General features: G+C 69.8%; 46 protein-coding genes and 2 tRNA genes (1 of these 48 running past the window's edge). 17 read left to right on the top strand and 31 right to left on the bottom strand.

What is annotated here, in order from left to right:
* Positions 1-74 precede the first annotated feature (74 nt).
* A complete protein-coding gene (mnmA, locus tag AC1DGE_RS06125; protein ID WP_476892234.1) occupies positions 75-1,199 on the bottom strand; it encodes a tRNA 2-thiouridine(34) synthase MnmA in 1,125 nt (374 codons plus the stop codon).
* Between the two features lie 182 nt (positions 1,200-1,381).
* On the opposite strand from mnmA, the gene AC1DGE_RS06120 reads away from it, so the two are divergent.
* The gene (locus AC1DGE_RS06120; RefSeq protein WP_476892233.1) at positions 1,382-2,626 is read left to right on the top strand and encodes an NAD(P)/FAD-dependent oxidoreductase; all 1,245 of its coding nucleotides are present in this window, start codon (positions 1,382-1,384) and stop codon (positions 2,624-2,626) included.
* Here AC1DGE_RS06120 and AC1DGE_RS06115 read toward each other — a convergent pair.
* The gene (locus AC1DGE_RS06115) at positions 2,623-3,849 is read right to left on the bottom strand and encodes a cysteine desulfurase family protein (protein ID WP_476892232.1); all 1,227 of its coding nucleotides are present in this window, start codon (positions 3,847-3,849) and stop codon (positions 2,623-2,625) included. The genes AC1DGE_RS06120 and AC1DGE_RS06115 overlap by 4 nt on opposite strands.
* Before the next feature lie 149 nt (positions 3,850-3,998).
* Here AC1DGE_RS06115 and AC1DGE_RS06110 point away from each other — a divergent pair, with 149 nt between their 5' ends.
* Positions 3,999-4,874 carry a DMT family transporter gene (locus tag AC1DGE_RS06110; RefSeq protein WP_476917085.1) on the top strand — a complete coding sequence of 292 codons (876 nt, stop codon included), beginning with the start codon at positions 3,999-4,001 and terminating at the stop codon, positions 4,872-4,874.
* On the opposite strand, the gene AC1DGE_RS06105 is transcribed toward AC1DGE_RS06110, so the two are convergent.
* Entirely contained in the window at positions 4,861-5,559 is a 699-nt protein-coding gene (locus AC1DGE_RS06105) for a helix-turn-helix transcriptional regulator (protein ID WP_476917084.1), read from the bottom strand. The genes AC1DGE_RS06110 and AC1DGE_RS06105 overlap by 14 nt on opposite strands.
* Before the next feature lie 90 nt (positions 5,560-5,649).
* Between AC1DGE_RS06105 and AC1DGE_RS06100 the strand changes: the two genes are divergently transcribed.
* Entirely contained in the window at positions 5,650-6,063 is a 414-nt protein-coding gene (locus tag AC1DGE_RS06100) for a hypothetical protein (RefSeq protein ID WP_476892229.1), read from the top strand.
* 39 nt (positions 6,064-6,102) lie between these two features.
* Here the strand turns inward: AC1DGE_RS06100 and AC1DGE_RS06095 are convergent, their stop codons facing one another.
* A complete protein-coding gene (locus tag AC1DGE_RS06095) occupies positions 6,103-6,774 on the bottom strand; it encodes a hypothetical protein (protein WP_476917083.1) in 672 nt (223 codons plus the stop codon).
* Between the two features lie 14 nt (positions 6,775-6,788).
* Positions 6,789-7,691, bottom strand: a complete 903-nt coding sequence (locus AC1DGE_RS06090; RefSeq protein ID WP_476917082.1) for a diacylglycerol/lipid kinase family protein — start codon at positions 7,689-7,691, stop codon at positions 6,789-6,791.
* 126 nt (positions 7,692-7,817) lie between these two features.
* On the opposite strand from AC1DGE_RS06090, the gene AC1DGE_RS06085 reads away from it, so the two are divergent.
* The 4 genes from AC1DGE_RS06085 to AC1DGE_RS06070 all read left to right on the top strand — a co-directional run bounded on the left by AC1DGE_RS06085 (position 7,818) and on the right by AC1DGE_RS06070 (position 11,029).
* Positions 7,818-8,789 (top strand): J domain-containing protein, encoded by a 972-nt coding sequence (locus tag AC1DGE_RS06085; RefSeq protein WP_476892227.1) that lies wholly within the window; start codon positions 7,818-7,820, stop codon positions 8,787-8,789.
* Positions 8,790-8,817: 28 nt separating this feature from the next.
* Positions 8,818-9,285 (top strand): tRNA (cytidine(34)-2'-O)-methyltransferase, encoded by a 468-nt coding sequence (locus AC1DGE_RS06080; protein ID WP_441417236.1) that lies wholly within the window; start codon positions 8,818-8,820, stop codon positions 9,283-9,285.
* A gap of 255 nt (positions 9,286-9,540) precedes the next feature.
* Positions 9,541-10,146, top strand: a complete 606-nt coding sequence (gene sigK, locus AC1DGE_RS06075; protein ID WP_476917081.1) for an ECF RNA polymerase sigma factor SigK — start codon at positions 9,541-9,543, stop codon at positions 10,144-10,146.
* A 10-nt stretch (positions 10,147-10,156) separates the two neighbouring features.
* Positions 10,157-11,029, top strand: a complete 873-nt coding sequence (locus tag AC1DGE_RS06070; RefSeq protein ID WP_476917080.1) for an anti-sigma factor — start codon at positions 10,157-10,159, stop codon at positions 11,027-11,029.
* Between the two features lie 84 nt (positions 11,030-11,113).
* Here the strand turns inward: AC1DGE_RS06070 and AC1DGE_RS06065 are convergent, their stop codons facing one another.
* The 6 genes from AC1DGE_RS06065 to AC1DGE_RS06040 form a co-directional block, all read right to left on the bottom strand.
* Positions 11,114-12,508, bottom strand: coding sequence for a GntT/GntP/DsdX family permease (locus AC1DGE_RS06065; protein ID WP_476917217.1), 1,395 nt, complete (start codon positions 12,506-12,508; stop codon positions 11,114-11,116).
* A gap of 62 nt (positions 12,509-12,570) precedes the next feature.
* Entirely contained in the window at positions 12,571-13,104 is a 534-nt protein-coding gene (locus AC1DGE_RS06060; RefSeq protein ID WP_441417233.1) for a gluconokinase, read from the bottom strand.
* 74 nt (positions 13,105-13,178) lie between these two features.
* Positions 13,179-13,958, bottom strand: coding sequence for a PIG-L deacetylase family protein (locus tag AC1DGE_RS06055; protein ID WP_441417232.1), 780 nt, complete (start codon positions 13,956-13,958; stop codon positions 13,179-13,181).
* A gap of 3 nt (positions 13,959-13,961) precedes the next feature.
* Complete coding sequence (locus AC1DGE_RS06050; RefSeq protein WP_476917079.1) at positions 13,962-14,915, bottom strand: electron transfer flavoprotein subunit alpha/FixB family protein; 954 nt, start codon at positions 14,913-14,915, stop codon at positions 13,962-13,964.
* 14 nt (positions 14,916-14,929) lie between these two features.
* Positions 14,930-15,730, bottom strand: coding sequence for an electron transfer flavoprotein subunit beta/FixA family protein (locus AC1DGE_RS06045; RefSeq protein ID WP_441417847.1), 801 nt, complete (start codon positions 15,728-15,730; stop codon positions 14,930-14,932).
* A 309-nt stretch (positions 15,731-16,039) separates the two neighbouring features.
* Positions 16,040-17,614: a S1C family serine protease gene (locus AC1DGE_RS06040; RefSeq protein ID WP_441417230.1), complete on the bottom strand. Its 1,575-nt coding sequence runs from the start codon at positions 17,612-17,614 to the stop codon at positions 16,040-16,042.
* 306 nt (positions 17,615-17,920) lie between these two features.
* Between AC1DGE_RS06040 and AC1DGE_RS06035 the strand changes: the two genes are divergently transcribed.
* The 3 genes from AC1DGE_RS06035 to AC1DGE_RS06025 all read left to right on the top strand — a co-directional run bounded on the left by AC1DGE_RS06035 (position 17,921) and on the right by AC1DGE_RS06025 (position 22,374).
* On the top strand, positions 17,921-19,966 hold the full coding sequence (locus AC1DGE_RS06035) for a TPM domain-containing protein (protein WP_476917078.1): 2,046 nt from the start codon (positions 17,921-17,923) through the stop codon (positions 19,964-19,966).
* 115 nt (positions 19,967-20,081) lie between these two features.
* Positions 20,082-20,870, top strand: coding sequence for a PspA/IM30 family protein (locus tag AC1DGE_RS06030; RefSeq protein WP_476892221.1), 789 nt, complete (start codon positions 20,082-20,084; stop codon positions 20,868-20,870).
* A gap of 79 nt (positions 20,871-20,949) precedes the next feature.
* Positions 20,950-22,374, top strand: coding sequence for a cryptochrome/photolyase family protein (locus AC1DGE_RS06025; RefSeq protein ID WP_476917077.1), 1,425 nt, complete (start codon positions 20,950-20,952; stop codon positions 22,372-22,374).
* Positions 22,375-22,426: 52 nt separating this feature from the next.
* Here the strand turns inward: AC1DGE_RS06025 and AC1DGE_RS06020 are convergent.
* From AC1DGE_RS06020 to AC1DGE_RS06005, 4 genes are all read right to left on the bottom strand, one after another.
* Positions 22,427-22,503, bottom strand: a tRNA-Met gene (locus AC1DGE_RS06020).
* Between the two features lie 159 nt (positions 22,504-22,662).
* Positions 22,663-22,736: transfer RNA gene (locus tag AC1DGE_RS06015), tRNA-Met, on the bottom strand.
* A gap of 220 nt (positions 22,737-22,956) precedes the next feature.
* Positions 22,957-25,986: a UPF0182 family membrane protein gene (locus AC1DGE_RS06010; RefSeq protein ID WP_476917076.1), complete on the bottom strand. Its 3,030-nt coding sequence runs from the start codon at positions 25,984-25,986 to the stop codon at positions 22,957-22,959.
* 159 nt (positions 25,987-26,145) lie between these two features.
* Positions 26,146-27,375: a YlbL family protein gene (locus tag AC1DGE_RS06005; protein ID WP_476892218.1), complete on the bottom strand. Its 1,230-nt coding sequence runs from the start codon at positions 27,373-27,375 to the stop codon at positions 26,146-26,148.
* Between the two features lie 235 nt (positions 27,376-27,610).
* Between AC1DGE_RS06005 and AC1DGE_RS06000 the strand changes: the two genes are divergently transcribed.
* Positions 27,611-29,062, top strand: a complete 1,452-nt coding sequence (locus AC1DGE_RS06000; RefSeq protein WP_441417223.1) for a zinc-dependent metalloprotease — start codon at positions 27,611-27,613, stop codon at positions 29,060-29,062.
* 80 nt (positions 29,063-29,142) lie between these two features.
* Here the strand turns inward: AC1DGE_RS06000 and AC1DGE_RS05995 are convergent, their stop codons facing one another.
* The 3 genes from AC1DGE_RS05995 to nudC form a co-directional block, all read right to left on the bottom strand.
* Complete coding sequence (locus tag AC1DGE_RS05995; RefSeq protein ID WP_476892217.1) at positions 29,143-29,775, bottom strand: M48 metallopeptidase family protein; 633 nt, start codon at positions 29,773-29,775, stop codon at positions 29,143-29,145.
* On the bottom strand, positions 29,775-31,895 hold the full coding sequence (locus AC1DGE_RS05990) for an ATP-dependent DNA helicase UvrD2 (RefSeq protein ID WP_476892299.1): 2,121 nt from the start codon (positions 31,893-31,895) through the stop codon (positions 29,775-29,777). Before AC1DGE_RS05990 ends, AC1DGE_RS05995 begins: the two co-directional genes overlap by 1 nt.
* A 171-nt stretch (positions 31,896-32,066) precedes the next feature.
* On the bottom strand, positions 32,067-33,014 hold the full coding sequence (nudC, locus tag AC1DGE_RS05985; protein WP_476892298.1) for an NAD(+) diphosphatase: 948 nt from the start codon (positions 33,012-33,014) through the stop codon (positions 32,067-32,069).
* Between the two features lie 383 nt (positions 33,015-33,397).
* On the opposite strand from nudC, the gene AC1DGE_RS05980 reads away from it, so the two are divergent.
* A complete protein-coding gene (locus AC1DGE_RS05980) occupies positions 33,398-34,726 on the top strand; it encodes a macrolide 2'-phosphotransferase (RefSeq protein ID WP_476892216.1) in 1,329 nt (442 codons plus the stop codon).
* 6 nt (positions 34,727-34,732) lie between these two features.
* On the opposite strand, the gene AC1DGE_RS05975 is transcribed toward AC1DGE_RS05980, so the two are convergent.
* The 3 genes from AC1DGE_RS05975 to AC1DGE_RS05965 all read right to left on the bottom strand — a co-directional run bounded on the left by AC1DGE_RS05975 (position 34,733) and on the right by AC1DGE_RS05965 (position 42,026).
* Positions 34,733-38,194, bottom strand: a complete 3,462-nt coding sequence (locus AC1DGE_RS05975; RefSeq protein ID WP_476892297.1) for an ATP-dependent helicase — start codon at positions 38,192-38,194, stop codon at positions 34,733-34,735.
* A gap of 104 nt (positions 38,195-38,298) precedes the next feature.
* On the bottom strand, positions 38,299-41,547 hold the full coding sequence (locus tag AC1DGE_RS05970; RefSeq protein ID WP_476908837.1) for an ATP-dependent helicase: 3,249 nt from the start codon (positions 41,545-41,547) through the stop codon (positions 38,299-38,301).
* Between the two features lie 62 nt (positions 41,548-41,609).
* Entirely contained in the window at positions 41,610-42,026 is a 417-nt protein-coding gene (locus AC1DGE_RS05965; RefSeq protein WP_476908538.1) for an MGMT family protein, read from the bottom strand.
* A gap of 84 nt (positions 42,027-42,110) precedes the next feature.
* Between AC1DGE_RS05965 and AC1DGE_RS05960 the strand changes: the two genes are divergently transcribed.
* The 4 genes from AC1DGE_RS05960 (at position 42,111) to AC1DGE_RS05945 (ending at position 45,754) form a co-directional block, all read left to right on the top strand.
* Positions 42,111-42,821: a 3'-5' exonuclease gene (locus tag AC1DGE_RS05960; protein ID WP_441417219.1), complete on the top strand. Its 711-nt coding sequence runs from the start codon at positions 42,111-42,113 to the stop codon at positions 42,819-42,821.
* 285 nt (positions 42,822-43,106) lie between these two features.
* Positions 43,107-44,132, top strand: a complete 1,026-nt coding sequence (locus AC1DGE_RS05955) for a methionine ABC transporter ATP-binding protein (protein ID WP_476908536.1) — start codon at positions 43,107-43,109, stop codon at positions 44,130-44,132.
* Positions 44,132-44,803, top strand: coding sequence for a methionine ABC transporter permease (locus AC1DGE_RS05950; protein WP_441417217.1), 672 nt, complete (start codon positions 44,132-44,134; stop codon positions 44,801-44,803). The genes AC1DGE_RS05955 and AC1DGE_RS05950 overlap by 1 nt, the downstream gene beginning before the upstream one ends.
* A 108-nt stretch (positions 44,804-44,911) precedes the next feature.
* On the top strand, positions 44,912-45,754 hold the full coding sequence (locus AC1DGE_RS05945) for a MetQ/NlpA family ABC transporter substrate-binding protein (protein WP_441417216.1): 843 nt from the start codon (positions 44,912-44,914) through the stop codon (positions 45,752-45,754).
* 130 nt (positions 45,755-45,884) lie between these two features.
* Here AC1DGE_RS05945 and hemL read toward each other — a convergent pair whose 3' ends face one another.
* The 10 genes from hemL to hemE form a co-directional block, all read right to left on the bottom strand.
* The gene (gene hemL, locus AC1DGE_RS05940) at positions 45,885-47,216 is read right to left on the bottom strand and encodes a glutamate-1-semialdehyde 2,1-aminomutase (protein ID WP_476908535.1); all 1,332 of its coding nucleotides are present in this window, start codon (positions 47,214-47,216) and stop codon (positions 45,885-45,887) included.
* Positions 47,217-47,252: 36 nt separating this feature from the next.
* Positions 47,253-48,374, bottom strand: a complete 1,122-nt coding sequence (locus tag AC1DGE_RS05935) for an LLM class flavin-dependent oxidoreductase (RefSeq protein WP_476917075.1) — start codon at positions 48,372-48,374, stop codon at positions 47,253-47,255.
* Positions 48,371-49,354 (bottom strand): porphobilinogen synthase, encoded by a 984-nt coding sequence (gene hemB / locus AC1DGE_RS05930; protein ID WP_476917074.1) that lies wholly within the window; start codon positions 49,352-49,354, stop codon positions 48,371-48,373. Before hemB ends, AC1DGE_RS05935 begins: the two co-directional genes overlap by 4 nt.
* A complete protein-coding gene (locus tag AC1DGE_RS05925) occupies positions 49,351-50,271 on the bottom strand; it encodes a uroporphyrinogen-III synthase (protein WP_476917073.1) in 921 nt (306 codons plus the stop codon). The genes hemB and AC1DGE_RS05925 overlap by 4 nt, the downstream gene beginning before the upstream one ends.
* Before the next feature lie 20 nt (positions 50,272-50,291).
* Positions 50,292-51,290 (bottom strand): hydroxymethylbilane synthase, encoded by a 999-nt coding sequence (gene hemC / locus AC1DGE_RS05920; RefSeq protein ID WP_476908531.1) that lies wholly within the window; start codon positions 51,288-51,290, stop codon positions 50,292-50,294.
* Entirely contained in the window at positions 51,287-52,567 is a 1,281-nt protein-coding gene (locus AC1DGE_RS05915) for a ferrochelatase (protein WP_476917072.1), read from the bottom strand. Before AC1DGE_RS05915 ends, hemC begins: the two co-directional genes overlap by 4 nt.
* Complete coding sequence (gene hemQ, locus AC1DGE_RS05910) at positions 52,564-53,277, bottom strand: hydrogen peroxide-dependent heme synthase (RefSeq protein ID WP_441417209.1); 714 nt, start codon at positions 53,275-53,277, stop codon at positions 52,564-52,566. The genes AC1DGE_RS05915 and hemQ overlap by 4 nt, the downstream gene beginning before the upstream one ends.
* A 99-nt stretch (positions 53,278-53,376) precedes the next feature.
* Positions 53,377-54,036, bottom strand: a complete 660-nt coding sequence (locus tag AC1DGE_RS05905; protein WP_476917071.1) for a hypothetical protein — start codon at positions 54,034-54,036, stop codon at positions 53,377-53,379.
* A gap of 182 nt (positions 54,037-54,218) precedes the next feature.
* Positions 54,219-55,736 carry a protoporphyrinogen oxidase gene (gene hemG, locus AC1DGE_RS05900; protein ID WP_476917070.1) on the bottom strand — a complete coding sequence of 506 codons (1,518 nt, stop codon included), beginning with the start codon at positions 55,734-55,736 and terminating at the stop codon, positions 54,219-54,221.
* 5 nt (positions 55,737-55,741) lie between these two features.
* Entirely contained in the window at positions 55,742-56,905 is a 1,164-nt protein-coding gene (hemE, locus tag AC1DGE_RS05895) for a uroporphyrinogen decarboxylase (protein WP_476908527.1), read from the bottom strand.
* Between the two features lie 158 nt (positions 56,906-57,063).
* On the opposite strand from hemE, the gene AC1DGE_RS05890 reads away from it, so the two are divergent.
* Positions 57,064-57,472 carry the start of a glutamyl-tRNA reductase gene (locus AC1DGE_RS05890; protein ID WP_476908526.1) on the top strand. It continues 941 nt past the right edge of the window, so the window shows 409 of its 1,350 coding nt (coding positions 1-409); the start codon lies at positions 57,064-57,066; the stop codon falls past the right edge of the window.

Below are 57,472 nucleotides of genomic sequence, written 5' to 3'. Positions count from 1 at the left end.
CAGGCCAATGGCATGCGGCGCTCCTGGAATCGGCGGACCGGCCCCCCGCCGAAGACGCGGCCCGTCGGGGGCGGTTAGAGGGCGGCCCGCTGGAGCGACCGCGCGGCGTCGATGGTGGCCTGGCCAAGGACCCGGCTGCCCTGGTAGAGCACCACGGTCTGGCCGGGGGCGACGCCGCGGAGCGGTTCCGCCAGCGTGACCACCAGGTCGCCGGACCCTCCGGAGTGTTCCATCCGGGCGGTTGCCGGCACCGGGTCCCCGTGGGCGCGGACCTGGGCGTAGCAGTCGAACTCCTCGCCGGTGGCGATCTCCGCGATCGGCAGCCCGGCCCAGGACACCTTGATGCCGCGGATCTCGTCGATCGCGAGCAGGGCCTCGGGGCCGACGACCACCTTGTTCTCCTTGGGGCGGATCTCCAGCACAAAGCGCGGCTTGCCGTCGGCGGCCGGGGTGCCCAGCTTCAGCCCGCGGCGCTGGCCGACGGTGAAGGCGTTGGCGCCCGGGTGTTCGCCGACCTTGGCGCCGGATTCGTCCACGATGTCGCCGGTGGACATCTCGATCTTCTCCGCCAGCCAGCCGGCGGTGTCGCCGTCGGGGATGAAGCAGATGTCGTGGCTGTCGGGCTTGTTGGCCACGGACAGCCCTCGGCGTTCGGCCTCGGCGCGGACCTCGGCCTTGGAGGGGGTGTCCGCGAGCGGGAACATCGAGTGCCGGAGCTGTTCGTGCGTGAGGACGCCGAGCACGTAGCTCTGGTCCTTTGCCCAGTCCGCGGCGCGGTGCAGTTCGGGGTTACCGTCGGCGTCCGTGATCACCTTGGCGTAGTGGCCGGTGCAGACGGCGTCGAAACCCAGCGCGATCGCCTTCTCCAGCAGCGCGGCGAACTTGATCCGCTCGTTGCAGCGCATGCACGGGTTGGGCGTGCGGCCGGCGGCGTATTCGTCGATGAAGTCCTGGACGACGTCTTCCTTGAATCGCTCGGAGAAGTCCCACACGTAGTACGGGATGCCCAGCACGTCGCACGCCCGCCAGGCGTCGCGCGAGTCCTCGATGGTGCAGCAGCCGCGGCTGCCGGTGCGCAGCGTTCCGGGCATGCGTGAGAGGGCGAGGTGGACCCCGACGACGTCGTGGCCGGCCTCGACGGCGCGGGCTGCGGCAACGGCTGAATCGACGCCGCCGCTCATGGCTGCAAGAACTCGCATGCTGGCTTTCTCTAGGAATCGGGAGGTCCGCGGGCAGATGAATAACACAGCGCCCGCATACCGATTCTATCGCCACGCCGATTCCTGCCCCAAAAAGGCTTGACGGCAGCCTGCCGCGCTTCTAACGTCAGCATTAGCGGTTTTAGAACAAGGGCGGCGAAAGCCCAGACGGGACGCGCGAGATGGCTGTCGAGAACATCGCGATTGTGGGTGGCGGGCTGGCGGGCGCCACCGCCGCGAAGACCCTGCGGGTGGAGGGCTTCGAGGGCCCGGTCACGCTGCTCGCCGAGGAGGCGCAGACCCCCTACCTGCGGCCGCCGCTGTCCAAGGAATATCTCCTGGGCAAGGACGGCGAGGACGCCCTCCCGGTGGTTCCGGCCGGCTGGTACGAGGAGAACGACGTCGACCTCCAACTGGGCGCTCCCGTCACCGGGCTGGACACCGCGGCCCGCACGGTGACCCTCGGCGACGGCAGCCGGCTGCCCTATTCCGCGCTCCTGCTGGCCACGGGGGCACGTCCGCGCTCGATTCCGCTGCCCGGCAGCAGCCTCGACGGCGTCATGACGTTCCGGACGCTCGACGACAGCCGCCGGCTCCGGGATGCCCTCTCCGCGGGCGGCCGGAACGTGGTGATGGTCGGCTCGGGTTGGATCGGAATGGAGCTTGCGGCCGCCGCAAACTCGTATGGCAACTCCGTCACCCTGCTGGGCCTCGAGCAGGTGCCGCTGGCCGCGGCGATTGGCCCCGAACTGGGCGCCTTCTTCCGCTCGCTGCATGAGTCCCGGGGCGTGCGGTTCCGGCTGCCGGCGTCGGCCGCAGCCATCACAGGCGTCGACGGCCGGGTCACCGGCGTCCGCACCGACGCCGGCGAAATCCTGGCCGCCGACCTGGTTGTCATCGCCGTCGGCGTCGTCCCCGAGACATCGCTCGCCGCAGCCGCGGGCATCGCCCTGGACAACGGGATCCTCACGGACGCGTCGCTGCGCACTTCGGCTCCGGGAGTCTTTGCCGCCGGCGACGTCGCCAACGCCCTGCATCCGTTCACCGGCGGGCACCACCGCAGCGAGCACTGGTCCAACGCGCTCAACGGCGGGAAGGTCGCCGGCCGGGCGATGCTCGGACGGGAGGCCGTACTGGACACCATTCCTTACTTCTATACGGACCAGTACGACGTCAGCATGGAGTATTCCGGCTTCCCCAGCCTGGTCGAGGGCCCGCCCGTGCTCAGGGGTTCACTGGAGCGGCAGGAATTCCTCGCCTTCTGGCAGCGCGAAGGCTGCGTGGTCGCAGGCATGAACGTCAACTGGCCGCGGTCCGACAAGCCGCAAAAGGCCATCAAGGCACTCATCACTGCACGCGGCTCCGTCAGCCCGGACTCGCTGGCGGATCCGGACGTCCCGCTGGAGCAGCTACTGTCCTTGGACTAGCCGTTGGCGGATTGGCGGGCGACGGTTCCCGCGGTCTGGATGCTGGACTCGTGTCCGGCCATGCCGGCCTGGCGGGCGCGGGTGTACGCCGCCGGCAGGGCCGCCAGCAGCGCATCGACGTCGGCGTCGGTAGAGGAGTGGCCGAGGGTGAAGCGCTGGGCGCCCCGGGCGGTGTCCTCATCCAGGCCCATGGCGAGCAGCACGTGGGAGGGCCGCGGCACGCCGGCGGTGCAGGCTGAGCCGGTGGAGGATTCCACCCCGGCGAGGTCCAGCAGGAACAACAGCGAGTCGCCCTCGCAGCCGGGGAAGGTGAAATGCGCGTTGCCCGGCAGCCGGCCGTTCCCGGGGGCACCGCGCAGCACGGCCTCCGGAACGGCGGCGCGGACGCCGTCAATCAGACGGTCCCGGAGCGCGGAGATCCGTGCCGACTCGGCGGCCAGATTTCCGGTGGCTGCCTCCGCCGCGGCGGCGAAGGCTGCGATCGACGCGGTGTCCAGGGTGCCGGAGCGCACGTCGCGTTCCTGTCCCCCGCCGTGCTGGACCGGGGTCAGCTTGACGGCGCGGCCCAGCAGCAGCGCGCCGACGCCGACCGGGCCGCCGATTTTGTGGCCGGAGATGGACATGGCGTCCAGGCCGGTCCCACGGAAATCAACCGGCACGGAGCCGAACGCCTGCACGGCGTCGGAATGCACGGGCACGCCGGCGGCGTGCGCCAGCCGCACGACCTCCGCGACCGGTTGGAGGCTGCCTACTTCGTTGTTGGCCCACATGACGGTGACCAGGGCAATCGAGGCCGGATCGTCGGCCAACTCGGCTTCCAGCGCGGCCAGGTCCAGCACGCCGTCGGCGTCCACGGGCAGCCAGCGAACGTCGGCTCCCTCGTGCCGTTCGAGCCATTCGACGGCGTCCAGCACCGCGTGGTGTTCGACGGCGGAGCAGAGAACGCGGGTCCGCCGCTGATCCTCGGCCTGGCGGGCCCAATAGAGTCCCTTCACGGCAAGGTTGTCGGCTTCCGTGCCGCCTGAGGTGAAGATAACCTCCGAAGGATGCGCCCCGGCTGCCGCGGCCAGGGCCTCGCGGGCATCCTCGACAGCCCGGCGGGCGCGGCGGCCGGACCCGTGCAGAGAGGAGGGGTTGCCGGTGCGGGCCAGCTCACGCGTCAGCGCGGTCAGCGCCTCAGCGGCGAGCGGCGTGGTGGCTGCGTGGTCTAGGTATACGGGCACACGCCAATTCTACCGTGGGGGGCTTGCTCCGCGCCGCGGGACGGCGCGGCCGGAAGGCGCGGGACGGCGCGGGACGGCGACGCCGGAAGGAGACGGAAGGCACCGGAGGGCGACGCCGGAAGGAGACGGCACTGGTGTACATTCAAGCGGTGAAAGCGTCCCTCTACCTCGTCCTGGCCACCCTGTTCTGGTCCGGAAATTTCGTCGTCGGCCAGGCCGCTGTCGCCTCGATGACGCCCCTGGACCTGACCTTCTGGCGCTGGACGCTGGCCGCCCTGCCGCTGCTGGCCCTGGCCCACTTCGTGGAAAAGCCGGACTGGCGCGCGGTCCTGCGCCGCTGGCCCGTGCTGCTGCTGCTGAGCGCGCTGGGGATGAGCGGCTACACCTTGCTCCTGTACGGCGCGCTCGGCTACACCTCCGCGATGAACGCCTCGCTGATCACCGCGGCGAACCCGGCCCTGATTGTGGTGATGGCAATTTTCCTGCTCGGCGAGAGGACCACCCGGCTCGGCTGGCTCGGCATCGGGCTGGGGCTGCTGGGCGTGCTGCTGGTCCTGACCCGCGGCGAACTGCAGCGGGTATTCAGCCTCTCGATCAACACCGGGGAGCTCCTGATGATCGGCGCCATCGTGGTCTGGGGCAGCTACACGATCATCGCCCGCAGGCTGGACATTCCCGCCATCGCCGCCACCGCCGTGCAGGTCACCATGGCCACCGTGACGCTGGCACCGTTTGCGCTGGCCATGCACGTGCGGCTGCCGGAGACACCGGCGGAGGGCTGGTCGCTGGCCTACATAGCGGTCTTCCCCTCGCTGGGCGCCTACCTGTTCTGGAACCTGGCATTAAAGACCACCCCGCCGGGCACCGCCGGGAACTATCTGAACCTGATGGTGGTCTTCACCGCCGTCATCACGGTCGCGCTTGGGACGCCCCTGACCCTCGTCCAGGTCGCGGGCGGCATCATGGTGGTAGCCGGCGTCCTGCTGACCGGCATCAAGGGGCAGGCGAAGCTCAGAGCGGCCTGATCCGGGCGCAGCACTGGGCCGGGGCAGCCGAGCCCTGCACCCGGAGTTCCTCGATGTCGAGCGCTTCGACCCTGGCCGGATCCACCCCGCAGCCCGCCGCGGCCCCGCCCAGGAACGCGCCGTTCATGGCGCAGACCACCTCCGCGTGGCCCTGGGCCACCCGGTGAAACGGGCAGTTGAGCAACACGAGCCCGCCGGCGCCGTCGTCCGCCGGTCGGTACCCCTCGGCGGTCAGCAGCTCCGCGAAGTCGGCGGTGCCGGCGGCTTCCCCCGCGGCCAGGCCCCGCGACCGGGCGGCCTGCAGCAGCGCGGTCCGGGCCGATCCGCCGTCGGCCGCGGATTGTTCAATCGCCGTCACCAGGAGTTCGGCGGCCAGATCATAGTTGCGTTCCGGGACGGAAGCCGAGACCTCCTGGACGGCCGCGCGGTACAGCTTGGCCGGCCGGCCGGAACCGGGCCCCTCCTTGCCGCCGAGTTTGCGGAACTCCACCGCCAGCAGGCCGTCGTGGACCAGCCGGTCCAGGTGGAACGACGCGGTGCTCCTTGCCAGCCCGAGGGCACCGGCCGCGTCGTCGCGGCCCACCGCCTGATCCGCCGCGGTGACGAAGTCAAAGAGCCGCCTGCGGTTTTCATCCCCCAGGGACGCGACGGCGGCAATCCTGCGGCTCCACGGCAAATGGTTCATGGCATCAGCCTAACTCTAAAAACAAGATCCATTGCTTAACCCCTGCAGTCATTCTAAAATCAAGTTACCCAATTTTAGAAGGAGCAGAAGATGAAATCTTCAACAGCCCTTGCGGCCCCGGCCCCGACGGTCGCAGCCGGTTCCCAGCGGCAGGCCTTCCTGTTGCTGCGCACGGTCTTCACTGTCGCGCCGATCATTTTCGGCCTGGACAAGTTCACCAACCTGCTGACCGACTGGACGATGTATCTCGCCCCGGTGGCCACCTCGGTGGTCCCGGTGTCGGCACAGAGTTTTATGTACGTCGTCGGCGTCGTCGAGATCATCGCCGGCATCGCCGTGGCGGTCCGCCCGCGCTTCGGATCCCTGCTGGTCGCCGTGTGGCTGCTCGGCATCATCGTCAACCTGCTGGTCCTTGGCAGCTACTTCGACGTGGCGCTGCGCGACTTCGGACTGCTGGTCGGGGCCCTGGCGCTGAACCGGCTCTCGCCGGCGAAGCTCCACTAGTCGGCCCCTGCCGCCGCCGGCCTGTCCGCTTCGGGCGGATCAGGACGACGGCGGCAGCACGGCCAACCGGGCGGCGATGTCGGCCCGCGCGGCCGCGAGCGCCGCCGCGTCCGGGCAGGACACGGAGACATAGACGGATGAGCCGGCCTTGGCAAAGAGCCGGGCGTAGCTGGCGCTCGCCCGGCTCCCGGCCTTCTTGCCGCCCTCGAGCACCAGCACCTCGACCCGCGGGCCCGGCTTGTCCGGTTCGCCGCCCCAGCGCAGGACTGCCGTCTTGAGGTAGGACGGCAGGATGCTGGGGTCCAGGTAGTGGAAGAGGGCCTCCGTGGACGCCTTGTCGTCGCCGGCGACGACAAGCGGCCACTGGTTCACCCGGACCCTGGCGGAGACCAGGCAGCCGTCGGCCTTCCGGTACTCGCTGGCGCCGGCCACATCCTGTTTGCCGGGCTTCCAGGCGGGGGCGTCGCTCAGCCCGTCGGAGAGTCGGACCGGTACGCCGGCAGCGAGGCGGTCCCCCGCTCCGAAAGGCAGGCTGCGCGCAGCGACCGCTTCGGCGTCGTACCCCGGCGTCACGGTCGGGGTGGCGACGGTGGCAGCGCTGCTCACCGGCTTGGCCGCCGAGGGATCCGGAACCCCCACACTGCAGCCTGCCAGCAGGGGCAGCAGTGCCAGCAGTGCGCCGCCGAACCGTGCCGTGCCATGGCCCGCCATGTCCGTCACCCTGCCTACGCCAGGACCCGGAGCGCACCGGGCACAACGTCGATGGTCAGTGGCAGCGGACCGACCCGCTCGCCGTCCGCGTACGCGACGACGCCGTCAGCCTCAAGTTCAACCCGCCGGACCCGGCGGATCTCCACGGCCGGGTGGCCCACGTGCTTGCCGGAAAACACCTTGGGGAACACCGCCAGGAAAGCGGCGCGGGACAACGGCCGGACGATGAACAGGTCCAGATAGCCGTCGTCGAGGACGGCGTCGGGCACGACCTTCATGCCGCCGCCGATCGACTGTCCGTTGGCCACCGAGATCAGCATGGCACCCTGCCGCCAGCGTTCGCCGTCGGCCGTCACGGTGTACTCGATGGCGCGAAAGGTGGCCAGTTCGCGCAGCATGGCCAGGTTGTACCGGGCCTGGCCGCGCGGCCGGCGCCACGCGTTGGCGCGCTCGTTGACCGCGGCGTCAAAGCCTGCGGACACCACCCCGGCAAACCAGTGCGTCCGGCCGCCGGAGCTCACCCGGCCGGCGTCGATCAGGCGGCCGCCCGACGGCAGGGCAGCCAGCACCCGTGCGGCGGCCGCCGGGATGTCGTGCCGCGGCAGGCCGAGCGCGCGTGCCATGTCATTTCCGGTTCCGCTCGGAATGATGCCCAGCGGAGTCCCGCCGAACGGGGCACCCGACCCGGCGAGCGCGTTGACACCCAGGTGGACCATGCCGTCGCCGCCCGCCACAACCAGCGCGTCCACCCCGTCGGCGAGCACCTTGTCCACGGCCTGGGACAACTGCTGGTAGCTGTCCTCGCACAGCAACTGGACCTGGACCCCGGCCGCGCTGAGGCACTCGGCCGCTTCCCGACCGGCATGCCGCCCGCGGCCAAAGGAGGCGCGCGGGTTGACGGCGAGGGCAATCTTCATGCGCTGAATTATGCCAGCCGCCGGGAACCATCCACGGCCACACGCTCGTTATTCCCCCAGCCGGTTAAACTGTCCACGCCGGAGGTCCCCGACCGGACCGGCTCCACTGACGCAAAGGAATCGTGCTTGACGCAGGGCAACAGCTCGCATTACCAGGTCCTCAGGATCCCCGTCACGGCGACGGACAAGGACATCAAGGTGGCCTACCGCAAGGCTGCCCGCACGGCCCACCCCGACCACGGAGGCGACGCCGCCACCTTCCGCCGGGTGACCCTGGCCTATGAGACCCTCATCGATGCCAAGCGCCGTGCCGACTACGACCGTTCCTACGGCAGCGGGACCGCCTTCTCCAGCCGCACGGCCCCGGCCGAAGAAGGTGCGCACTTCGACGCGCCGGCAGCCGGCAGCCGGGCGTCCGCGCATGTCCGCCGTCCGAACACGCCGCGCAACACCGCCGCGGATCCCCCGGTCTACGTTCCCTCCTTCGAAGAGGTGGCGGCGGCCGGTGAGGTGCCGCTGATCCCGGCGTCGGTGGCCGGGCAGCAGGTCCACGGCATGCCCCGCCGGCGGGGCATTTTCGGCGCTGAGGCGCGCATCCAGCGCGAAATGCGGACGGTGCAGCTGATCACCCGGCAGATCCTGCCTGCCATCCCGGCCGCCCGGCTGATCAATGGTCTGCAGTCCCCCGCGGACAACAGCCACATCGACCATGTGCTGGTCTCCGGCTACCGGCTGGCCATCATCGGTTCCATGCTCCTGCCGCCGGGAGCCTACGCCTGGAACGGCAGCACCCTGAACCACGGCGGCCGGTCCATCGCCCCGCCGCAGCTGGCCCATGTGGTGCGCCGGATGCAGGACATCTTCCCGGAGCTGAACGTCACCGGCTGGACCGTCGTCCACAGCACCGACGGCAACCTGCACGAACCGGTGATCGACCGGCACGGCCGCTCCCGCGACCGCGGCGACAGCCAGGAGCTCGTCCAGGTGGTCAACGCCGCCGGGCTGGCCCGCGGCCTCAAGCAGTTCCTCAGTTCCGGACCCGCCCCAAACACCGTCAACGTACCGGTGCTGGCCAGGCTGCTGCGCGGAATGCATTAGCGGCCAGCCGGCTCGCTAGGATGGGAGCGTGTTCCGCATCCTCTTCCACAGCCCCGAAATCCCCGGCAATACCGGCAACGCCATCCGGCTGGCCGCCATCACGGGCGCCGAACTCCACCTCGTGGAGCCGCTGGGCTTTGACTTCTCCGACGCCAAGCTCCGCCGCGCCGGCCTGGACTACCACGACCTCGCCGTCGTCACCGTCCACCCGGACATCGACGCGGCCTGGGAAGCGCTGCAGCCGGAGCGGGTCTTCGCCTTCACTTCCGACGGCGAAACCTCCTACACGGACATCAGCTACCGGCCCGGCGACGTGCTGATGTTCGGCAGGGAATCCGTGGGCCTTTCCGAGGCACTCAAGCACGACCCGCATGTGACGTCCCGTGTCCGGCTGCCTATGCTGCCGGCGCTGCGTTCGCTGAACCTGGCCAACGCGGCGTCGATTGCTGTCTACGAGGCCTGGCGCCAGCAGGGCTTCGCGGGCGCCAAGCTGTAGTACCTGGGGCTTGCGGCGCTGGATCCGGATCAGGCCGCTGGCGCAAATTTCCCTGAAGTCCGCCCATCCGTTTCTCCCGCCGCGCCGAATCGTTTGTGAGAGACCATCCAGGCGAGCGTTGAAGGGAGCGAGGAGCGGCAGGTGACAATAATGCAGGCGGATAGACGCCCGGCCCGTTGGGCTGCGGGCAACCACGGCACGGTCGAAGTCCGTTCTGGCCCCGGACCGGAGGCTGGCACCTTATGCTTGAGGGTGATGGAAACTCCGAATGCCCCGAATCCCGAGGCCGCCGCTCCCCCCAGCGCCTCAGCCGACGTTAACCGCCGGCTGGGAGCCCTGCTCGGACAGATCGCCAACGGTGACCAGGCCGCCTTCGCCGAGTTCTATCAGCTCACGTCGCGCCGCGTTTTCGGCATGGCGCGCCGGGTCCTGATTGACACGGAGCTCAGCGAGGACACCGCGCAGGAGGTGTTCCTCCAAGTCTGGCAGAACGCCGCCAAGTTCAACGCCGACGCCGGCAGCCCGCTCGCGTGGCTGATGACCATCTCCCACCGCCGGGCCGTGGACAAGGTCCGGTCCTCGCAGTCCTCCACCGACCGTGAGGCCAAGTACGGCGCCAGCAGCCAGGAGATCGACCACGACTCCGTTTCCGATGCGGTCGGCAGCAAGCTCGAGGCCGAAGCGGTGGTCCGCTGCCTGGACACGCTGACGGACACACAGCAGGAATCCGTCCGGCTCGCCTATTACGGCGGGCTCACCTACCGGGAAGTCGCCGAGAAGCTCAACGCGGCCGTTCCCACCATTAAGTCCCGCATCCGCGACGGACTGATCCGACTGAAGACCTGTTTGGGGGTGAGTTGAGATGAATGACATGAATCCTCAGAACAGCGGCCGCACGCCCGGCAGCTTTTCCGCCGACATCGCCAGCGACCTCAGCTCCGGCCGCGCCGTCGACCTCGCCGAGGTTTACGCGCTGCATGCCCTTGACGACGCCGAACGCACCGCCGTCGACCGCTACCTCACGGAGGCCCCGCCGGCGGAACGCGCCGAGTTCGAGGAGCGTGTCCGGCAGGCCCGAGAGACGCTGACGATGAGCTTTAGCGCGGAGGAGGAGCCGCCGGCCGGCCTCTTCGACCGCATTGTCGCGGCCCTGCCGGCGCAGGCCGCCGAGCCGGGTGCCGAGGCACGGCCTGGCCCTGCCGCTCCCCCGGTGGTGGCCCGTCCGGTCCGCGAACACCCGGGGCTTCCGGTCACCGACGAACTCAGCGCCGCCCGCCAGCGCCGTGACGAACGGCGCCGGCCCCAGGGCATGCGCAACTGGCTGATCGGCGTCGCCGCTGCTGCCGCCATCGCGGTAGGCGGAGTCGGGGTGGGCGCGTATGTCGCCAACCAGAACGACCCGCTGAACCAGGTGCTTCAGGCCAGCGACGTGCGCAAGGCGACGATCGACGTGATCGGCGGCGGCACGGCCTCGCTCACGCTCTCGTCCTCGATGGACGCCGCGGTAGTAAAGATGAACGGCGTTCCCGCTCCACCGACGGGCAAGGTCTACCAGATGTGGCTGATCCCGAAGGACGGCTCGGCTCCGGTCTCCAAGGGCCTGATGGACGCGGAGACGCTGTCAAAGCCTGCTGTCGTCACGGGCATCGGTTCCGCCGCGGCCCTGGGCATCACGGTGGAGCCGGCGGGCGGCTCTAAGACGCCCACCATGCCGACCGTGGCCTCCGCGCCGCTGGGCGCTTAGTAGCTGACGCTTAGTATCTGACAACGACAAAGCCGCGCAGGACCCGATTGCCCGGGGCCTGCGCGGCTTTTGTTGTGCCGCCCGCTAAATGACCAGCGAGAGCAGCATCACGAAGGCAAAGCCCACCACGGAGATCAGCGTCTCCATCACGGACCAGGTCTTGAACGTCTGTCCGACGCTGAGGCCGAAGAGTTCCTTCACCAGCCAGAACCCGGCGTCGTTGACGTGGGAGAGGAAGAGCGAGCCGGCGCCGATCGCAAGGGCCAGCAGGGCGGCGTGGGTCGGGGAAAGGGAACTGGCCAGCGGTGCCACGATGCCCGCCGCGGTCACGGTGGCCACGGTCGCGGAGCCGGTGGCGAGGCGCAGCGCCACGGCCACGAGGAAGCCGAGGACCAGCACGGACATGTTGGCGCCCTCGGCCCATTTCTTGACGGCGTCGCCGACGCCGGCGCCGATCAAGGTCTGCTTGAAGCCGCCGCCAGCGCCCACGATCAGCAGGATCGCGGCAATCGGGCCGAGACTCGCGCCGATCTTGGTGGTGATCTTGTTGCCGGTGAAGCCGACGGCGTAGCCGAAGGTGCCGATGGCGAGCAGGACCGCCAGGGTCATCGCAACGAGCGGCTGACCCACGAAATCGAAGAAGACCCGGATCCACGGCGCCGAGGCGGCGTCGGGCCAGATGATGTCCACGACGGCCTTGAGCAGCATGAGGACCACCGGGAAGATGATGGTCATCAGCGTGACCGGGAAGCTGGGCTGGCGCTTGACGCCTTCGAGATCGGCGCCGTGCTCGGTGTCGATGCCGCCCGCGACGGCGGGGGCGCCCACCGGCACCCATTTGGCGGCGAGCCGGGAAAACAGCGGCCCGCAGATGATGACGGTGGGGATGGCGACCAGGAGTCCGAGCGCGAGCGTGGTGCCCAGCTCGGCCTTGACGGCGCTGATCGCGATCAGCGGACCCGGGTGCGGCGGCACGAGGCCGTGCAGCACCGACAATCCGGCCAGCGCCGGGATGGCGATGCGCATCAGCGGCATTTTGGAGCGCTGCGTGACCAGGACAATCACCGGCAGCAGCAGCACGAGGCCGATTTCGAAGAACATCGGCAGGCCGATGATCACCGCGACAAGCGTGATGGACCAGACCACCCGGTTACCGCCTGCCTTGGCGAGCAGCGTGTCCACCACGCGGTTGGCTCCCCCGGAGTCCGCCAGGAGCTTGCCCAGCATGGCGCCGAGGGCGATCAGCAGGCCGACCTCCTTCAAGACGCCGCCCACGCCGTCCTCGAAGTTGCTGATGATCTTGGGCAGTTCCACGCCCGAGGCCAGTCCGACAAAGGCCGAGCCCAGCACAAGCGCGAGGAAGGGGTGGAGCTTAAACTTGGCGATCAGCACCACGATCAGTGCGATGCCGAGGCCGGCGACCACCAGGAGCTGGGTGTCGTGGCCGGTCCAGGCCTCGAGGGCAGCGGGAAGCTGCATTGCTGTAAGAGAATTCAAAACGTTTTCCTAGCTGGAATAAGGGGGTGGTGACCGGCGCGCGGTTAGCGCGCGGCGGCGTCGGCGCCGTTGAGGTGGAGCCGGTCGATGATTTCCTGGGCTTCGTCCGCGGGGGTTGCCCCTACGGAGAGGGTGATGAAGTTTTCGTCCTCGGTGGGGGCTTCCAGCGCGTCGAACTGGGATTCCAGCAGCGCCGGTGGCATGAAGTGGCCGTGCCGGGAGGCGAGGCGGTCCGAGATCCGGTCCTTGCTGCCTTCGAGGAAGACAAAAACCACGCCTTCCCCGCGCAGGACGTCGCGGTACCGCTTCTTCAGGGCCGAGCAGGTTACGACGCCGGGGGTCCCGGCGGCGGTGTGCTCCCGGATCCAGGCGGCGATGGTGTCCAGCCAGGGCCAGCGGTCTTCGTCCGTCAGCGGCTGGCCGGCGTGCATCTTGGCCACGTTGGACGCCGGATGCAGGTCGTCGCCTTCCGCGAGGTCCCAACCCAGCCGCCCGGCCAGCAGGCCGGCCACGGTGGATTTGCCCGAGCCTGAGACGCCCATGATGACCAGGACGGGGTGCTGCGCAGTCTTCGCCATTAAAGTCTGCCTTCCATCAATAAATATGATTTAAACAATGGCAAGCATATGGCAGCGGTCACGCTCGGGCAACACTAGAAGCCGGCGATGGTTCCCGGGCCGTTGACCGCGACGACGTGGAACGCCTCGGCGCTCCGGCCCGGAGCGAGGCCGCCGCGTTCCCCGGTGGCGAGCATGAGGCCGCGGACGGTGCGTTCCATGGCGTCAACGTCGGGGTGCTGGCTGGCGTGGATGTGGATGGCCGCCAGCTTCTCTTCGACGTTCCCGGTGACATCCACAAAGTGGTTCTCCCGCTCCTCCGGTCCGGCGAAGAGCCACAGCCAGGGCAGCTTGTAGGCCTCCAGCCCGGCCGCGGCCAGCTCCGGGTACGCGAAGGGGTTCTCCAGGGCCGGGTACACAGCCCTGGTCACCGCCTCCCCCACCGCCAGGTGGTCCGGGTGGCTCTTCTGGATCCGGTTCCAGTTCCGTTCCGGATGCATGGCGAGCACGACGTCGGGACGGAGCCGGCGGATCAGGCGCACCACCTCACGGATGACCTCGTGCGAGGGCTCAAGGTAGCCGTCCAGCTGGTGGAGGTAGTGGATATCGCTCACGCCGACGAGCGCGGCGGCGCGCTGCTGTTCCTCCGTCCGCAGCCGGACGATTTCGTCGCGCTTCGCCGGGTCGAAGCCGCCGGCGTCCCCGTCCGTCATGATGCAGTAGCTGACCTGGACTCCGGCGGCGGTCCACGCGGCGATGGTGCCGGCGGCGCCGAAGTCGATGTCGTCCGGGTGGGCGGTGAAACAAAGCACCCGCTCGATCCGGGTGTGGTTCGGATCGAACGGGCTCTGTGCCGCGGGGGCGTTGGTGCTCAATGGTCAGCCCTTGCGCTTCTTGATTTCTTCGGTGGCCTGCGGCAGCACCTGGAAGAGGTCGCCGACGATGCCGAAGTCGGCGATCTCGAAGACCGGGGATTCGGCGTCCTTGTTCACCGCCACGATCACCTTGGCGGTCTGCATGCCGGCCTTCTGCTGGATGGCGCCGGAAATGCCGGCTGAGATGTAGAGCTGCGGGGAGACGGTCTTGCCGGTCTGTCCGATCTGCGCGTCGTGGCCGATCCAGCCGGCGTCCGTGGCGGCGCGGGACGCGCCTATGGCCGCGCCCAGGGCGTCGGCGAGGTCCTCAAGCGGTCCGAAGTTTCCGTCCACTCCCCGGCCGCCGGCCACGACGATCCGGGCCTCGGAGAGGTCGGGGCGGCCGCTGGCGGCCTTCTCGGTCCGGGCGGTCACCCGGGCCGCGCCGGCTATGGCGTCCGCCGGCAGGTCGACCGTGACAGGCTGCGGGGCGGTGGCCGTGGCGGCCGGCTCCGGGGCGACGCTGTTGGCCTTGACGGTCAGCACGGCCACCGGGGTGGTGGCCCTGGCCGTGGTGGTGTACGAGCCGGCGAGCACCGACTTGTGCGCGGTCCCGTCCGGGTCGACCGCGACGACGTCGGTGATCACACCGGCGCCGAGTTTGATCCCCAGCCGCGCCGCGACCTCCTTGCCCTCGGCCGAGTTCTCGGCCAGCACCACGGTGGCCCCGGAGGTTCCGGCCACGGCCGCGAGGAACGCCGCCTTGGGCCCGACGAGGTAGTCGTTGAGGTCGGCTGCCGCGGGGACGTAGAGTTCCCCCGCTCCGTAGGCTGCCAGCTCGGCGGCGACGTCGTCGTGCAGTTCGCCGTTGAACGCCACCGCGGCCTCACCCAGCGAGCGCGCGATGGTGAGCAGCTCCAGGCTGGACTTCTTCAGCGCCTGGCCCGGGGTATCGATGAATACAAGTACTTTTTCCATGTCTGGATTTCCCCTTAGAGCAGCTTCTGGGCGGCCAGGAACTCGACCAGCCTGAGGCCGGCGTCGCCTTCGTCGGTGATGATGGTGCCGGCCGTCCGCGGCGGGCGCGCTTCGGCGGTCTCGACGGCGGTCCAGGAGCCCGCGAGCCCCACCTGGCCGGGTTCGACGCCGATGTCTCCCAGCGTCAGGGTGGCGATGGTCTTCTTCTTCGCCGCCATGATGCCCTTGAAATTCGGGTAGCGGGGGTCGTTGATCTGGTCCGTGACCGAAACGAGGGCCGGCAGGGTGGCCTCGACGGTGTCCGCGTGCGAGTCACCGTCGCGGCGGGCCGTGAGCTTGCCGCCGTCGAGTTCCAGCGAGGATGCGAAGGTCACCTGCGGCAGGCCAAGGCGCTCGGCGAGCTGGGCCGGGACCAGCGAGGTCTCGCCGTCGGTGGAGGCCATGCCGGTCAGGATGAGATCCGCGGGCGCGTCGGCGCCGAGGTGCCGGATCGCCGCGGCCAGCGCCAGCGAGGTGGCTGCCGCGTCCGAGCCGGCGAGCGCATCGTCGCTGAGGTGGACGCCTTCGGTGGCGCCGATCTGCAGCGACTTCTTGACGGCATTGACGGCGCCGGCCGGGCCCATGCTCAGGGCGATGACCTTGTTGCCGGCCGCTTCGCCACCGCGGGCCTCGATCAGCTGCAGCGCGGCTTCCAGGGCGTATTCGTCGAGCTCCGACAGGATGCTTTCGGACCGGTCCGTGGTGTTGTCCCCGCCGCCAAGGTGGCGGTCGAACTGCGCGTCCGGTACGTGCTTGACCAGCACGATGATCTTCAAAGTCTCTTCCACTGTGTTTACAGCAGCCTTCCATGCGGGTGGGCAGCCAGCCGGGTGGGGACGTGGCCAGGGAGCGCCCGGGGTGCCGGGTTGCTCCTAGCTAACCATATAGCGCGGGCCTGGCGGGGCCTCGGTTAACGCCTGTGTCAGGGCGCCCCGGAAAGGGGCAATAGCAGTCGTTAGCGTGCCGGAAAAGGGAGCCGGGAAAAGCAGCGCCGGCCGGCACCCCAAGGTGCCGGCCGGCGTCACGGGCCGGGCGTTGCGGCTCCGGGACCCTCTCGTCGTACTGCTGTTCGCTACTGGTGCCGGCTACTGGTCGGCGGCCGCACCAAGGGTCACATCGAGCTGCTGTTCCTGGCCGCCCCGGAGGACGGTGACCTTGACCGTCGCGCCGGCGGCCTGCTCGCGCACGGCGGCTGTCAGCTGGTTCGGATCGCTGATGGTCCGGTCCTGGAACTTCGTGATGACGTCGCCCACCTTGATGCCGGCCTTGTCGGCGGCCGAGCCCGGTTCGACCGTGGCCACGTCGGCGCCGACCGAGAAGCCGGAGGACGAGGTGCCGGCCGCCTTGGACTTCACGCTCACTCCAAGCTGGCCGTGGGTGGCCTTGCCGGTGCTGATGATCTCCTGGGCCACACGCTTGGCGTGGTTGATCGGGATGCTGAAGCCGACGCCGATGTTGCCGCTGCTCGTGCTGCCGCTGGCGTCCCCGCCGGCGGAGGCGATGGCCACGTTGACGCCGATGATTTCACCCTTGCTGTTCACCAGCGCGCCGCCGGAGTTACCCGGGTTGATGGCCGCGTCGGTCTGGATGACGTTGATCGAGATGCTGCCCTGATCGGCAGTGCTCGGCGCCTGGCCGCCACCGGGAGGGGCGAACTGGAAGCCCTGGTCGCCGCCCTGGGAATTGTCGGCGCCGCCCTTGGGGGCGGCCGAGGAGGCCACGCTGATGGTGCGGTTGAGCGTGGAGACGATGCCGTCTGTGACGGTTCCGGTCAGGCCCAGCGGGGAGCCGATCGCGACGGCGGTGTCACCGACGTTGAGTTTGTCCGAGTCGCCAAGGGTTGCCGGAACCAGCCCGGCCGGCTTGTCGATCTTGATCACGGCGAGGTCCGAGAGCGGGTCGGTGCCGACGATCTTCGCGCTGAAGACTTTGCCGTCGCTCGTGCGGACCTCCACGGCGGCGTTGGCGGTCTTGCCGTCCAGCGTGACGACGTGGGTGTTGGTGAGGACGTGGCCATCGCCGTCGAGGATGATGCCGGACCCCGTGCCTCCGTCGCTTCCGCTCGAGGCCTTGATGGTCACGACGCTGGGCGAGGCCTTCATCGCTGCGGCGGTGATCGCGTTGACGTCGTCCTTGTTGTTCACGATCACGGTGCCGGACTGGCTGGTGCTGCCCGTGGAAGACAGGGGCCGGTTCCCGATCAGGGCGTTGCTGCCGGCCACGACTCCGCCGCCCACCAGACCGGCGGCCAGGATGCTGGCAATGAGGGTGGGAACGCCGAAGGCGGCCTTGCGCTTCGGCGCGTTGGCCGGGTGGTTAAACGCATTGTTGTGGGGAGCCTGTCCGGCAGGCGGCTGGTTGCCGTAGGCGCCATAGGGGCTGGCTCCCTGGCCGTAGGGCGCGGGCTGTTCGTGCGAGGGCGCGCCAAACTGCTGCGTCTCGGGACCCGAGTGCTGGGCATAGGCCGGGGGACGCTCCGGATACACCGGGCGCGGGGAGCCGTCCGCCGATTGGTCAAGCCTCATGGTCGGGTTTTCCCGGGCTGAGTCCTCCGCCGCTGTGCTGTGCGAAGCCCCGGCAGCGGCCTCCCCCGGCTCAAGCGGCTCCCCGTTCGGGGTCGATGGATCCGGTGACGCGCCCTGCATTGGGTTCTCAGTCATGGGACTTCCTTTCATCCTCGTCTGCAGTCAATTATGGCGGTCCAGACTGGAACATAAGCGAACATTTGCTGGGAGGTTCCTGAATGCCGACGCGCGCCGGGGCGGGGCTGGGTCCTCCCGTCCCGCCAGCTTCAGCGCGTTTCGCTGGTGGCATATTCCCGGCGGTGGACGGCCTTTGGGGTGCACCATAGAATCAAATGGAATTGCCACAGCGACCTGCGGCTTTACACCTGCGTGGGGGCGCTGCTGCGTTCTGAGACGACCGGCTCGGCTCGATCCGGTCACAGAAGTGCTGAAGGGTTGCACATGCGGTCAATGATGAAACGATTCCTCGCCGTTCTCGGCGTGGCCGGACTGCTGGCGCTCCCCGCCGCTCCTGCCCTCGCCGAAGATCCGGTGACCATTCCTTCCGGGCAGAACATCGTCGACAGCGGCAACGTGCTCGGCAGCCGCGAGGGCGAGGTCCAGGACGCGATCCAGAAGCTCCTGAAGGACCACAAGTACAACCTTTACGTGGTCACCGTAAAGACCTTCGAGAACCCGGCCGACCCCAAGTCATGGTCACAGGCCGTGGCCACCAAGAAGGGCATGGGCCGGGCCGACGTCATCCTGGCCATGTCCGACGACGGCAAGTACTACTTCTCGCCCAACTCGGCCAGCGCCATCTACTCGAAGACCAGCACCATCAGCCAGAACGCGATCGTCGCGAACCTGGCCGGCGGAAAGCGCGACTTTGCGCAGGCCGCGATTGACACCGCCGCGGCAGTCGGTGACGCCGCCGGCGGCGGCAGCGGCTCGGTCCCCTCTGCGGGCGCCGGGAACGGCGTCCTGGTCGGCGTCGGCGTCGTGGCGGCCGGCGGCGTGGGAACCTATCTTTACCTGCGCAACCGACGGAAAAAGACCGCCGCGGCAGGCGGCACCGCTTATGGCCCGCAGGGCGCCGAACTCGACCCCCTCGCCGGATTGAGCGTCGAGGAGCTGCGCCGCAAGAGCGGTTCGCTGCTGATCGAAGCGGACGACGCCATCAAGTCCAGCGAACAGGAGCTTGGCTTTGCCCAGGCGCAGTACGGCGACGCCGCCGTCGGCAACTTCACGAAAGCACTGCAGGACGCCAAGGCCCACATGAGCGAGTCGTTCAAGCTGCAGCAGCAGCTTGACGACCACATTCCGGACACCGAAGAGCAGCAGCGGACCTGGCTGGGCGAAATCATCCGCCGCTCCGAGGCCGCACTGTCCTCCCTCCAGGAGCAGAAGGCGGACTTCGATTCCCTGCGGGAGCTTGAGAAGAACGCCCCGCAGGCTCTGGCGGCCGTCGGCACCGGCGCAAAGGACGCGGAGGCCAAGATTGCCGCCGCTGAGCAGTCGCTGGGCGAGCTCCGGGCAAAATATGCGGAGAGCGCCCTGACGCAGGTCGCGGACAACATCAGCCAGGCCAAGGAACGTCTGGCATTTGTGCAAAACGCCTCCACCACGGCCCAGGACAAGCTCAGCGCCGGCGAGGGCAGCCTTGCCGCCGTCGCGGTCCGGGCCGCCGAGGAGAGCCTGCACCAGACCAACGTGCTGCTCGGGGCCATCGCCAAGGTGGCGGCCAATCTGGACGAGGCCCGCAGCGGACTCGAGTCCGCCGTCGTGGACACGTCGCAGGACCTCGCCCAGGCGCGGGCCATGATCCAGTCCGGCGCCCACCCGGAACTGGCCGGACCGGTCGCCGGGGTGGAGGCCGCACTGGCCCAGGTCAAAGCCGAAATCCAGGCCGGCAAGATCGACCCCATCGCCACGCTGGAGCGCGTGGAGAACGCCCACCAGTCCCTCGACACGGCCCTGACCGGCATCCGGGACCAGCAGGAGCAGGCCCGCCGGGCGCAGGCCTCGCTGCAGCAGAGCATCATGTCCGCCCAGGCGCAGATCAGCGCGACCTCCGACTACATCACGGCACGCCGCGGCGGGGTGGGCACCGAGGCGCGCACCCGGCTCGCCGAGGCGCAGCGCAACCTCGACTACGCCCTGTCCATCTCCCGCACCGACCCGGTCACCGCCCTGCAGTACGCGCAGCAGGCGCATTCCCTCGCCGCCCAGGCCGCACAGCTGGCGCAAGCCGACGTGGACCAGTTCGGCGGGTACGCGAACCAGGGCTACGGCCGCGGTGGGATGTTCGGCGGCGGCGGAGGAGGCGGCCTCGGCGGCGCCATCCTCGGTGGCATCCTGATCAACTCCATCCTGCACGGCGGCGGTGGCGGCGGTTGGGGCGGAGGCGGCGGAGGCTGGGGCGGCGGCGACTCCGGCGGCGGTTGGGGCGGCGGCGACTTTGGCGGCGGCGGCGATTTCGGCGGCGGGGACTCAGGGAGTTTTTAGCTGGCCGGTCACAGACTAGGCGCCGGCGGACTCGATCCGGCCGGCGGGTAGAAGCGGTACATTCACTGTTCACCGAATTCAGTGGCCACCACTGGATAGGACGAAAGGTAACACCATGGTTAAGCAGTCCATTTTCGGCCGCATGGCGCAGCTGGCGAAGGCGAACATCAACTCCTTGCTGGACCAGGCCGAGGACCCGCAGAAGATGCTGGACCAGATGGTCCGCGACTACACGAACAACATCGCCGAGGCCGAATCAGCGGTCGCCCAGACCATCGGCAACCTGCGCATGCTCCAGGACGACTACAACGAGGACATCAAGAACGCGCAGGACTGGGGCAACAAGGCACTGGCCGCCTCGCGCAAGGCCGACGAGTACCGTGCCAAGGGCGACATTGTGGATGCCGAGAAGTTCGACAACCTGGCCAAGGTGGCCCTGCAGCGCCAGATGTCGTCGGAGAACGAGGCGAAGTCGGCCGAGCCGAGCATCGCTTCCCAGACCGACGTCGTGGACAAGCTCAAGCACGGCCTGGACCAGATGAAGGGCAAGCTCAACGAGCTCACCAGCAAGCGCAACGAGTTGGTGGCCCGGTCCAAGACGGCGGCCGCGCAGACCCAGGTGCACGATGCCCTCAAGAGCATTGACATCATGGATCCGACCTCCGAGGTGGGCCGCTTCGAGGAAAAGATCCGCCGCGAGGAGGCCAAGGTCCGCGGCCAGCAGGAACTCGCCGCCTCCAGCCTGGACGCCCAGTTCAACTCCCTGGAGGACCTCGGCGAGCAGACCGAGATCGAGGCCCGCCTGGCAGCGCTGAAGTCCGGCGGCGCCGCCCCGGCCCTCGGCGCCGGCAACGGCGCGGCCGCCCGCTCCACCGTTGAGGAAGCCGACTTCGACAAGCTCTAACCCTTGAGGCGGGGCCGGGCACCTGCGGGTGCCCGGCCTTTGCTGTGTCGGGGGGCCGCCAATCCAGTAGCGTGGAGCCATGTCTTCGACCCTTGTCTGGCTCCGCGATGACCTCCGCCTCGACGACAACCCCGCCCTGGCGGAAGCTGCGGCGTCCGGTGACCCGCTGACCGTTGTCTATGTGCTCGACGAAGCTTCGCCGGGCGTGCGGCCCCTCGGCGGCGCCGCGAAGTGGTGGCTGCACCACTCGCTGGAGTCGCTCGCCGCCGACCTTGAGGCGGCAGGGTCGCGCCTGCTCCTCCGCCGGGGCCCGGCGGAGGAGGTCATCCGGGGGCTGTCCGAGGAAACCGGCGCCACCCGGCTGCTCTGGAACCGCCGCTACGGCGGCCCGGAACGCACCATCGATGCCGGCCTCAAGGACTGGGCGGCGGGGCGGGAGATCAACGCCACGAGCTTCCAGGCCAGCCTGATGTTCGAGCCGTGGACGGTGCGGACCGGTTCCGGCGGCCCGTACAAGGTCTTCACCCCCTTCTGGAAGGCCTGCCTCGACGCACCGGAGCCCCGACTGCCGCTGGACGCGCCGCAGCGGCTCCCCGAGCCGGCCAAGACCGAGGCCGGTGAACTGCCGGGGAGCGACGCTCTGGAAAGCTGGCACCTGCTCCCCCACAGCCCGGACTGGAGCGCCGGGCTCGCCGCGGAATGGACGCCGGGCGAGGCGGGCGCGCACAGCAGGCTGGAAGACTTCCTCGACGGGCCCGCGGTCGAGTACGGCACCGGCAGGGACGTCCCCGGCGTCGAAGGCACCAGCAGGCTCTCCCCGCACCTGCGTTTCGGCGAGATCAGCCCGTTCCGGGTCTGGCATGCGCTGCGGGAACGTTACCCGCGCGGCGCACCGGCCGACGTCGGGATCTTCCGCTCCGAACTCGGCTGGCGGGAATTCTGCTGGCAGCTGCTCTACGAGAACCCGCAGCTGGCCACCCGTAACTACCGCCCCGAGTTTGACCGCTTCGCCTGGCAGACGCCGTCGGACGCCGAACTGCAGGCGTGGCAGCAGGGCCGCACGGGCTACCCGCTGGTGGACGCCGGCATGCGCCAGCTGTGGCAGACCGGCTGGATGCACAACCGCGTCCGGATGGCAGCGGCCTCGTTCCTGGTCAAGAACCTGCTGGCCGACTGGCGGCTCGGGGAGGCGTGGTTCTGGGACACCCTGGTGGACGCCGACGCCGCGAGCAACCCGGCAAACTGGCAGTGGGTGGCCGGTTCCGGAGCCGACGCCTCCCCCTACTTCCGCATCTTCAACCCGGTTACCCAGAGCAAGAAGTTCGACGCTGCCGGGCGCTACCTGCGGGCCTTTATTCCGGAGCTTGCCGGCCTCGACGACAAGGCGGTACATGAACCGTGGAAGGCCGACGGCGGCGCGGCCGGCTACCCGGGCCCGATCGTGGGTCTGCCCGAGTCGCGGGCTCGGGCCCTGGACACCTACCAGCGGCTCAAGGACGCCTAGGAAACAACAAAGGCCCGGATCCTGGGATCCGGGCCTTTGCTATTACTGCCATTGGTTGCGGGGGCAGGATTTGAACCTGCGACCTCTGGGTTATGAGCCCAGCGAGCTACCGAACTGCTCCACCCCGCGTCGCTTGATCAACACTACCGCACTTTGGCCGCCGCCCCGACCACGGGCCCGGACCGCTCGCCTCATGGATCACGAGACGCTGCGCAGAGGAAAGAGTCAGTCTGAGGACTTAAAGCAAGAAGTCCGGAACACTTTCCAGTGTTCCGGACTTCTTCTCAGTTGCGGGGACAGGATTTGAACCTGTGACCTCTGGGTTATGAGCCCAGCGAGCTACCGAACTGCTCCACCCCGCGTCGCATGATCAACTTTACCTGCCGGTGAACGGCAGGCCAAATCGGGGCGGCGTGATGTGCGTCCCATCCGTCACTCGGCCCCTGCCCGGAGGCCCGCACGGGACCCGCAAGCTGCCGGTTCGCCCGTCCAAGCCAAGGCGAAAGGCCGGATCCCCCGCTCGAACGGAACGGGGAATCCGGCCTTCGGCCTTCCTGCAAACGCCTGCCGGGCCGACGGCGCCTACTTACTCGGCGAGGGCGACGGCGAGGGCGTGGACGACGGCGACGCGCTGCCGCTCGGCGACGGAGTGGCCGACGGTGACGGCGACGGCGTCGTCGTGGTGATCTTGGCCTCTGCGTCGATCGCCCGCTGCAGGGCCGCGGAGAGCTTCTTCTGCTGCTCGCCGTAGGCCGCGAAGTCACCCTTGGCCAGGGCCGCCTGGCCGGCCTGGATCGCGCCGTTGGCCTCTTCTAGGGCCGCTTTCAGTTCCGCCTTGGCGTCCGTCGTGCCGCCGGTGGCCGGGGGCGTTGCTCCCGGGGCCGGGGTGGCCGGGGTTTGGCCGTTGTTGGCGGCGTCGCCGGCGGTGGCGCCGGAGCGGCCGCCGAACAGCTGGTTCAGTGCCTCGTCAAGGGTCGGCGCGAAGCCGATCTTGTCACCGAATGCGACCAGGACCCGTTGCAGCGTCGGGTAGGAGGTCTCGCCGGTCGACTTCAGGTACACCGGCTGCACGTAGAGCAGGCCCCCGCCCACCGGCAGCGTCAGCAGGTTGCCGTTGAGCACCGCCGATGCGCCCTGTCGCAGCAGGTTCAGGGCCTGCGACACGGTGGGATCGGAGTTGAACTTGTTCTGCGCCTGGCCGGGCCCGGGGACGTTGGCTTCCGGCGGAATCTGCAGCAGCCGCAACTGCCCGTAGCTCGCCGCCTTTACGCCCTTCTGGTTGCCGGCATCCGAGTCCGCGGCCAGGAAGCCGTAAAGCACGTTGCGCGCATTGCCATTGACTACCTGCGGGATGAATGACGACGTCAGCTGGAAGGCAGGCTTGTCCTGGTCGGGCATCTGCAGCGACATGTAGAACGGCGGCTGTTTGACCCCTTCTTCCTTGACGGTCGGGTCGTTCGGGACGCTCCAGGCATCATTGTTGGTGAAGAAGCTGTCCGGGTTCGTTACGTGGTACCGGCCCAGGAGTTCGCGCTGGACCTTGAACAGGTCCTCCGGGTAGCGGACGTGGCTCATCAGGGCGCCGGACATCTCCGAGTACGGCTTCAGGGAGGTCGGGAACACCTTCTGCCAGGCTTTCAGGACCGGATCCTGGTCGTCCCAGGCGTAGAGCGTGACGGAACCGTCGTAGGCGTCCACGGTGGCCTTCACCGAGTTTCGGATGTAGTTGACGGAGTTGCTCGGCAGCGCGGCGGTGCGGCCGGCCGAGGTCTGCGAGTCCCGCGTGGCGTCCGAGAGCTGCTCCTGCTGCGAGTACGGGAAGTACGGGCTCGTGGTGTAGCCGTCCACAATCCACTTCACCCTGCCGTCGACGACGGCGGGATAGGCGTTTCCGTCGACCGTCAGGTAGGGCGCGACCTTCTCCACCCGGTCCTTCGGGCTCCGGTCGTAAAGGATCTGTGACTCGGCGTTGACGCCGTCGGACAGCAGCAGGTCCGAGGACTGGAACTTGATCGAGTAGAGGATCTTGTTGAAGAAGCTGCCCACGTTCGGACCGCCGTTGCCGGTGAAGGTGTACTGCGTTCCGGCGTCGCCTTCCTTGGCCGCCGGGCGGTCCTGCTCGCGGTGCGCGGCACCGGCCGGAGCGCCGACGATCGAGTAGTCCGGCGAATTCTCGCCGAAGTAGATCCGCGGCTGGTAGCTGGTGTCGGTCCCCAGCACGCCCGTGGACGGGATGCCCGACTGCAGGAACTCGGGCTTGCCGTCCGCGGTGAACTTGTTGCCCTTGGCCGCGACCACGCCGTACCCGTGGGTGTAGACCACGTGCTTGTTGAGCCAGGACTGCTGATTGGTGGCCAGGCCGCCCGGGTTCAGCTCGCGCACCGCGATGACGGTGTCCTGGATCTTGCCGTTCACCTCGTAGCGGTCCACGTTCAGGGTGCTCGGGAACTGGTAGTACGGCCGGTACTGCTCCAGTTGGGAGAACGCGTCCGAGATCAGGTTCGGGTCCAGCAGGCGGATGTTGGCGGTGGTCTGGGCGTCCGGGGCCAGGGCGCCGGTGGTGGCCTTGGTGGTGGCCTCGTAGCGTTTCTCCTGGATCTTATCCAGGCCGTAGGCGGCGCGGGTCATGGTGATGTTGCGCTTGATGTACTCATTCTCCAGGGTCTGCTCCGAGGGGCGGACCTGGAACTGCTGGATCACCCAGGGGTAGACGCCGCCGGCCAGGATCGAGGTGATCACGAGCATGGCGGTGCCGATCACCGGCAAGCGCCACTTGCCGATCACTGCGGCGACGATGAAGAGGACGGCCACGAGTGCGGCGGCGACGGCGAGGATGGCCTTGGTGGGGATGACCGCGTTCACGTCGGTGTACAGCGCACCGGCCCAGCGGCCGCCGTTGTTCAGCACGGCGGAGTAGCGGTCAAGCCAGAAGTTGACGCCAAGCAGCAGCAGGAACGCCGCGCCCGCGACCGCGAGGTGGATCTGGGCGGCGCGGCTGGTGAAAACGCCGCGCTCCATCAGGCGGATGCTGCCGTAAAGGTAGTGCGTGAGGATGCCGGCGACTCCGGCCACGACGGCGACGCTGATCAGGAAACCGGTAACGAAGCCCAGGAAAGGCAGGGTCATGAGGTAGAAACTGATGTCCAGGTTGAACTGCGGATCGTTCTGGCCGAAGGGCTCCTGGTTGAGGAAGAGCATCACCTTTTGCCATTGGCTGGCGGCCGCGCTGCCGGCGAAGAGGCCGAACAGCACCGGCAGGCCGATCATGACCACGCGGCGGATCGGTTCAAGCTGGGCCTGGTAGCGGTTGAGGTTGTCGCGGACGTCCGAGTCGGGTGCGTAGACCGGCCGGGCGATATAGGCGATCCGGATCGCGAAGAACACGGCGGCGAACATCACGGCGAAGCCGGCCAGGAAGATGGCGATCCGTGCGATGTTCTCGGTCAGGAAGACTTCAAAAAAGCCCAACTGCTGGTACCAGAGGACGTCCGTCCAGACATTGGCGAAGAAAATGAAGCCCACGACGATCAGGGCGACAACAATCAGTGTCGGCGTCAGTGCGCCTCGCCGTTGCTGTGGCCTTCCGGGTGGGACGGTGCTGGGACGGGACAAACTCGGTACCTCATAGCTGGTCGTCAGTGCTGCTGGTTTTTTAGTTGTCTAAGTGCATCGTGTTGCTGCAGTCTAGCGACTGCCGGCGCCGGCCCGGCAGGGCGGCAGCGGCCGTCATTAGTGCCACGAGTGGCGCCAGAGCTTAGTTCCGGGGTCAGTCTAGTTGCTGGTGCAGACCGGAAGCCCCGATGTGTCGCCGCCGGCAGCGGCGAGCTCGACGGCGCGGCGCGCGTCGGCCAGGTTCTCCACCTTGACGACCTGGAGGCCTGCCGGGATGTGGCCCACGACGTCGTCGCAGTTGGCCGCCGGGGCCAGGAACATCGTGGCGCCGCCGGACCTGGCCCCGACCATCTTCTGGCTGATCCCGCCGATGGCCCCCACGGCGCCGTCGGGCGTAATGGTGCCGGTGCCTGCAACATGCTTGCCGCCGGTCAGGTCACCGGGGGTCACAGTGTCCACGATGCCGAGGGCGAACATCATGCCGGCGCTGGGGCCTCCGACCTTGTCCAGCGAGATCTTGACGTTGAACGGGAACTTGAACTTGTACTGCAGCACGACGCCGAGGAGGTAGCGGCCGGTCTGGGACTTGCTCGGGGTGACCGTCAGCGGCAGTTGGCTGCCATTGCGCTCGACGACGACCGTCACCGGTTTGCCGTTCCCCGCTGCGAGCTGCGCCTGGACAACGCTGAGCGCGGTGATCGGCTTGCCGTCGATCGAGACCAGCACGTCGCCTTCCTGGATCTTGCCCTTCGACGCCGAGTCGTCCGGAATCCCGGCAACCTGCAGCTTCTGCTCGAACGGGATACTGAGTTCCTTGAGCGCCGCGGCGACGGCATTCTCCTGCGAGGTCGTCATGGCGACCGCGCTTTCCTGCTGCGACTGTTCCTTGGTGACGCCCTTGGGGAAGATCAGTTCCTCCGGATAGACCGCCTTTGCGGCGTTCAGCCACGCGCTCAGGGCTTCGAAGACCGTGACCGGCCCGTTGGGGCCGCCGTCGACGTAGACGGTGGTGAGGTCCAGGTTGCCCTTGGCCGGGAAAGTCTCGTGTCCCGCCACGGTGATGACCGGCTTGCCGTTGTCCGTGCCGAGCGTATTGAACGTAGGGCCGGGCGATTCGATCACATAGGGAACGGGCAGGCTCATGGCGGCGAGGCCGAGGGCCATCGCCAACAGGCCGGAGACGAGCATGGTGGAGGAGCGGTTGTCCGCTCCCCCGCCGTTGGCACCGCGGGTCCTCCGTCCCGGGGCACGGCCTCCGCTGCCTGCGGCGCCGCGTCTGGCGGCGAAACGGGACCACAGGCTGGGTTTGCCGCCGGCGCTGCGGGTACCGCTGCCGCCGTCGCGGGGCGCGGGTTCGGCCGGCAGCTGCCCGCCCTGGTTAAACGTCAATGAAGGACCTCTCCATGCCGGCGCCTTGGCCCTTGCGGGGCCCGGATCAGGGCGCTGCGGCTGCGGCCGAAACCGGCTCCGCAGCCTTCAAATATTCCAGCCTCTAACACTACGCGCTCGGGCACCGCAGGGGCTCTTTGCCGACAGCGAACGTGGCCGGGTTTCGGGAGACAGCCGCTCACACGGAGGGGTAGCGTGAAGATGAGCACCAGTCACACCGACGATCGGCGGGATCATGACCTCTAACCCACTCAATCCGTCCAACGGGGACGACGAACCCAAGGATCCGCTGGCAGAAATGCTGCAGAACCTGATGGGCGGCAAAGGCATGGGGGACATCGATCCGGCAGAGCTCGCCAAGGCCGCCGGGCTGCCCGACGACCCCAATCTGCTGGCCCAGATGTTTTCGCAGGTCCAGGCCATGATGAGCGCGTCCTCCGACGGTCCGGTGAACTGGCAGCTGGCGCACGAGAACGCCCGCCGGGTGGCCGCCAGCGGCTCCGACCCGTCAGTGACCGCCGCGCAGTCCCGCGAAGTCGACGAGGCCCTCCGGCTCGCCGAGCTCTGGCTGGACCAGGTCACCGAGCTTCCCGCCACCGGGCTGATCGGCCGCGCCTGGTCCCGCGCCGAATGGGTCGAGGAAACCCTGGGGACGTGGAAGCGGCTGACGGAGCCCGTCGCGAACAGCATCGCCAACGCGCTCTCCTCCGCCATGACCGAGCAGATGCCCGAGGAAATGAAGTCCATGATGGGCGGCGCCTCCTCGATGCTGCAGAACATGGGCGGGGCCATTTTCGGCATGCAGCTGGGCCAGGCGATCGGCGCGCTCTCCGCCGAGGTGGTCAGCTCCACCGACATCGGTGTCCCGCTGGCCGACCTGGAAATGGCGCTGCTGCCGGCCAATGTGGCGAAGTTCGGCGAGGGCCTCGGCCTGCCGGAAAACGACATCCGCCTCTTCCTCGCGGTCCGCGAAGCCGCCCACGCCCGGCTCTTTGTGCAGGTCCCGTGGCTGCGCGGGCACCTGCTCGGCGCGATCGAGGCCTACGCCCGCGGCATCCACATCGACACCTCCAAGATCGAGGAACTCGCCCGCGAGCTGGACCCCAGCAACCCGGAGGGCATCCAGGAAGCACTCTCGCAGGGTGTCTTCATGCCGCAGCGCACGCCCGCCCAGGACCAGGCCCTCGAGAAGCTTGAGACGGCGCTGGCCCTGGTGGAGGGCTGGGTGGATGAACTCACGGCCGCCGCAACGGAGAAACTGCTGCCCTCGGCCGCGGCGCTGCGCGAAACCGTCCGGCGCCGACGCGCGACCGGCGGCCCCGCGGAGCACGCGTTCTCCTCGCTGGTCGGTCTTGAGCTGCGGCCCCGCCGGCTGCGCGAGGCCGCCACGCTGTGGGCCCAGCTGAAGGAAGAACGCGGCGTGGAAGGCCGGGACGCCATCTGGCAGCACCCCGACCTCTTGCCCACGGCCGGAGACCTGGACGATCCGAAGGGCTTCAGCGAACGCCGCAAGCTGGCCGAGGCCAGTGACACCGAGGTTGACGACGCGCTGCAGAAGCTGCTGAGCGGCGGGTTCGACACGGCTGAACCAGGGGCGGAGCAGGGCGAAGACCATACCGGCGAAACCGGGGACGATTCCAGCGGTGAGCCCGGAGCCGGGGACGACACCGGCAGCCCCAAGGCCTGACTGGCTATTTCGGCGTGCGGCACCGGAAAGCCCCGGCCGGAACCTCGGTTCCGGCCGGGGCTTTCCCGTGCCCGGGGTCGTCAGCGGACGGCGGTCCCGGCGTCTTCGACATCGGCGCTGTCGACGTCGTCCCGGTCGGCCGGCAGGCCGCGGGCGGTGGCAAAGGACACGCCCTCCAGGAACGCCTTGGCGCGTTCGGTTTCCGGGTAGGCGGCCAGCAGCCGCCAGAACGCGGCGTTGTGGGCGGCCACCAGGAGGTGCGCCAGCTCGTGCAGCAGGACATAGTCAATGACCCACTGCGGCATCGGCTGCAGCTTGTGGGAGAGCCTGATGGTTCCCTCCGATGGCGTGGCCGAACCCCAGCGTGAGTTCTGGTTGGTCACCCAGCGGACCGACGTCGGGACCGCCCGGCCGCCGAGGTATTTGGCGGAAAGGTCGGCCGCATGGGCCGCCAGCTCCGCGTCGCTGCCCGCCCGGCGCTTGCCGGCGGCCTTGGGGCCGCGGCTGCCCTGCAGGCGGAGCTTCTCCAGCATCCGGTGCACCCATTCGCGCTCCTGGGCGCCGCTGAAATGCGCCGGGATGGCGACCACCGCGGTGCCGTTCTCCCAGAATGCGGCCACCGTGCGGCGCCGCCGGGCCGAGCGGCGCACCTCCACGGGAGCGCCGTCGGCGGTGGTCACCGGGGTGACGCTGGTGTTGGCGGCGCCGGCCATCAGAGGCTGGAGCTTTCGACCAGGACGGCCAGAACGGCTTCGCCGTACTTTTCCAGCTTCGACGCGCCGACCCCCGGCAGCGTGGCGAGCTGTTCGAGGGACTCCGGCCGCGCCTCGGCGATCGCGGTCAGGGTCGCGTCGGTGAAGACCACGAAGGCGGGGACGTCTGCCTCCAGCGCGGTCTCCTTCCGCCACTGCCGCAGCGCGTCGAAAGTCTGTTCCTCGTAGCTCGGCGGGCACTGGCTGCACCGGCCCACCTTGCGTTCGGCACCGGAAGAGAGCATGCTCCCGCAGACCCGGCACGACGCCGGCACCGCCGCCTTGCGCCGCGGCGCGGCCCCCTTGCCGCGGACGGAGGAGCTCGCGACCGAGTCGGGCCGCAGCCCGTCCAGGAACCGCGAAGGTTTCCGGTTGGCGCGGCCGCCCGGTGTCCTGGCCGTGGACCAGGACAGGTGCAGGTGCTCCTTGGCGCGGGTGATGCCGACGTAGAGCAGCCGGCGCTCCTCGTCCACGGCTTCGGGAGTGTCCGCGAAGGAGATCGGCATCAGGCCTTCGCTCAATCCGACCAGGAACACGGCTTCCCACTCCAGCCCCTTCGCGGCGTGCAGCGAGGCCAGGGTCACGCCCTGGACGGTGGGAGCGTGTTGCGCCAGCGAGCGCTCCTGCAGTTCATTCACGAAGTCGGCAAGGCTGAACTGCGCTCCCCTGCTGACCACCAGTTCGTCGGCGAGTGCCACGAGTGCTGCCAGCGACTCCCACCGTTCCCGGAGGGCGCCGCCGCTGTGCGGGGCCGCGTCCGTGTAGCCCAGGGAGGACACGATGTCGCGGACCAACTGACCCAGGGGCTCCGGCGTCGCGGTCTCGGCGACGGCGCGGGTGGCGGCCCGCAGCTGCAGGATCGCGTCGCGGACTTCCTTGCGGGCGAAGAACCGTTCGCCGCCGCGGAGCTGGTAGCCGATGCCGGCCGAGGCGAGTGCCTGTTCGTAGGCCTCCGACTGGCCGTTGGTGCGGAACAACACCGCGATCTGGCTCGCGGGCGTCCCGGCGTCGAGCAGTTCGCGGATCTTCACGGCGACGGTGGCAGCCTCGGCCTCGTCGTCGGAACATTCGGTGAACTGCGGCACGGGGCCGGCCGGCCGCTGGGCCACGAGTTGCAGCGGCGTGGCCCAGGCCGCGTCCGCCACGGGACCGCCGCTGCGCCGGCCGGCGAGCAGGTCGTTGGCCAGCTTCACCACCTGCGGCGTGGAACGGTAGTCCCGGATCAGCTTGACCACCGTGGCGTTGGGGTACTGCGCCTTGAAGCCGAGCAGGTGCTTCGGCGAGGCGCCCGTGAAGGAGTAGATGGTCTGGCTGGCGTCGCCGACGACGCAGAGGTCGTCACGGCCGCCGAGCCACAGCTCGAGGAGCCGCTGCTGCAGCGGCGAAACGTCCTGGTATTCGTCCACCACGAAGTGCCGGTACTGTTCGCGGACGGTGGCGGCGACCTTGGGGTCCTCCTGCAGGATCCCCACGGTGATCAGCAGCACGTCCTCGAAGTCGATCACGTTCCGGTCCGTCTTGACGTCCTCATAGGACTGGAACACGCGGGCGACGGCGGTCAGGTCGAAACCGCCGGGGGTGCCACGGCCCTGGGCCTTTTCCAGGTAGTTGGCCGGGGTGAGCATGGACACCTTGGCCCACTCGATTTCGGAGGCGAGATCGCGGATGGAGGCCCGGTCGGTGCTGAGCCGCAGCCGGCGGGCAGCCTCCGCGATCATCTGGGCCTTGTGGTCCAGCAGGTTGGGCAGCGCGCCGCCGACGGCCTGGGGCCAGAAAAACTGGAGCTGGCGCAGCGCCGCGGCATGGAAGGTGCGGGCCTGCACGCTGCCGACGCCGAGGTCGCGGAGCCGGCTGCGCATTTCGGCGGCGGCCCGCGAGGTGAAGGTGACGGCCAGCAGCCGCTGCGGGCTGTACACGCCGGAGTGCACACCGTAGGCGATGCGGTGCGTAATGGCGCGGGTCTTGCCGGTGCCGGCGCCTGCGAGCACGCACATGGGCCCGTTCAGGGTGCTGGCCACCTCGCGCTGTTCGGCGTCGAGGCCGCCAAGGATCCGCTCCTCGAGGGAACGGCCGTCCGGCACCGGAGCTTCAGCGGCGGGTGAGCCGTCGTGGGACTGTCCGGCCGGAAAGGCGCTGGACTGGAAGATATCTGTGTTCACTTCTGCTGCTCAGTCGTTGGAGTGTGTGCGGTGGATGCCGCGGCGTGTGGAACCCGCCGCACGGGGGTGCCTCCGGACGGTGTCACGAGGACGTCAGGCACTGTCCGGGCGATCCTGGATGACGCCCCCGTACCAGTGTTCAATCAGGGCCCGCGCGATCGAGAGCCGGCTGGAAATGATGATTTCGCCGCTCAGCACCGCTTCCTGCAGCTCGGCGCGGCTGAACCAGCGCGCCCGGGTGACCTCGACGCCGTCGGGCGTGGCCTCCGTGTCCGCCGTCGTCGCGGTGAAGCCGAGCATGAGCGAAGCCGGAAAGGGCCAGGACTGGGAACCGAGGTACTGCGATGCGGTGACCCGCACCCCCACCTCTTCGCCAATTTCCCGGACCACTGCCTGCTCGAGGGACTCACCGGGCTCGACGAACCCGGCCAGGGTCGAGTAGTTCCGGGAGTCGAGCGGGCCGCCGCCGCCCAGCAGCAGCCGGTCGTCCGGACCGACGACCGTGACGATGATGGCCGGATCGGTGCGCGGGTAATGCTCGGAATTGTCCGAGGGGCAGCGCCGGACCCAGCCGCCGGCCTCCGGGACCGTGGCGGCGCCGCACCGCGGGCAGTGCGTATGGGTGGCGTGCCAGTTGGCAATGGCGCTGGCCTCAATGAACAGGGCGGTATCGGTGGGGTCCAGCTGGGCGGCCACCTCGCGGAAGCCGGCCCACTGCGCACCCGCCGGGATGCCCTCGACGTGCGGCTCGAACGGCTCGGCACGGACCTCGAACTGTTCCGGAAGGACGAACAGCACGTACTGCGTTCCCTCGGCCGCACGCGCTCCGGGCAGTGCGGTGCCGAGGTAAATCACCTGTTCCGGGGCGTACGCGGTTCCCTTGAGCCGCCCGGCGAGGCCGGCCGCGTCCAGGAAGACGAGCCCCTCGCCGCTGACCAGCGCCTGGCGCCGGGACAGGACCATCGCCTGCACGCCACCGGAACGCAGCAGCTCCTCCAGCATGCCCGGCTTCAGCCTGGCCGCGGAGCCGCGGTCAATCATCGCGGGCCGGACCGGAAGAACGGTGTCCCGCAGCTGGTTGGCCGGGGGGCTGTCGCCCGCGGCCCGGGCCACCGCAGCTCCCCCCGCCGGTGCGGCCCCGGCAGCGGGCACCGATCCAGGATCAACCTGTCCGGTAATTTGCCCGGTAATTTGCCCATCGATTTCTGCATTACCGGACTCCGGTGACTCCGCAAGACTCATGTACCCACCGTACCGACCCCCGCCGACAATTGACATTTTCGCCGGCCCTCCGGGGCCCGCCTCCCGGCCGATTGCGGGAGCGGTTGCCCAAGCAGCCGCCGTTAGGCGCTATTTCGGGCCGATCTTTCAGACTCGCCGTGATGCAGCGCCGTCTTAGGGCCGGCTCAATCTACCGTGGAAGCGTGAGAAGAAAACCAATCGAACTGGCAGCTGTAGCGACTGCGGCTGTCCCCGGCCTGACCCCGACCGCCGTGAGCTCCGCGCCCGACGATCCGGCAGACTTCGATTCCGCTCTTCTCCTGGACTCCGAAGGCAAACGCTGGCGTGTCCGCTCGCCACGCCATGCCGAGGCCAGTGCGCGGCTCGAAACAGAGTTCCTGGTGCTGCGCGCGTTCACTCCCGGCATCCGCGCCGAGCTCCCCTTCCTGATGCCGACCGTGGCCGGCACCGTCCGGCAAGGCACGCTCAGCACCTTCGTCTACTCCCACCTATCCGGCACCACGCGCTCGGTGGAGGAGCTCAGCACCGGCTCCGCCGCGCTGACCCGGGAACTCGGCGCCGCTCTCGCGGCCATCCACGACCTCCCGCACTCTCTGGTCAGCAACGCCGACCTGCCCAGTTACACGCCGAACGAGTTCCGCCAGCGGCGGCTCAACGAGCTGGATCAGGCCGCCACCACGGGAATGATCCCGCCCCTGCTGCTGCGCCGCTGGGAGCACGCGCTGGAGGACGTGTCGCTCTGGCGTTTCAACCCCAGCGTGGTGCACGGCGACCTGCACGAGGACAACCTCCTGGTCGACGGCGACCGGGTCACCGCCGTGACCGGCTGGACCGACCTGCGGATCGGCGACCCGGCCGACGACATGGCGTGGCTGGTCGCGTCCAACGACCAGGACTTTGTGGACGCCGTCCTTGCGCACTACACGTCCAGCCGCCGGGACGCCCCCGACGCCCATCTGCTGCGCCGCGCCGCGTTGTCCGCCGAGTTCGCCTTGGCGCAATACCTGGTCAAGGGCCTTGCGGCGGCCGACCAGGACATGATCCGCGAGGCCGAGTCGATGCTCGCGGTGCTGGCCGAGGACGTCGCGGAACATGGCGGCCAGCCGATCAGCGTCGAGCCGCTGCCGCAGCCGGCCGTGACCGTGCAGCCGATCAGCCCGGATGCCCCCGGCTCAACGCCCGGACAGGATCCGCAGCACGTCAGCGATATGGCGACCGCTGTCCACGTCACGCCGATCCCCCGCGATGAGCTTCCGGGCGCGGCGCAGGACGACGCCGGGACGCAGGCGGCCACTGACGGCGATCCGGAAGACAGCACTCGCGACGCCGGTGCCACCGCCGCTGACGGCGATCCGGAGGACAGCACGCCCGTCGACAGCCCGGCAGCCGCCGACGGCGATCCGGAGGACGGGAAACCCGTTGCCGACGTTCCGGCCCCGCCAAAGCCGTCCGCTGCGGACGACACCTCCACCACGGCGCTCACCGTGGTACCGGCGAGCGAGCGTCGCTAAGGCCAGCTAGCCTGATTTCCTTCCGAGGGCCGCCGCGACGATTTCCTCCAGCCGTTCCGCGGAGCCGAGATCGTGCGGGCGGACCACCTGGTTGTCTGCCACGTAGTAGAACGCTGCCCGGACGTCCTCAAGCGGGACGCCCTTGAGCCGGGACCACGCCAGGCGGTAGACGGCGAGCTGCACGGACTTGGTCTTGAGCTGGCCGGCCGAGGGCCGGCGTCCGGTCTTCCAGTCGACGAGGTCCCAGCCGCCGTCGGCGTCGCGGAAGACTGCGTCGATGCGCCCGCGGACCACGACGTCGCCGATCCGGGTTTCGACCGGCACCTCGACGTGTGCGGGCGCCCGGTGGGCCCACTCCGACTGGCGGAAGGTCTCCACCATGGCGTCCAGGCCGTAGGCCTCGTCAATGTGGTCGTCCGAGCCGGCGGCCTCGCCGAGGTCCAGCATCCCGGAGGTGCCGAAGTATTCTTCGACCCAGGCGTGGAAGGCCGTTCCCTTGCGGGCCGACATCCCGGGTTCGCGCGGGACGGGCCGCCGCAGCCGGGCCACCACGGAGGCCGCATCCTCGTCCAGGTCCACCAGGGTGGAGGCGGAAATATGGCCCGGCAGGTGCACCTCCTGGACGGCTGACCGCCGGGAACGCCGGTCCAACAGGGTGGCCGCTTCCTGCGCCCACCCGGCCGCCGGCCCGCGCAGTCTGCGCGCCCCGGCCGCCGAAGCTGCGGGCGGAGTTCCCGGCCCGGCGGGAGCCGGCAGCGAGCCGGCGCCGGGCTGTTCCAATTGCTCCAGGACCCGCGCCGCGGCAGCCTCCATGGCGGCCCGGCGGCCCGGTACGAGCCGCAACCGGGCTCCGGTGTGCGGGTGGACTGGTCCTTCCAGGGGATCGTAGGGCCACAGGGCCAGCTCCAGCTCGGAGGTCAGCGGGCTTTCCTCCGGCAGTGCCTCCTCGGCGACGGAATGCGGATGGATCTCGGCCGCGCCGGCCCCACTGAGCCCTTCGAGTTCGGCCAGGAACGGGGACATCTCGGCCAGGCCCGCCCGGGAGCCCACCCAGGCTGCGCTTGAGACCCAAAGCACATGCTTGGCGCGGGTGTAGGCAACATAGGCCAGGCGCCGTTCCTCGGCTTCGCCGTGGGCCTGGACCGCGGACTTGAACTCCTTCTCGGCGTCGAGCCAGCCTTTCTGGTCCGGCTGATCCAGGTCCCACTGCGGCAGGTCGGCGCGGTCCCCGCGGAGCGGCCACGGCAGCGCGGCGGACCCGCTGCTCCAGCGCGAATCCCGGCTGGACGGGAACGCCCCGGCGTTGAGGCCGGGAACGAACACGACGTCCCATTCCAGCCCCTTGGAGGCGTGGACAGTCAGCAGCTGGACGGCCTCGTGGTTGACGTCCGGCGCGGCGGCGTCGAGGCCGTTCTCCTCGGCGGCGGCCGCTTCCAGCCAGGCCAGGAAGGCGAGCACGTCGACCCGCTGCGAGGTGTGCAGGAACCCGGCGGCAGCATCCTGGAAGGCGTCCAGGTTGCGCCGCGCCTGATGGATGCTGATGCCGGGCCGGGCCGCAACTTCGATGTCCAGGAGCATGGCACGTTCCACTTCGCCCAGCAGGGTGCTGAGGTCATCGCCCATGAAGCTGCGCAGTTGACGGAGCTCGGCGGAGAGCCGCTGCAGCCGCTCCAGCGCGTCCGGGCTCAGCCGGCGGCCGTGGGCGGACGTCCAGTCGGGACGGGGCAGCCAGTCCAGCGCCTCGATCAGGCTCGCGGCGTCGGTGAGGTCGCCCTCGATGACGGTTTCGGCGCTGTCGCCGTCGGTATCGGTGTCGGTGTCGCTGTCGGTGTCGCTGCCGGGGCGTCCGCGGCGCCGCGCCAGGAAGCTCGACCAGTCGCGGAACGCCATCAGGTCCGCAGGCCCGATCCGCCAGCGCGCGCCGGCCAGCAGCCGCATCAGCGAGTCGGAGCGGCCCGGATCGGCCAGCACCCGCAGGGTCGCCACGAGGTCGACGATTTCGGGGGTGTCCAGCAGCCCGCCGAGGCCCACGATTTCGTAGGGGATGCCGCGCAGCTCGAATTCGCGGCGGATGCACTCCATCTGGGCCCGGCGGCGGCACAGTACGGCCATCGCCGGCGGCTCGGGCTCCTCCGCCTTGCCGGCGTCGAAGTCGGTCCGCCGGAATTTCAGCACGTCGGCGGCGATGGCCGCCGCTTCGTCCTCGTCCGTGCCGAAGCGGCCCATCAACACGCGGCCCTGGACCGCGGCGGGGCTGGGCTGCAGCGGCGGGACCTCCACGGTGTCGGCGCTGTCCCGGGCACCGGCCGCGCTGGCATGGGCCGCAGCCTTGCTGAGCGGGGCCGAAATGACGTTGGCGGCCTCGAGAATGTTCCGGCCGTTGCGCCACGCGGTGGTGAGGTACGACGTCGGCGCGACGGCGAACCGTGGCGGGCCGCCGCCGGCGTCGCCGGAATCATGCGCACTTCCGCCGTCGTCAACCCGGACGGGGAATTCGCGGACGAAGTGGAAGAGCTGGCCCGCGGACGCGCCGCGGAAGCCGTAGATGGACTGGTTCGGGTCTCCCACCGCGGTGACGGCGTGCCCGTCACCGAACAGGCGGGAGAAGAGGACAAGCTGGGCGTGGGAGGTGTCCTGGAATTCGTCCAGCAGCACCACCTTGTAGCGCTGGCGTTCCGTTTGCGCGGCCACCGGGATCTCGTTGGCCACCCGGGCCGCGAGGGCCACAAGGTCACCGAAGTCCAGTGCGCCGCGGGCCCGTTTGGCCTCCGCATAGCGGCCCACCATGTCCGCAACGCTGGCGCGGGTCCGGAGCAAAGCGCTGAGGTCCCCCGCGGCCTGGCTGGGATTCTTCTTGGCCGTGGCGACATACGGCAGCGCCTCGAACTCGGCCACCCGGTCCAGCAGCCAGCCCCGGACTTGCGCGGGGTCCTGCAGGTGCTCCGCGCATTCCCCGGCAAGCTGGATGACCGCCTTGACCAGGGTGGACTTGGCGGAACGGAAATGCTGGTAGTCGCCGTCGAAGGCTTCCACCACCTCGCTCGCGAGCTGGAAGGACTGGGCACCGCCGAGGAGCACAACGTCCCGTTCGACGCCGAGCCGGAGCCCGTAATCCGAGACGATGCCGCTCGCGTAAGAGTGGTAGGTGGAGACCTTGGGTTCCAGCGCGTCGGTGCTCAGCAGCCCGGCCGGAAACACCTTGTGCTCCGGATCGGCCGCGGCGATCCGCGCCAAGGCGGCCAGCTTGGCCCGGATCCGGGTGGCGAGCTCGCCGGCAGCCTTGCGGGTGAACGTCACGCCGAGTACTTCCTCCGGCCTGACCCAGCCGTTTGCGACGAGCCACACCACACGGTCCGCCATGGTGGCGGTCTTGCCGGAGCCGGCCCCGGCGATGACAAGCCGGGGCGCCAGCGGCGAGGAGATGATCCGTGACTGTTCGGCGGTGGGGCTGTTCTTCTCCCCCAGCATCGCGGACAGCTCTTCCGGGCTGAACCGCGGTTCAGGCAGGGGCTTCGGCCGTGTGTCCGCCGGCGCGGCGGTCTCCGGCCCGGCCGCCGTCGTCGCCTCGATACTCATTCGGTGACCTGCTTTCCGCGTGCGCACAGCGGGCAGACTTCGGGAAGCCTGCAGCCGTGGCCGCCGTGCCCGCCCTTGGCGGGGTCGTGGCGGGCTTCAAACGTGCTGCCGGACATGACGCGGGCGGCCTCGCCGACCATCTCCAGAGCCCAGTTCGCTTCCGGATCCAGCGCCGGCTGGCTCTGCACCCCGGGGCTTTTGGTGCTGGTGCCGAGCTGGGCCAGCACCGCGCCGCCGGGTCGCGGCGGCGGACCGTCGTCCGGGCCGGTAAACCCGCCGGCCAGGACCGCCGCCTGGTAGGCGCCCAACTGGGGATGGCGTTCCAGCTCGGCCTTGCCGGGCTGGCGCTTGCCGGTCTTGAGGTCCACGATGACCAGCCGCCCTTCGGCGTCGATCTCCAGCCTGTCGACCTGGCCGCGGAGCACGGCGGGCCGCGCGGGCCAGGACTCTTCACCGCCGGCAACGGCTGCGGGCTCCAGATCGGGAAGCTTCACCTCGAAGTCCTGCTCTACGCCGAGCAGGCTCCGGCCCTCGCTCCGCATGACCAGCACGTACTGGGCGAGCTTGCGGACCATGGTTTCGGCCCGCTGGAAGTCGAGCTTGCCCTCCCAGTTGTCCTTCATCCCGAGCGCGGGCCAGCGTTTCACCAGCTCGGCCACGTACTCGCCGCCCGAGGCGTCCGGGAGGTCCTGGGCAATGGCATGGACCAGGGTTCCGAGGCTGCGGGCGAAATCCGTTGCGGCCTCTCCGCCGGCTGCCTGGACGAACCAGTCGAGGGGTGACTTCTGCACGGTCTCGACCTTGGAGGGCGAAACGAAGACGGTACTGCCGGGCGGCACCACGGGGTCCGTCGACGACAGCGGAGCCAGCCCCCACCAGCTGTCCGGGTGGGCGCCGGGCACCGCCGGCTGCGCGGCTGCGAGGGCGCCCAGCACGGCGGTGGCCTCGGCCGCCTCGGCGGGGGCGCCGTCGAGCTGGGCGTACTGGCGCAGTTCCGCGACGAGCGCGCGCAGGGTCAGCGGCCGCTCCACGGACGTGAAGCCGCGCCGGTCCTGGTCCGGGTGCAGGGGCGAAACGTAGTCCAGGAAGGATGAGGGCTGTTCGTCCTCGGAGGAAACCGCCGTGCAGATCAGCACTTCGCGGGCCCGTGAAACGGCGGTGGAGAAGCTCCGCAGCTCGTCATAGCGGATCTCGCGGAGACGGCTCAGCGGATCGAGCTGCAGGGCGTACTCGACACCGTGTTCGACGGCGTCGGCGAAAAGTGTGCTGCCGAGCAGTTCACCGCGGAGCCGGGTGTTGGGCCACACGCCTTCCTGGAGGCCGGGCACAATGACGACCGGCCATTCACGTCCCGCGGCGCTGGCCGGGGTCATGAGTTCCACCGCGTCCTCGAGCTGTGCCCGGGCCGCCAGCGTGTCCATAGGCAGTTCCTGGCTGAGCAGGTACTCAAGGAACTGCTCCGGACCTGAGCCCGGGAGCTGGTCCACGTACCGCTCGGCGGTGTGGAACAGGGCCATCATGGCGTCCAGGTCGCGGTCCGCGCGGGCGCCCGCCGCCCCGCCGGCCAGGGCTGCCTCGGTCCAGCGGCCGGCCAGTCCGGTGGAATGCCAGAGCGCCCAGAGCACGGTCTCGGCGTTGCCGCCCGTGGCCTCGGCGGCGTCCCGGCCGGCGCGGATCATCCGGGCAACGCGGCGGGCGGAATGCCCCTCGATGCCGAGCGTGGCCAGGGCGCCGGGGTCCAGGAGTGCTTCCACGAGCAGCGCGTCGCTGGTGCGGCCGCCGCCGCCCAGGAGTTCCTCACGCCGCAGTGACTGGCGGAGCCGGCGCAGCTCGATCGACGTTGCCCCGCCGATCCTTGAGGTGAGCAGCGAGACGGCGGCTTCCGGGGTAAGGACGTCAGGGTCCAACGCCACCGCGTAGGCGTCCAGCAGCGGCCGCACGGCCACCTCGTCCCGGACCGCGGACTCGGCCACCGGGATCCGGACCGGGATGCCTTGGCCGGCCAGGTGGCGCTGCAGCTGGCTGAGCTGGCCGCCGTTGCGCACGATCACCGCGATGTCTCCCAGCTCCCGGCCGTCATTCAGCTGGGCTTCCAGGATCCGCTGCGCCACATAGCGCAGTTCGTGGACCGGGGACGGCAGCAGGTGCGCCTCAACGACGCCGTCGCGCTGTCCGCTGGGCTTCGGGTGTTCCAGCCGGCGCGCCACCGTCCCGCCGGAGCGCAGCGAGATCCGTTCGGCGACGCCCTGCCAGGCCTGCGCGACGGCCGGGGTATGGCGGTGTGCGGTCCAGAGCGGCCGCTCCAGGACGGTGCCGCCGGCCGGCGCGAGCAGCCGGGGCAGCTCGGCCACCAGGTCCGGCCGCGCGCCGCGGAATCCCTGCACCACGGTGTCCGGGGAAGAGGTGACGAGCGTGTCCTTGCCTGCGGCGATGTCCGCGAGCAGTTCGAACACGGCCGGGTTCGCCTCCTGGATATCGTCCACGAGGATCAGCTGGAGCCGGTCGCGCTCCGCGGCCAGGAATTCCGGGGCGTCCTGGAAAATCTGGCGTGCCGCCGTGATGATCCCGGCCGGGTCAAAGGATTCGGGCATCCGCAGGTCAAGGACGTCGCGGTACTCGGCATAGAGGGCGGCCGCGGCGGTCCAGTCCGGCCGGCCGCAGCGCTGCGCGAGGGCCGCCAGGTCCTGCGCGGTGCGCCCGGATTCGATGATCCGGTCAAAGAGCTGGCGCACTTCCTGCCGGAAGCCGCGGGTCTGCAGGGCGGCGGCCAGGTCCTCGGGCCAGGGCAGTTCCAGCCCGGGCTGGGCATGGCCTTCGAGGAGTTCCTTGATGATCAGGTCCTGTTCGGGCCCGGAGAGGAGCTTCGGCGCACGCGGCAGCGGCAGGATGCCCTCCGCCTTGGCACGCCGGATCAGGTCGAAGGCGTACGACGCCCAGGTGCGGGCCGGCGTCGTGCTCAGGCTGCGGTCCAGGCGCGCGGTGAACCGGTCGCGCAGCGCATCGGCGGCCAGCCGGCCGGGGGCCAGGATCAGCATCCGTTCCGGGTCCAGGCCGTCGCGCTGGGCCCTGCGGACGGCGGCCTCGACCAGGACCGTGGACTTGCCGGTGCCCGGCGCGCCGGGCACCAGGACGGGTCCGGAGCCGTGCGCGACGTCGACGGCGTCCCGCTGGTCCGGGGACAGTACCGGGACGGCGCTGTGCTGCGTCCGGGGCGGCAGCAGCCGGAGGCCCGTCTGGCCGGGCACGGCTTTTTTGGGGACGGTCTTGTTGGGGGCGGCTTTGTTGGGGGCGGTCCGGCTGGGGCTACTCACACAGACATTTCATCATTGGGGACAGACAATTTATGCAGCTCCCGTTCGAGGCGTTCGGCGATGGCGTCGATCTGCTCGAAGTCCGGCTCGGACGGCGTCCACCGGGCCGCCATCAGGTCGACCCGCCAGCGGCCCTCGCCGGTGCGCTCGTATTCCAGGTAGCTGCCCAGCAGCGGTGTCCCTTCGGCGAGGTAGAAGGCCAGGGCCTCCCGCTCGTGGCCGGGCGGGGCGTCTCCGTTGGCTTTGAGGATCCGCCACCAGGGAACGGCGCTGCCGTGGTGGCTCATTACGGAGCCGACCTGGCGGGGGCCGCCCGCGCCCAGGAGTTCGGCGACGTCCCCGTAGGCGACGGCGGTGCCCGCCGGAACCATCGCTGCGAGCTCCAGTACCGCCTCCACATACTCCGTCCGCATGGACCAAGGTTACCGGTGCCGGCTGCCGCCGGTCTCGGCACGGCGGTGCAAAAAACTGTCAGCGGCAACAGGTAGCGTTGAAGCATGAGCACCTGGCACACCCTCCCCCGCGCAGCCTTCGACCTGGAAACCACCGGGCGGAATTCCCGCGCTGCGAGGATCGTGACGGCATCGGTGACCGTGGTGGACGCCGACGGCTCGGTCATCAAGGAGCACGAGTGGCTGGCCGATCCCGGGGTGGAGATCCCCACCGAGGCGAGCGACATCCACGGCGTCACCACCGAGCAGGCCCGCCGTGACGGCCGGCCTGCGGCCGAGGTGACCCGGGAGCTGGCGGCCGTGCTGCAGGAGCTGTTCGACACCGGCGTACCGGTCATTGCTTTCAACGCCAGCTATGACTTCACCGTGCTCGCCGCCGAGTCGGCCCGCTACGGCGTGCCCCAGCTGAGCCGCTTTCCCGTGCTGGACCCGTTCATCATGAACAAGCAGGTGGACCGGTACCGCAAGGGCAAGCGCACCCTGACCGCGCTGTGCGAGGAGTACGGCGTCAGCCTCGACAATGCGCACACCTCCGCGGCCGATGCGCTGGCCACGCTGCGGATGCTGGATGCCATGGCCGGGAAGTTTCCCAAGCTCCGGATGCCGGCCAGCCACCTGCACCAGCTCCAGGTCGAGTGGGCGTCGGCCCAGGCCGCGGATTTCCAGAGCTACCTGCGCAAGACAAAGCCCGCGGCCGTGATTGAGGGCGACTGGCCGGTTCTGCCGCCGGAAGATGCCAGCCGGGGCGACTTCTAGCCCTGAGCGCGGGCCACCGGCACGGGACCGGCAAGCTACTGGGACTGAGATCACAGCGGCGGTTGCCCCTGCCGGCGGCTCGTGGCGCCCTCAGGGATTTGGCCGCGGGACGGCTGCCGGTTTCCTCCCGCGCCCAGCGACCTTCAGGACGAAATTATCTGCACCCGATGGCACTTTGTGACGAACTAAATGCGCAAGTGGATGGCCTTTGGTGCCGCTGACATAATTTAGTTCAGAACAGGGCGTGTGTTATGTCGCGCCCAGACCCCAACCGCCAAGGGATAAATGATCACAGTTACCGACCTTCGCAAGGTCTACCGGCAGGGCAAAAAGGAAGTGGTAGCGCTCGACGGCGTCACGCTCTCCGTGCCGAAGAGCTCGATCCACGGCATCATCGGACACTCCGGCGCCGGCAAGTCGACGCTGGTGCGCTGCCTGACCCTGCTGGACCGCCCCACCGCCGGGTCCGTCAGCATCGACGGCACCGAGCTGAGCTCCGTGCGGGATTCGGAGATCCGTGCTGCGCGGCGGCGCATCGGCATGGTTTTCCAGCACGCGAACCTGATGGACTCCCGGACCGCGGCCGGCAACGTGGCGCACCCGCTGGAACTCGTCAAGACCCCCAAGGACAAGATCCGGACCCGGGTTGCCGAGCTCCTCAAGCTCGTGGGACTCGAAGGCTTCGAGAACGCCTACCCGTCCCAGCTCTCCGGCGGCCAGCGCCAGCGCGTAGGGATCGCGCGGGCCCTCGCCTCGGACCCCGAAGTGCTGCTCTGCGACGAGCCCACCTCGGCCCTGGACCCTGCCACCACTGAGGAAATCCTGGACCTGATCCAGGACCTGACCCGGCGGCTGCAGCTGACCGTCTTGATCATCACGCACGAGATGAACGTCGTGAAGCGGGTCTGCGACTCGGTGTCCCTGCTCTCCCGGGGCCGCATCATCGAACACGGCGCCCTGCAGGACGTGGCCGGCGAGCTGGACAGCAAGCTGGCCCGGGCCCTGCTTCCGCTGCCGCCGTCGGAGCCCCTGCACGGCGCGCTGCAGCGCGGGCCGGTCCTGGAGATCCTCTTCTCCGGCGAGAGCGCCAAAGAACCCGTCCTGACCGGCGTCGCCCGGCACTTCGACATGGACCTTAACGTCCTCGCCGGCAGCGTCGAGACCCTCGGCGGCCAGCAGTTCGGGCACCTCCGGGTCCAGCTCGCCGAAAACGCCGATTTCGACGCCGTCCTCCACTACCTGCACGAGCGGGGCATCAGCGCCAAGCGCGTCGCCGCCGATGCTGCTCCGGCGGAAGAAGGAGCCAACTAATGAACGACATCTTCAGCAACCCCGTACTCGCCAGGGCCCTCCCCGAGGCAATCGTGGAGACCCTGCAGATGGTCGGCATCTCGGCATTCTTCACCGTGCTGATCGGCCTGCCGCTGGGCGTCTTCCTGCACGTCACGGCCCCCGGCGGACTGCGCCCGATGCCCGTCACCAACCGGATCCTCAGCGACGTGATCGTCAACATCACCCGGTCCATCCCGTTCGCCATCCTGATGGTGGCGCTCATCCCGCTGGCCCGCGCCCTGACCGGGACGAGCCTCGGCCCGATTGCAGCGTCGGTGTCGCTGTCCATCGGTACCATCCCCTTCTTCGCCCGGCTCGTCGAATCCTGCCTGCGCGATGTGCACCACGGCAAGATCGACGCCGCCCAGGTGATGGGGTCCACCAACATGCAGGTCATCAGCAAGGTGATGCTGCGCGAATCCCTGCCAGCCCTCGTCGCGGCCGCCACCACCACGGTGGTGACCCTCGTGGGCTACTCCGCGATGGCCGGCCTCGTCGGCGGCGGCGGCCTCGGCAAGCTGGCCTACAACTACGGCTTCCAGCGCTTCGACGTCACGGTCATGATCGTCACCATCGTCCTGATCGTCGTCCTCGTCCAGGTCATCCAACTCGTGGGCGAGCGGATTTCCCGCGGCCTCGACCACCGCTGACCCGACAAACAACCACCCCAGCCTTGCAGCGGGTAGCCGCCCTCTGCATCTGCGCGGACCACGGCACCGCCGTCGTGTTTTCCGCCTATTTCGAAAGGAACGCATCCGATGCGTAAGTCACTCACCCTCTTGGCCACCGGCATTGTCACTGCCCTGGCGCTGACGGCTTGCGGTGGTTCTTCCACCCCCAGCGCCCAGGTCACGACCCTGGATCCGGCGAAGCCCGCCACCCTCAAGGTCGGCGCCAGCCCGGTCCCGCACGCCAAGATCCTCGAATTCATCAACCAGGAGCTCGCCCCCAAGGCCGGCCTCAAACTGGAGATCAAGGAGATCGAGGACTACCAGACGCCGAACACCGCGCTGAGCGACGGCTCCCTGGACGCCAACTTCTACCAGCACCTGCCCTGGTTCGAGGACCAGGTCAAGACCAAGGGCTACAAGTTCGGCCACGGCGCCGGCGTGCACATCGAGCCCTACGCCGCGTTCTCGGAAAAGGTCAAGGACATCAAGGACATCCAGGACGGAGCCAAGGTCGCCATCACGAACGACCCGTCCAACCAGGTCCGGGCCCTCAAGGTCCTCCAGGTCGCCGGTCTGGTCAAGGACATCAAGGACGACACCTCGGTACTGACGCTCAGCGACGAACAGAAYCCCAAGAAGCTGAAGTTCTCCGAGAACCAGCCGGAACTGCTGATCAACGACCTCAAGGACCCCTCGGTGGATCTGGCCCTGATCAACGGCAACTTCATCCTCAAGGCCGGGCTGAGCACCAAGAACGCACTCGCGGTGGAATCCGTGGACAACAACCCCTACGCCAACTTCCTGGCCTGGCGTGAGGACTCCAAGGACGACGTGCGCATCAAGAAGCTTGATGAGCTGCTGCACTCCCCCGAGGTCAAGGCCTTCATCGAGAAGGAATGGCCCAACGGCGACGTGACCCCGGCCTTCTAGGCCCGGACCAGCGTTAACAACTTTCGGCACCCGCTGCGGCGGGTGCCGAAAGTGTTTAAAGGGCGACGACGGCGACGGCCGCCGCCGGCTCGCTGGGCCTGCGCCCTGCTCCCAGGCTCGCGCCCTGCGCCTAGGCTCCCGCCGCCGCGGCGGCCCGGGCGGCAGCCGGCAGGGCCTCGAAGATCCGGTTCATCGCGGCGTCGTCGTGCGCGGCGGAGAGGAACCAGGCCTCGAACACCGACGGCGGCAGGTACACCCCGGAGTCCAGCATCGAGTGGAAGAACGGCGCGTAGCGGAAGACCTCCTGGCCCTGCGCGTCGTCGTAGTTATGGACGCCGCGGGCCGAGGTGCCGAAGGCCACCGAGAACAGGTTCCCGGCGCGCTGGATGGAGTGGTCCACCCCTGCCGCGTCCAGCGCCGAAGACAGGGCGCCGGAGAGTTCCAGCGAGCGGGCGTCGACGAACGAGTAGACCTCGGGGGTCGCGTGGGTGAGGGTGGCGACGCCGGCAGCCATCGCCACCGGGTTCCCCGAGAGGGTCCCGGCCTGGTAGACCGGGCCCACCGGGGCGAGGTAGTCCATGACCTCGGCGCGGCCGCCGAGGGCCGCCGTCGGCATGCCCCCGCCGATGACCTTGCCGAAGGTCAGTAGGTCCGGGGCCCAGGGCTCGGCGGCGTCGGCCGCCCCGCCGGTGAGTCCCCAGTAGCCGGAGTAGCCGGTGCGGAACCCGGTGAGGACCTCGTCGAGGATCAGCAGGGCGCCGTGTTCGCGGGTGATCCGGGCCAGGCCGGCGTTGAAGCCCTCGCCCGGGGTGACCACGCCCATGTTGGCCGGCGCGGCCTCGGTGATGACGGCCGCGATGCTGTCGCCGTGTTTGGCGAAGGCGGCTTCGACCGCGGCGAGGTCGTTGTAGGGCAGCACGAGGGTTTCGGCGGCCGTGGCGGCGGTGACGCCTGCCGAGCCGGGCAGCGCGAGTGTCGCGAGCCCGGAACCGGCGGCGGCGAGGAGGCCGTCGAGGTGGCCGTGGTAGCAGCCGGCGAACTTGATCACGAGGTTCCGGCCGGTGTAGCCGCGGGCCAGCCGGATCGCGGTCATGGTCGCCTCGGTGCCGGTGGAGACCATCCGGACGCGCTCGGCCGCCGGGACGCGCTCCTGGACGATTGCGGCGAGGTTGGCCTCGTCCGGGGTCGAGGCGCCGAAGGACAGTCCGCGGTCGACGGCGGCGTGCACGGCCGCGAGGACGGCCGGGTGGGCGTGGCCCAGCAGCGCCGGCCCCCAGGAGCAGACGAGGTCCACGTACTCGGCGCCGTCGGCGTCGGTGAGGTAGGGGCCCGTGGCGGAGACCATAAAGCGGGGTGTGCCGCCCACCGAGCCGAAGGCCCGGACCGGCGAGTTGACGCCGCCCGGCATCAGGCGGCGGGCGCGGTCGAAGAGTTCCTCGTTGCGAGGGTGGCTGGAAGTCATGGTTCCTATTCTCTCAGTGGTTCTCACAGGTCGCTCTCACAGGGCCCGGTCACTGGCAGGCACCCCGCCGCCCAGCTGGGTGGCCACACGCGGCGCCACTTCGGTGCCGAACAGCTCGATGGAGCGCATCATGGCGGTATGCGGGAGCGTGCCGTTGCTGTATTTGAGGTCGAAGCGGTCCACGCCCAGGTTCCGCTTGAGCAGGGCGATCTTCGCGGCCACCGTGTCCGGCGAGCCGACGTAGAGCGCACCCTCGGGGCTGCACAGGTGGTCGAATTCGTCGCGGCTGCCCGGACCCCAGCCGCGTTCGGCGCCGAGCTGGTTGCGCTGGCCCAGCCAGTGCGGGAAGAACTCCTCCCGCGCGTCCTCATCCGTGGCCGCCACGTGGCCGGGCGAATGCGTGGCCACCTGCTGCATCGGGTGGCCGTATTTGGCCATGGCCTCACGGTAGAGCCCGGCCAGCGGACCGAAGGACCGTGGCTGGCCGCCGATGATGGCGAAGATGATCGGGTAGCCGTATTCGGCGCAGCGCAGCACCGATTCCGGGGTGCCGCCGACGCCGATCCAGGCCGGCAGCAGGTGGTGTTCGAGCGGCGGGTAGACGCTGAGCCCGTTGATGGCCCGGCGCGTCCGGCCCTCCCATTTGATCGGTTTCTGGGCCCGGACCTTGTCGAAGAGCTCCAGCTTCTCCTCGAACAGGACCTCATAGTCGTCCAGGTCCAGTCCGAACAGCGGGAAGGACTCCACGAAGGAACCGCGGCCCAGCATGACCTCGGCCCGGCCGTTGGAGATGGCGTCCACGGTGGCGAAACGCTGGAATACCCGGATCGGGTCATCGGAGCTGAGAACGGTGACGGCGGAGCCGAGCCGGATCTTCTTGGTCCGGGCCGCGGCGGCGGCGAGAAAGACCTCGGGCGCGGAGACGGCGAAGTCGCGGCGGTGGTGCTCCCCCACCCCGAAGGCGTGCAGGCCCACCTGGTCCGCGAGTTCGGCCTGTTCCAGCAGTTGCCGCAGCACCTGGGCGTGCGGGACCGGGTGCCCGTCCGGGAACACCCCGACGTCGCCGAAGGTGTTCAGGCCGAGCAGGATCTTGTCCGGGCCGACCGGCGCGGTCGGGTTGGCTCCCGATGCCGGGTCCGGCGCTTCCGCGGGGCTCATCGGGTCTCCTTCAGCCAGCCGGCGAGTTCGCTGGCCCAGTAGGTCAGGACCATGTTGGCCCCGGCCCGTTTGATGCCGAGCACGGATTCGGTGATCGCGGCGCGGCGGTCGATCCAGCCGTTCGCGGCGGCGGCCTCGATCATCGAGTACTCGCCGGAGATCTGGTAGGCGGCCACGGGCACCGGGCTCATCGCGGCGACGTCGGCCAGGATGTCGAGGTAGCTCATGGCTGGTTTCACCATCACCATGTCGGCGCCCTCCTCGAGGTCCAGTTCCACTTCGAGGATCGCTTCGCGGCGGTTGGCGGCGTCCATCTGGTAAGTGCGCCGGTCCCCGGTGAGCTGCGAGTCGACGGCTTCGCGGAACGGGCCGTAGAAGGCGGAGGCGTACTTGGCGGCGTAGGCCACGACGGCGGTGTTGGCGTGTCCCGCCTCCTCCAAGGCCTGCCGGATCACGGCGATCTGGCCGTCCATCATGCCTGAGGGGCCGAGCGCGTGCGCGCCGGCCTCGGCCTGCGCCACGGCCATCTGCCCGTAGATCTCCAGGGTCGCGTCGTTGTCGACGTAGCCGTGCGCGTCCAGGACGCCGCAGTGGCCGTGGTCGGTGAATTCGTCGAGGCAGACGTCGCTCATGATGACCAGTTCGTCGCCGACCTCGGCCTTCACATCCCGGATGGCCTTGTTCAGCACGCCCTCGGGGTCCAGCGAGGCGGTGCCGCGGGCGTCCCGTTGGGCCGGAATGCCGAAGAGCATGATGCCGCCCACGCCCAGCTGCACGGCCTCGGCGGCGGCGCGCTTGAGCGAGTCGGTCGTGTGCTGCTGCACGCCGGGCATCGAGGCGATCGGGTTCGGCTCGGAGAGGCCCTCGCGGATGAAGGCCGGGAGGATGAGTTCGGCAGCCGAGAGGCGGTGTTCGGCCGTCAGCCGCCGCATCGCGGGGGTGGTGCGGAGCCGGCGGGGGCGGTGGGTCGGGAAGCTCATGTCTGGTCCTTCACGGTCTGCTCGGGGTCGGGATGGGGAGTGGGGGGCGCCGGATCCAGGGCCCGGATGACGGCGGCGACGAGTCCGGAGGCGGTGGGCTCCTCGGCAACGGCGGCGACCGGGAGTCCGAGGGCCAGGGCCTCGGCCGCCGTCGAGCGTCCGATCGCGACGAGCCGGCAGCCGCCCAGCGGCGACAGCCCGGTGTGGACGCGGCGGGCGGCGCTCGGTGAGGCCGCGACGACGGCGTGCAGCGTTCCGGCGTCGATCGCGGCTTTCGCGTCGGCCACGGTCAGGACCGCGGCGTCGTGCCCCTGGGGGTCGGGGGCGGCGGCCAGGCTGCGTCGCGGGTCCGCGGGGAAATCGACGGTCTGGTAGGCGGTGACGGCCTGGACCGAGGCGCCGCGGGCCTCCAGCCCCCGGCGGAGCCGCGGGTCGGCGATGTCGGCCTGCGGCAGCAGGACGCTGCCGTGGCCGCGGGGCCAGATGTCGAGCAATCCCGCGCCGGACTGCTGGCCGGCGGGCGCGAGGTCCACTGCGATGTCCAGGCCTTCAAGCATGCGGCGGGTGGCCGGGCCGACGGCGGCCACCTGCAGGCTGCCCGGAAGCCACGCGCTGAGGGCCGCACCGCGTTCGGCCGCCTTGGCTTCCAGGACCTGGACCGTGGTCACGCTGCTGACCACCAGCCATGAGTAGGCGCCGGCGCCGAGCGCGTCGAAGGCCACGTCCAGCGAGTGCTGGTCGGCGGCGCGCTCGAAGTCGATGAGCGGCAGCAGCAGCGGCTCGGCGCCGGTCTCGCGGAGCGCGGAGACCAAGGCACCGGCACGGTCCGGGTTGCGGGTGACCAGGACCCGGGCGCCCTCGAGCACCCGGGGCCCGGCGCCCCCGTCCGGCCGGCGGCTGGCGCTGCGGCGTCCCATCAGGTGAGAATCCGTCCGGCTCAGGAAGCGGCCAGGTCGGCGATGTCGGCAGCACCGGCCGCCAGCAGCGCCTCGGCCAGTTCGATTCCCAGCAGGGTGGCGCCGACCTCGGTCAGCCCGTCGGTGGCCTTCTTGTCCCGGACCGTCGCGGTGCCGTCCACGGCACAGACAACGGCCTCGAGGTGCAGCATGCTGCCCTTGCGGTAGGCGTAGGCGCCCACCGGCGCGGCGCAGCCGGCCTCCAGCCGGGCCAGCAGCGCGCGTTCGGCGGTGACGGCCAGCCGGGTGTCCGGGTCGTCCAGGGCTGCGAGGGCCTGGGCGAGCACGCCCTGGGAGCCCTCGGTGGACCCGGCCTTGCGCGGCGCGTCGGAGCTGCGGCATTCGATCGCGAGCGAACCCTGGCCGGCGGCCGGGAGCATCACCTCGGTGTCGAGGTATTCGCTGACCGCGTCCAGCCGGCCGATCCGGTGCAGGCCGGCAGCGGCGAGCACGACGGCGTCGAGGTCGCCGGACTTGCCTTCGACGACGGCGCCTGTGTTGTTGCCCGGCAGGCCCGGCACGCGGCCCAGGCGGGTGTCCACGTTGCCGCGGATGTCCCGGATGTCCAGGTCCGGCCGTGCGGCGCGCAACTGGGCGGCCCGGCGCGGGGAGCCGGTGCCGACGGTGGCGCCGGCCGGCAGCTGGGCCAGCGTGAGCCCGTCCCGGGCGCAGAGCACGTCCCGGACGTCCACGCGCTTGGGCGTAGCCGCGAGGGTCAGGCCCAGGGCAGCGCCGGTGGGCAGGTCCTTGAGCGAATGGACCGCGACGTCGCACGCGTCCCGCAGCAGGGCGTCGCGCAGCGCCGCCACGAACACGCCGGTGCCGCCCATTTGGGACAGCGGGCCGGTCAGGACGTCGCCGTCGGTGCGGATGTGGACGAGTTCCACCGGAAACCCTCCGACGGCGGCCAGCTGGTCCGCAGTCTGCTGGGTCTGGGTGAGGGCAAGTTTGCTGGCCCGGGTGCCGATCCGTACGGTCACGGCGTGGCCTGGCCTGCTGCCGGGACCGCCTCATTCGCAGCCGCGGATGCCCCTGCCGGGTAGGGATCATGCCCTGTCCCGACGGTGGTGTCCGCGCCCGCGATGGTGGGCTTTTCGCCGCGGAAGTTGGCGCAGCAGCCGGGGCGGCAGACGTCGTACCAGGGGCCGAGCTTGGTCAGGTGCGGCCGGTCGGCGATGTTGTGTGCCGCCGTCCGCTCGCTGATCAGGTCCACGATCCCGGCAACGAATTTGCGGTGCGTCCCGGGCGTCGGAACGCGGGTGGCCGCGAGGCCCAGCTTGCCGCAGGTTTCCAGGGCCTCGGTGTCGAGGTCCCAGACGACTTCCATGTGGTCGCTGACGAAGCCCAGCGGCACGATCACGACGCCCTTGACGCCCTGGCCGGCGAGTTCCTCGATGGCGTCGTTGATGTCGGGTTCGAGCCACGGCACGTGCGGGGCCCCGGACCGGGACTGGTACACGAGGGACCAGGGGGCGGTCAGGCCGGTTTCGGCTTCGACCCGGCGGATGACCTCGGTGCCGGTGGCCAGGTGCTGGGCCACATAGGCGGAGTCCTGTTCGAAGTGGCGCGGCTCGCCCTCGGAGCGGCCTGCGGCTTCGGCGTCGCGGGTCGGAATCGAATGGGTCGCGAAGAGGATGTGCACCGGCGCGTCAGGGGTGCCGGCCGCGGCCAGCTGGGCGCGGACGTCGGCGAGGCCGGCGGCGGTGCCCTCGACGAAAGGCTCCACGAAGCCCGGGTGGTCGAAGTACTGGCGCACCTTGTCCACCTCGAGCTTGCCGTCCAGCCCGGTCTCGGTGAGCGCCATGCCGATGTCTTCGCGGTACTGCCGGCAGCTGGAGTAGCAGGAGTAGGCGCTGGTGGTGATCATCAGGACCTTGCGGTGCCCGGCGTCGTAGATCTCCTGCAGGGTCTGCGGGATGTAGGGATCCCAGTTGCGGTTGCCCCAGAAGACCGGCAGGCCGATGCCCCGGGTGGCGAGCTCCTTCTCCATGGCGGCCTTGAGCTCGCGGTTCTGCTGGTTGATCGGGCTGATGCCGCCGTTGGCGCGGTAGTGGTGCGAGACCTCTTCGAGCCGTTCGTCCGGGATGCCGCGGCCGCGGGTCACGTTGCGCAGGAACGGGATGACGTCTTCCTGGCCTTCGGGACCGCCGAAGGAGGCCAGCAGCACGGCGTCGTAGTCCTTGGGGGCCATCCGGCCGGCCTCGGTGACGGGATTCACGGCGGTGGCCGTGGGATCCTGCGGATCGAGCGGGCTCATGCGAGGACCTCGGCAATCTCGACGGCGCTGACGCGGCGGCCGGTGTAGAACGGGACTTCTTCGCGAACATGGTGGCGGGCTTCGGTGGAGCGCAGGTGGCGCATCAGGTCCACGAGGTCCACCAGCTCCGGGGCTTCGAGGCCCAGGATCCACTCCCAGTCGCCCAGGGCGAAGGAGGAAACGGTGTTGGAGATGACCTGCGGGAAGTCCCGGCCCAGCAGGCCGTGGTCCCGCAGCATCGCGCCGCGCTCGGCGTCCGGGAGCAGGTACCACTCGTAGGAGCGCACGAAGGGGTAGACGCAGAGCCATTCGGCCGGTTCCACGCCGCGGGAGAAGGCCGGCGTGTGGTTCTTGGCGAACTCGGCCTCGCGGTGGACGCCCATCGCGGACCAGGCGATCTCAGTCCCCGTGAAGAGCTTGCTGCGCCGGATGTCGCGCACGGCGCGCTGCAGCGCTTCGGCCCGGGGGCCGTGCAGCCAGATCATGATGTCGGCGTCGGCCCGCATCGCGGACACGTCGTAGCTGCCGCGGTGGACGACGCCGTCCTCGGCCAGCCGTTCGATGAGTGCGTCGAAGTCCTCAGCCGCGTCGCCGCTGCGCAGGACATCGGCGGAGCGCTTGAAAACCGTCCAGAGCGTGAAGAACTGCTCGGTCGATTCCTCGGCTGCTGTTCCGGTTTTAGTGACAGATTCGGCAGAAGTGTGGCTCATGGATACCAGTCTGCCCCCTCCCCCGAGCTAAGTCGAAATAGAGCACTTCTACAACGCGTAGAAGTGCTCAATTTCACAGCCGGGTGGTTCGGACGTCCCTTAGATCTTGCGCATCCGTAGGGCCACGACGCCTGCTCCCAGCGACACCGCGAGCAGGCAGATCCCCCAGCCGACCAGGGCGGAGGGGGACGGTTCAACGGAGGAGGCAGCCTGCATCTTGTCGCCGGACCCGGGCGCGGCGGTGGGAGCCTGCTTGGCGGCGGACATCGTGGTGGCGGACCTGGGCGGGCCGCTCGGCGTTGCCGCCGGCGTTCCGGTTGCCGCCGGCGTACCAGCCGCAACACCGGGAGCGGCACCGGCGGGAGTGTCGTTCGCTGGCGCCTGGACCGGGGCCGGGGCTTGCTGGGTTCCGGAGGGCTGGCCGGCCGCCGGCTGCGGGGCTGCGGGCACCGGTGGCGGAACCGAGGTTCCCGGCGCCGTGGCCCGCTCGGAGGCCTGCCGGGAAGCCCGCTGCTCCGGCGTCTCGGTCGGATCCGGTGCGGTCCACGTCGGCGGGGCCGTGCTTTCGGTGGGGTCCGGGCTGCCGGAGTCGGAGGTCGGCGAGGGCGACGGCGTCGGGGATTCCACCAGGCCGCCGATCAGGTCGTCGATGCCGACGGAAATCGAGGCTGACGGGCCGTCCGGGCTGGGCGTCGGGGTGGCCGCCTGGGTGGCAGGAACCCCTGCGGTGAGAGCCAGTACCGCTCCGAGTGCTGCCACGGCCGTGCCGCGTCGGAGTCCCCCATGGTGACCGGCCGGCGTTTCTGGAACTTCGGACCTGTGCATAACCATGGTCATCGACCCTAGCCGGAGAACGCCGGCGTGGAAAATTTGCCCAAACGCCTACTTTCCGGCTATCGGGCACCGTGCCGTGGCCCCCCCATCAAGCCCCGGGGCAGGCTTCAGGGAAGCAGGGCGGCCAMCTGTTTGGGGGTGTCGGCGACGATGGCGGCGAGGCCGTTTCCGGACAGCCAGCCCCCGACGACGGCGAGGCCACCTTCCGCCGCGCAAAGCTGCCGAACCTGCTCGACCCGCCGCTTGTGGCCGAGTGCCGCGAAGGGCAGCGCGCCGGACCATCGCACCACGTCCCAGCCGACGACGTCGGTCCGGGCCAGCGGGACGGCGAGCAGCGCGGCGGCGTCCTGCAGCGCGTCGTCGAACAACTCCTCGTCGCTCCGGGGCTCCGGGGCCGCCGCGGCGTCCGGCAGGTTCGCGCCGCGTCCGTAGGAGAGCCGGAGGACGTGCCGGCCGGGCGCCGTCCGTTCGGCCAGCCAGGCCCACTTGGCGGTCGCGTGGGTGAGTGCCTTCGCGCGGATGCCGGGGCTTTGCGGGGCCACGAGCACTCCGGTGCCCCGCGGTGCCGCGTCGAGGGCGGGACTGTCCAGCACCAGCGTCACGAGCCGCACATCGGGTCCCGCGTCCGGACGGAGGGCCGCCAATGCCGGCAGCGTGCCGGCGAGCAGCGAGACCGCCGCCGGGCCCTCAACCGCCACGATTAGCCGCCCGGCGTCGAAGGTGGCCTGGCCCGCGGTGGCCCGCCAGCCGCCCGGGATGCGCTGCACCGCGCCTACCCGGGTGCCGCTGAGCAGGGCCACGTCCAGCCCGCGCAGCTCGGTGAGGAGGGCAGTGACGAGGGTGTGCATCCCGCCGCGGAGGCCGGCCACGGCGGAGCCCGCCTTCTGCAGCCCAGGCTGCTGGGCACCGGGCGCGGGAGCGCTGGACCCCGGCGCGCCCGGCCGGGGTCCAGCCCCCCGGCGCTGCGCGGCCACGGCGGCGGCGAGGGAGCCGTGCGTGCGGATTCCGGCGCGCAATCCGGGCGCCACCATGTCCACGTCAAGCAGGGCCGGGTCGGCCGAGTGCACGCCGCCGACCACCGGCGCCACCAGCCGCTCCAGTACGCGTCGGCCCATCCGGGCGCGGACCAGGGCCGCCACGCTTGTGGCCTCGGCAGCGGTCCCCATGGAAGCCGGCAGCAGTGCGTCGAGCGAGGCGCGCAGGGATCCGAGCAGGCCAAGGGAACGCCGGACTTCGGGGTCCCAGGGGTTGGCGGGAATGCCCAGCACCCCGGTCTTCGGCAATTCCCGCGGACCCTCCGGCAGTTGGACCCAGGCGCCGCCGGGGTTGGGCGGAACGATCTGCGCGCCGAGGCCGAGCTCTTCGGCCAGGCTGGCCACCGCGGCGGACCGGGTGGCGAAGGATTCGGCGCCGCTGTCCAGGGTCAGGCCGGCCACCACATGGCTGCCCACGCAGCCGCCCCAGTCGCCCGATGCTTCCAGCACCGTGGTCCGGACGCCAGCCCGCGCCAGCTCCCGGGCGGCGAGCAGGCCGGAGATGCCGCCGCCCACCACCACGGCCGTCGGCGCGGGAGCAGCACTGGTGTTGGAGCCGGGGTTGGTGTCAGTGGCGGCGTCGGTGGCCATCGGGGTTACTCCGGGGCGATCGAGTGGATCAGTTCGACCACGCGGGTCAGCACCGCCGCGTCCGTCTCCGGAGGCACGCCGTGGCCCAGATTCAGGACGTGGCCCGGGGCCGAGGCGCCGGCTTTGATGACGTCGCGGACATGGGCCTCGAGGATTTCCCATGGTGCGGAGAGCAGTGCCGGGTCGATGTTTCCCTGCAGCGGCACGGTCCCGCCGAGCCGGCGGTTGGCCTCGTCCAGCGGCAGCCGGTAGTCGACGCCGACGACGTCCACGCCGACGTCGCGCATTGCCACCAGCAGCTCCGAGGTGCCGGTGCCGAAGTGGATCAGGGGTGCTCCGAGGTGCCGGACGTGATCCAGGGCGCGGGCGGACGCCGGAGCCACGAACCGCGTGTAGTCGGCCAGGCCCAGGGAGCCGGCCCAGGAGTCGAAGAGCTGCCCGGCGGAGGCGCCGGCCTCCAGCTGCGCGCGCAGGAACATGCCGGAGGCGTCGGCCGCCCAGTTGGCCAGCGCCGTCCAGGTCTCCGGATCCGCGTGCATCATGGTGCGCGGGCCGAGGTGGTCGCGGGACGGCTTGCCCTCCACCATGTACGCCGCCAGGGTGAAGGGGGCGCCGGCGAAACCGATCAGCGGGGTGCTGCCGAGTTCGGCCACGGTGAGCCGCACGGCCTCGCGGATCGGCTCCAGGGCCTCCCAGCTCAGCTGGGGCAGCGCGGCAACGTCCGCGGCGGTGCGCACGGGCTTGTCCAGCACCGGGCCGACGCCGGGGACGATGTCGACGCCGACGCCGGCCAGCTTGAGCGGGATGACGATGTCGGAGAAGAAGATCGCCGCGTCGACGTCGTGCCGGCGCACGGGCTGGAGGGTGATCTCGGAGGCGAGATCGGGGCGCAGGCAGGAATCCAGCATGGCCACGCCTTCGCGTACCTTGAGGTACTCGGGCAGCGACCGGCCGGCCTGGCGCATGAACCAGACGGGGCGCCGGGAGGGCTTGCCGCCGCGGTAGGCGGTGATCAGCGGCGAGTCGGCGGTACGGCCGTCCATCAGGGGGTGGCCGGCGTCGAGACTGTTGTGTGCCGTGCCGGAGTTTGCCATGTCGGAGTGTGCCGTGCCGGAGTCTGCCGTGCCGTCGATTGCAGTGCCGTTCGTGGCCGCAGCGCTAAGAGTCATGCCTTTGATTGTGCCGAAAATCGGCTCCAAAAGATAACGACAACCTGTCAGGGCAGCCGCTGCGGGCGCCGCCGTGGCGGGAATCACAACCCCGGGTGGGCAGTCCCACGCCCGGTAGTTGTTCTACACGGACGCGAAAAAGCTATGATTGTCGTGCTGTGGTTCTTTTCTCATTGGTGGCTACACACGCCGACATCGATCTGGAGACCGTTGCTCAACTGAGCACCGGCGCTTCCGGGCTTGCCACATCCGCCCTCGCCGGATCGCCGGCCGTGGCGGGTGCCGTTGTCCTTGCCACCTGCAACCGCTTCGAAATCTACGGCGAAGCGCCGCACCCGGACGACGTCGAGGCGGCCCGCGCCGCGCTGGTCTCCGAGATCAGCGGTGCCAGCGGACTCAACGAACAGCTCGTCTCCCGGTCCTTTAATACCCGCACCGGCCCGGACGTCAGCCGCCACCTGTTCGCGGTCAGTTCCGGACTGGATTCCGCCGTCGTCGGGGAACGGGAGATCGCAGGCCAGGTCCGGCGCGCCCTGATCACCGCGCAGCACGAAGGCACCGCGAGCT

The sequence above is a fragment of the Arthrobacter sp. 05N425 genome (assembly GCF_056397125.1).
This window is presented reverse-complemented; position numbering and strand designations above follow the sequence as displayed.

What these genes read in the sequence shown, in the direction of transcription:
- AC1DGE_RS05950 (WP_441417217.1), top strand. Translation starts at nt 44,132, where the DNA reads ATGAACGACATCTTCAGCAACCCCGTACTCGCCAGGGCCCTCCCCGAG.
- AC1DGE_RS06100 (WP_476892229.1), top strand. Translation starts at nt 5,650, where the DNA reads ATGAAATCTTCAACAGCCCTTGCGGCCCCGGCCCCGACGGTCGCAGCC.
- hemE (WP_476908527.1), bottom strand. Translation starts at nt 56,905, where the DNA reads ATGACTCTTAGCGCTGCGGCCACGAACGGCACTGCAATCGACGGCACG.
- AC1DGE_RS06000 (WP_441417223.1), top strand. Translation starts at nt 27,611, where the DNA reads ATGACCTCTAACCCACTCAATCCGTCCAACGGGGACGACGAACCCAAG.
- AC1DGE_RS06090 (WP_476917082.1), bottom strand. Translation starts at nt 7,691, where the DNA reads ATGAAGATTGCCCTCGCCGTCAACCCGCGCGCCTCCTTTGGCCGCGGG.
- AC1DGE_RS05935 (WP_476917075.1), bottom strand. Translation starts at nt 48,374, where the DNA reads ATGAGCCCCGCGGAAGCGCCGGACCCGGCATCGGGAGCCAACCCGACC.
- hemB (WP_476917074.1), bottom strand. Translation starts at nt 49,354, where the DNA reads ATGAGCTTCCCGACCCACCGCCCCCGCCGGCTCCGCACCACCCCCGCG.
- AC1DGE_RS06120 (WP_476892233.1), top strand. Translation starts at nt 1,382, where the DNA reads ATGGCTGTCGAGAACATCGCGATTGTGGGTGGCGGGCTGGCGGGCGCC.
- AC1DGE_RS05955 (WP_476908536.1), top strand. Translation starts at nt 43,107, where the DNA reads ATGATCACAGTTACCGACCTTCGCAAGGTCTACCGGCAGGGCAAAAAG.
- AC1DGE_RS06035 (WP_476917078.1), top strand. Translation starts at nt 17,921, where the DNA reads ATGCGGTCAATGATGAAACGATTCCTCGCCGTTCTCGGCGTGGCCGGA.
- AC1DGE_RS06095 (WP_476917083.1), bottom strand. Translation starts at nt 6,774, where the DNA reads ATGGCGGGCCATGGCACGGCACGGTTCGGCGGCGCACTGCTGGCACTG.
- AC1DGE_RS06030 (WP_476892221.1), top strand. Translation starts at nt 20,082, where the DNA reads ATGGTTAAGCAGTCCATTTTCGGCCGCATGGCGCAGCTGGCGAAGGCG.
- AC1DGE_RS05975 (WP_476892297.1), bottom strand. Translation starts at nt 38,194, where the DNA reads ATGCTGGGGGAGAAGAACAGCCCCACCGCCGAACAGTCACGGATCATC.
- AC1DGE_RS05965 (WP_476908538.1), bottom strand. Translation starts at nt 42,026, where the DNA reads ATGCGGACGGAGTATGTGGAGGCGGTACTGGAGCTCGCAGCGATGGTT.
- AC1DGE_RS06040 (WP_441417230.1), bottom strand. Translation starts at nt 17,614, where the DNA reads ATGACTGAGAACCCAATGCAGGGCGCGTCACCGGATCCATCGACCCCG.
- sigK (WP_476917081.1), top strand. Translation starts at nt 9,541, where the DNA reads ATGGAAACTCCGAATGCCCCGAATCCCGAGGCCGCCGCTCCCCCCAGC.
- hemL (WP_476908535.1), bottom strand. Translation starts at nt 47,216, where the DNA reads ATGACTTCCAGCCACCCTCGCAACGAGGAACTCTTCGACCGCGCCCGC.
- AC1DGE_RS06025 (WP_476917077.1), top strand. Translation starts at nt 20,950, where the DNA reads ATGTCTTCGACCCTTGTCTGGCTCCGCGATGACCTCCGCCTCGACGAC.
- AC1DGE_RS05995 (WP_476892217.1), bottom strand. Translation starts at nt 29,775, where the DNA reads ATGGCCGGCGCCGCCAACACCAGCGTCACCCCGGTGACCACCGCCGAC.
- hemQ (WP_441417209.1), bottom strand. Translation starts at nt 53,277, where the DNA reads ATGAGCCACACTTCTGCCGAATCTGTCACTAAAACCGGAACAGCAGCC.
- AC1DGE_RS06060 (WP_441417233.1), bottom strand. Translation starts at nt 13,104, where the DNA reads ATGGCGAAGACTGCGCAGCACCCCGTCCTGGTCATCATGGGCGTCTCA.
- AC1DGE_RS06065 (WP_476917217.1), bottom strand. Translation starts at nt 12,508, where the DNA reads ATGCAGCTTCCCGCTGCCCTCGAGGCCTGGACCGGCCACGACACCCAG.
- AC1DGE_RS06050 (WP_476917079.1), bottom strand. Translation starts at nt 14,915, where the DNA reads ATGGAAAAAGTACTTGTATTCATCGATACCCCGGGCCAGGCGCTGAAG.
- mnmA (WP_476892234.1), bottom strand. Translation starts at nt 1,199, where the DNA reads ATGCGAGTTCTTGCAGCCATGAGCGGCGGCGTCGATTCAGCCGTTGCC.
- AC1DGE_RS06070 (WP_476917080.1), top strand. Translation starts at nt 10,157, where the DNA reads ATGAATCCTCAGAACAGCGGCCGCACGCCCGGCAGCTTTTCCGCCGAC.
- AC1DGE_RS06105 (WP_476917084.1), bottom strand. Translation starts at nt 5,559, where the DNA reads ATGAACCATTTGCCGTGGAGCCGCAGGATTGCCGCCGTCGCGTCCCTG.
- nudC (WP_476892298.1), bottom strand. Translation starts at nt 33,014, where the DNA reads ATGATTGACCGCGGCTCCGCGGCCAGGCTGAAGCCGGGCATGCTGGAG.
- AC1DGE_RS05960 (WP_441417219.1), top strand. Translation starts at nt 42,111, where the DNA reads ATGAGCACCTGGCACACCCTCCCCCGCGCAGCCTTCGACCTGGAAACC.
- AC1DGE_RS05915 (WP_476917072.1), bottom strand. Translation starts at nt 52,567, where the DNA reads ATGAGCCCGCTCGATCCGCAGGATCCCACGGCCACCGCCGTGAATCCC.
- AC1DGE_RS05925 (WP_476917073.1), bottom strand. Translation starts at nt 50,271, where the DNA reads ATGGGACGCCGCAGCGCCAGCCGCCGGCCGGACGGGGGCGCCGGGCCC.